The sequence below is a fragment of the Exiguobacterium artemiae 255-15 genome (genome assembly GCF_000019905.1).
GTDB classification, from domain to species: domain Bacteria; phylum Bacillota; class Bacilli; order Exiguobacteriales; family Exiguobacteriaceae; genus Exiguobacterium_A; species Exiguobacterium_A artemiae.
The window spans coordinates 726715-784385 of record NC_010556.1 but is presented as its reverse complement, the minus strand read 5'-3'; the positions used below and the strand labels follow the sequence as shown (position 1 = coordinate 784385).

Here is a 57671-nt window from a genome sequence, read left to right as displayed (position 1 = left end):
TACGTATTTTCATTTCGGTAACTTGACTTTGGAATCCAGGAAGATGTTGCTCAATTTTGTCTAAAATCTGATCAATAAATCCGTGCGCTTCATAGTTAGCCTGATCAAATCCACGTGGTGACGGAACCAACGCATAGACGACACTAGTACCGGATGCCGTCAATGCGTCATCAATCTTACTCGGATTAAATAAATAGACGGCAGGATTTTCCGGCAACTCATTTTTCTTGAAGATGGACGTCATCAACGGTTTTAAATCACTTGGCATTAAAAAACGATGGACAGGTAAATCAACTTTTCCGTCAATCTTAAAGTACAGCAGTAATGTTCCGCCGGACGGCACATACTTTTTCGGTTGCTTGCCTTCAACCAAATATTCCATCAATGGAAACTCTCCGTTCAGGACAACCGTATCATATACGTACTCCTGTCCTGCAGCGACAAGTCCCTTCGTCTGACCTTGCTGGATCAAGACGCGGTCGACCGGTTGATTGAACTTAAACGTAACGCCCCGCTCAACTAACGCTTCATACATCCGCTCGGCTAAAGAGAAGTATCCGCCTTTAACGTACCAGACACCCTCTTCCTGTTCCCGGTAAGGAATCAATCCATAGATGGAAGGCGTCGTGTAAGGGTTACCCCCGATGTAAAAGGTCGGAAAACTGTAAGCCATTCGCAGGTGTTTACTTTTAAAGAAACGTTTTAAGTGATCATGTGCCGTTTCCATCGCATGCATCTTCACTAAGGGCGCTAACATATCCGGGTGCAACAAATCCCGTTTACGTGAATATGTCCGCTCTAAAAATTTCGATACGCTGACGTCATAATCCTTTGCTTTTTGTTGCATAAATTCTTGGAACCCGCGACCTTCTCCGAATTGACGTTCAATCGCAATCGTTTGATCAACTACATCCGCCTGTTTTGTCACAATCGTTCCGTCGTCGAAATGAAGGTCGTATAAAGGATCAATCCGTTCCAACTCAACACCTTCAAGCCCCGCTTCTCTTAATTGTTCCTGCAGTTTTCCGGGCATCAAGACAATCGTCGGCCCCTGATCAATTCTTCCGCCTGTCTCGAAATCAACGGAGGCGAGTCGACCGCCTGCACGTGACTCTTTTTCAAAAATCGTGATTTCGACTTCCGGATATCGTTTCGTTAGTAATAAAGCGGCGTGGAGTGTTCCGACACCTGCTCCGACAAATCCAATTTTCATTTTCCGACACCCACTTCACTTGTCAATAAGTCCGCCGTGATCCGAGCTGATTCAAAGATGGTCGGAAGGCCGCTTCCAGGATGCGTTCCGCCTCCAACCAGATAGACATGCTCCAATTCTTCAAACCGGTTATGCGGTCTAAAATACATCATTTGTGTTAACTGATGTCCCAAATTAAAAGTTGCTCCCTGGTGTACTCCCATCGCTTCCCAATCATCCGGTGTGAACATCTCTTCCACTTCAATCGCTGCTTCGACACCTGTATAAGGCGAACGATGTTCCAAGGCATCGAGGACACGACGGCGTAATTTCGGTCCTTCAATCGCCCAGTCGAGTTCAGAGTAATTATTCGGAACCGGTACTAACACGTACAACGATGATTTCCCTTCAGGTGCCAATGTACTGTCGATGATTGATGGATTTTGGACATAAAATGAAAAATCATCGGATAATTCCAATGTCTGGGTCATCTCACGGACATTTTTTTCATAATCATCGGCAAAATAAATCGTATGGTGCGGAGCATCAAATGATTTATTGACACCTAAGTACAGCATAAAGGTCGAACAAGAAAACTTCTTCCGGTCAATTTTCGGACGCGACCATTTTTTCAGGACACCTTCGGGAACAAGATGATTCATCGCATGGGCAAAATCTGCTCCGACGACAACATCATCGTATAAAACATGTTCACCAGACTCGAGAATGACGCCGGTCGCAGTTGTTCCATCTAAAATCAATTGACTGATTCCTGTATTGAGATGGACCGTCCCCCCGAGCTCTTCCACTGCCCGTTTCATCGCTTCCGGAATTTGATTCATTCCGCCGATCGGATGATGGACACCATATGCATGTTCCATATAGGACAGGATAGAAAAACCGCCCGGACATTCCCATGCTGACATCCCTAAATACTTCGCTTGGAAAGTAAAAGCGTACTTTAATTCTTCACTCGTAAAATAATCGGACAGGACATCGTATAACGAACGCCCGAGAGATAGACGCGGGAGCGCCGTGATGACGCGTGGAGACAGATAGTCCGTTAATTTATCGTGTTTCGTCTGCAAAATCGGCATCAGTTTTGCCAGCTTCAAGGCTTGTTCTGCCATGAAACGATCATATCCTTCCCCGTTTCCTGGGAAATGTTGCTCAATCGTCTGTTTCATCCGATCACGATCCGTTGTCATCGTAAAATGATCTTTCCCGCCGTTGAAATACAGTGTGTACATGGGATCAAGTGCTTTTAAGTCCAAATAATCCTTCATATCCAAATCGATACTTGTAAATAAGTTTTCTAGGATATGCGGCATATTTAAAAAGGTAGGACCCCGGTCAAACTGGTAATCCCCGACCTGCACGCGAGAAGTTCGCCCCCCGACAATCGGTTGTTTTTCATATACGGTGACATCTATTCCTCTGCCTGCAAGCAACATCGCACAAGCGAGCCCTCCAGGTCCTGCTCCAATAACGGCTACACGCTGCTTCACACGAATCTCTCCCTTTTTCTCTACTCGTTTTAACTATTATACTAATCACATACTACTCCCCACAAATTTGAACTGCCCTAAAACTGTAAAAACGCCAAGCTTCCCTTAGGAAGTGGCGTTTGCAGTCACAATATACCAGGCTCCTTCTTTTAAAAATGGTGAAATCGACACATTTTTAAAACCTGCAGCATGAAGTTGTTCTGTTAGTTCTTCTTTACCCGGCAACGGATAAAGATTTTCATGTAACGTCATGAACGCATTGAATGCGGCAGAGAATGGCGCACCGTGTTCACTGCCACGTAATGGCGTGACTAAAATGACCGTCCCGTCATCCTTAACGAAACGCCGGACCCCCTCGAGAAGACGAAGACGTTCTTCCTTCGGGAAATAATACAAGATGTTATTCATCATGACGCCGTCATATGTTTCTTTGACATCAAAAGTTTTAATGTCACCGACAGTAAAGTCGATTTCACCGGTCGTATCCCGCCGTTTCGCTTCCGCGATGACCGATTCCTCAATATCAATTCCTGCCAGTCGCAGTTCAGGCAAAGCTTCGTGAATTTTACGTAAGTAACCGCCGTAAGCACAGCCGATGTCTAGCAATGATGTCACGTTTTGACTGCGGATGATATGACGGACGGCAGGAAACGCAACGGTCTCCACTAATGCGGATGTTTCTGCCACAATATCGCCGTGTTCTTCCCCATCGAACTTTTTCTGCTGGCCATGTTCCAAAAATTGTGGATAAGAGAACAACGCAGGCAGATGCAGTTCCATCAATTCGGATAACATAAAACCGATACTTCTTTCATCTGTTTTAGATAATTCCGGCAATACGTGACGGGTCGCTGTATATCGTAAGTCTTTCTTTTTCAGATGTCCTACCGCCAATCCGACTTCAAACCAACGGGATAAGGCTTCTGTCGTCAATGGTTGCTTGAGACGAACCTGAGCCTCAGCTTGCGTCGCCCCTGATCCTAATACATCAAAGAGACCGTATTTATACCCGATGTAACCATGCCATAAAGGTAAAACAGGTTCAGCTCGTTTCATCCACTTTCTTGCCCGGAAAACTTTCGTCCATTCTTTCAACTGTGCCACAAGCGTTCCCCTCTCGACTGCGTAATATATCCCTTTTCCCAAATAACAACAGTTTGTAAACACAAAAAAACACACGTTCCTCTTTATGACGAGTAACGTGTGTGTAATCCGACCAAACGGATTGTCTGATTGATGATTGACCTGGGTCGGATTAAAAAAATTGCATACCGTACGGTAACGAATATCCAAGGAAAATCGTTACGAGGACGAGTACCGCAAATCCAAGCAGGAAACCGGAATAGGATTTCCCTTTTTTAAGACGAACAAGTGTCAGTTCTCCAAAAATCAGGACAAGCAGACCGGCTGTGATTTTCGCATGGTACAAGCCATCCGGATTAGCAGACTGTCCCATGATCGTGATGTAGAGATAAAGACCCGTCCCAAACGTCAAGAGCAATAAGAGACGGAATGCCATGTGAACGCCTTTCGCAGCACTTTTTCCGTTCTTATACATCGAGAACGCAACAAAAAATGTAACAAGCAGTAAAATCCATAATAAAACGTGTGTGTGTACAAATGCAGTAATCGGCATTTGATTTCCCCCTTTGTTCATTCTTCATTCATCGTATCTGATTTTTCACTTCAGACATAGTATTATTTTTCCGACACATCAAGTCCGTCAGGAACCACCATGTATTCCTGGACACTCTGCGGCAGCTTGACAGTAAACGTGCTTCCCTGCTTTTCGACCGACTCGACTGTAATCTCTCCATCATGTCCTTCGACGATTTCTTTACAGATAGCAAGACCAAGACCGGTTCCGCCAATTTTCCGGCTGTCCGAATTATCGACCCGGTAAAATTTATCGAATAGCTTCGCCAAGGCAGACTTCGGAATCCCGATTCCTTCATCCCGTACTGCAAACTGGACATGATGATGGTCCGCTTCCAACACGACTTCGATGTTACCCCCGAACGGAGAGTACTTGACGGCATTGTTCAACAGATTATTCATCAGTTGCTTCATTTTTTCCTCATCCGCTTCAATCAGAGGACAAGCATCGGTCAGGGAACGGAACGTGATCGTATGATTCGTTGTCGATGCCGCGTAGAATTGCGTCGTTTCTTCTAAAAGCGGTTGTAGATTCAGTAGTCCTTTTTGATAGGATTGAATTCTCGCTTCCATCCGTTGGACATCCAAAAAATCATTGACCAGATTCGATAAACGTTCCGTTTCCGAGTGAATGGTTTTTAAATACTTATCTTGTTTCGAAAGATCCATCTTCCGATTCAACATCAGTTCCGTAAAACCGTAGATCGAGGATAACGGTGTCCGCAGTTCATGCGAAACGGTCGAAACCAATTCCGATTTCAGACGGTCCATCTCGGTTTCCTTCGTCACATCACGCAAGACAAGCATCGTCCCTTTCCGGATCCCTTCCACTTCAATCGTTTCCACATAAAATTGAATGAATACGACTTGCTGATGGATCGAAAATTGCAGACTGTCCTTCGGAACTTCCCCTCGTAAAATACCTTCCATGTACCGGGCAAAGATTTCAGGTTCATCGACAACCGCACGAATCGTATTAAGGCATCCTTGCAGCGTTTCGTTTTTGGCCGCGCCATATTGAAGCTCCGGAAATAGATCGTACAGCGGACGATTGACGAACACTTCGTCTTTTCCCGGTTCAATATAGATGACCGCTTCGCGGATTGAATCCAAAATGCGTTCGGTTTTTGTTTTTTCACGGTTCATCTCATCAAATAATCGCATTCGCAACAAGGAAAGAGACAACTGGCGTGAAAACGACATGATATCGCGCATCTGTTCATTCGTAAACTGATCCCGGTAACGGACAAGATAAATGAATGCAATGGCTTCTTCCGATGCCGGATCAAAAATCGGAACTGCCGTCTCATACATATAGTACGGATACGGCAACGGATGATCGCTCGCGACTTGCTTCGAGGAATGAACGGCTTTTTTTAATGACTCCGCACGTTTCAACAAAGACAGATCACTTCCGAGCAATCGTTCTGACAGTTCTTCCGTCATCCCGTGCGTTACGATCGAATACGCAGATCCTTCATCGACAAACACAAGGGCTCCGATTTCGGAATCCGTAATGGCAATCAGCTTTTCAATAATTTCCGGATATGCTGTCAAGGCTTCCCGAGCTGCCAACGTTTCCGTCAAATCATTGCGATATTGCAGATGTTGTTCATTCCGCATCGTTAACTCAAGCGCTTCCTCAAGTTCCTGTTGTTGCGCCTGCAGTTCTTCCTGCTGTGCCTGCAATTCTTCCTGTTGCGCCTGCAGTTCTTCATTTTTAGCCAAGAGATGCTGTTTATTATCTGAGATGGAACTTGCCATTTGATTAAATGACAAAGCTAGAATTCCGATTTCATCTTTCCGTCCGGATACTTTGACATGTTTGATATCTTCGCCGCCGGCTAGACGCTGGCTGTTTTTAACGAGTGACAACAGTTCTGCCGTAATTTTCCGGATGAACGGATAGACGAAGAAAATCAAGACCCCGACTAATACGATGATGTTCGACAGCCAAATTAGTTGGGTCGTCTGAATTTCCTGTTCCAACTGACGGCTCGTTTTTTCCGACCAGTCTTCGAGGAAGTCGCGATACCCGCCAAGCGCCAACTCGCTTTTGTTGATTTCCGATAACACATCAATGTTTCCGGAAGCGTCTAATTTGATTTGTCCATTTGCCAGCAATTCTTTACCGAGCGGCAACGATGTTAATGTCTTCCCTTCCAAAAAGGATTCCGTGACTGTTCCGGATGACTTCGCTTCCACATACGATTGAATCAACGGCAAAATCGCTTCGAAGTAATAAGCATAGAGTTCACGTGAAGAACGCGAATAATCTTTTCCTTGCTGATAAATCGCATTTTCTTCAAACCAACGTGTCTGCTCATCGATCGTTTTGCGTTGGTTGATCATCTTCTGGTAAATATCCTGATCACCAATCAGCGCATAACCCCGCATGTTGAACTGCAAATCCTGCCATTCTTCCCATAGTGCACCCGCACGGGCGCTGCGCTCTCTGATGTCTTCCAGTTTCAATCGGGTTTCCTGCAATTTTGTATCCGTATAAGTATAGACAACCAGCGAAGAAATCATAAGTGTCGTTAACACGATATAAAAGGAAGCCATTAACTGGCGTCCGATTTTTCGATTAATCCACTGGATGATCACTCAATATTCCTCCTACGACATCAATCAATTCGAGTGGACTGAATGGTTTCGAGAAGAAATAATTGGCTCCGATTTCTTCCGCCCGTTCCCGGTCAGATTGTTGACTTTTTGCTGTCAACATCATGATTTTTAAATTTTGTTTATCTGGATGACGTCGTACTTTTTCGATGACTTCGATTCCGGTCATTCCAGGCATCATATAATCCAGTAAGACAAGATCGTAATGCTGACTCATGATTTTCTGATACGCTTCATCACCATCTGTCGCTTCGTCAATCGTATACCCTTCGTCTTCTAACGTATCGAGCACCAGCATACGTAATACATCTTCATCTTCCGCTAATAAAATCCGTGCCATCTATAAAACCTCCTATGGTATCCGGTTATTCTTTTACATACCTTTTCATTTTACACAGTTCTTTCATATTTAGAAATGAAAATCGTCTGACGAATCGGTTCTGCTCACTGAATATGTGACAGAATCGATTCTTCAGACGTAAGATCATCAGTAAATTTCAATCACTTCATGAAGAGCAAACGCATAAATCAGTTTCCGGCTGATCCGGATGTGCAGGATGGCTTCCAGTGCCTCTTGATATAAATTTAACTGGGTCGCATAACGTGTCCGCAACACTTCAGCTTGATTTTGATTGTCGGTCGTTTCAAAGACCTGGTCCGATTTATAATCCAGCAGAATATATGTGTCTCCGTCTCGAATCAGGCAGTCGACAATCCCTTGCATGACGGCTTGGTCACTCGGACCGTGCCAATCGGACCGGAATCGGGCTGAATCGATCTTATAGGTAAAGGGGAGTTCCCGGTACACTTCCCCTGCCAGAAGACGTTGCTCAAATAACTGTCCGGTATCAGAGGCAAGGAACGTCGTTAGTTCAGGAATAGCTTCCCGCATTGTCTGTGCCTCGAGACTCGAAATACGTTCCGCCTGTTCCCAGTCGAGAATCTGTTCCTCAAACGAACGACCGGATTCGTAAAGCTGCATCGCTAAATGCAGAACCGTTCCACGTTCGGCACCGGTCAAGGTCGGACCTAAAAATTGCGGAGTCCGGTAATAGGTCGACTGACGATGTGTCGACTCAAAGGCAGCCCGTTCTAACTGTTCTGTCCGTTTCAACTCTGTCACGGTTTGTTTCGCTGCGGTATCTGTTGCGACTTGATACGGATATTGATATGCAAAAGCCGCTTCAATTTGAATATTCAGCGTCTCGTCACCGGCATGATCAATTTTTTCAAGAACACGGACATGTTCCAGTTGTTCGACCATCTTCGTCAGTTCTTGATACGGGGCAATCTCATCGAGCGCGATGATCCGAAATGACCAGCGCGGCCCATCTTCGCTCAATAAGAAATTGCGCAGGACGGCTGGTACTACCCAGTCCGCATATGTCTTGGCATTCCGCCGATCCATTTCCGGCAACAACAGTTCATCGAGCGGCTGATCCTGCCATTTGATCAACTGATCTTCCAGACCTTTAATCGCTCCGACAAGAATCAGCTTTTCCTTCGCCCGTGTCATTGCGACGTAGAGAACACGCATCTCTTCCGCCTTCATTTCCCGGTCCATTTCCCGGCGGATGACTTCTTTGAGAAGCGTACCGGAACGCAGGCGTTTAACAGGATCAATGGCATCGAGGGCGATACCATACGTCTTATGCAGCTGGATCGCCTGAATTTGATCCTGTTTATTAAACTGCTTGCCTAATTGGCTGACAATCGTTACCGGGAATTCCAGTCCTTTCGATTGGTGGATCGTCATGATCCGGACGACATCTTCGTCCTCGCCTAACGAACGGGCTTCCGAAAAATCTTCCCCGCGTTCGACTAAACGATGAATCAGACGCAAGAAACGGTATAATCCCCGATAACCGGACGCTTCGTACTGATGGGCGCGTTCATACAAAGCATTTAAATTCGCCTGTCGGCTCCGTCCGCCGTTCAGACAACCGACGTATTCGAAGTAGCCAGTCTGATCAAACAAGGAACGGATCAGACTTGCGAGCGACTTTCCGCGTGCTTCCGTCCGCCAGTGGTGCAGTTGATTAAGCGCTTCATCGACACGCAAACCGAGCGGTGTCTGTTCTTTCGCCACAAGTATAGCGGCTTCGTAAAACGACCCGTCTTTTGATTTAGCACGAATTCGACCTAGATCCCGATCCGTCAAACCGAAAATCGGTGACCGCAAGACACTCGCGAACGGGATGTCTTGCAACGGATTATCGATTGTCTTGAGCAGCGACATCATGATTTGAATCTCAGTTGCTTGGAAATAGCCGCCCGTTGTATCCGCATAAACCGGCAGTTCGTATTGTTCAAAAACGTCGACGAGTGCCTGAACCCGTTTTCCCCTCGATCGGACGAGGATGACGATATCACGGTATTCGCACTTCCGGAATCGTTTTTGTTTCGCATCAAAGACGAGATACGGATTCTCATCGTTTACCATCTCGATGATCCGTGTCGCTATGACTTGCGCTTCGAGTTCCTCTTTGTTTGTATCGGTCTGATCGACTAACAGTAGTTCGGGATCAACTTGAGTCGAATCAACATACCCAAGATTCCCTAACCGCAAGTAAGCCGCTTCATCATAATCAATTTCTCCGACGGCTTCGTCCATGACTTGACGGAAAATATGATTGGTTCCATCCAAGACTTCCAAACGGCTCCGGAAATTTTTCGTCAAATCAATGCGTGTCCCGACTTCGGTTTGTTGGAATCGTTTAAACTTATTCAAAAATAATCCTGGTTCGGCATGACGGAATTTATAAATCGATTGTTTGACGTCGCCAACCATAAACAGATTCCCGGTGGCTTCATCTGATTTGGAGACAAGTCGCAGGATTCGTTCCTGTACTTCGTTTGTATCCTGATACTCATCGACTAACACTTCGATGAAACGTTCTTGAAGAAGACGGGCGACATCCGTCGGCTCGCCGTTTTCTTCCAAGATGGCTAATGCAAAATGTTCAAGATCGGAAAAATCTACGATTCCCCGCTGTTGCTTCGCTTCGAGATAAGCTGCCGAGAAACTGCGGACAAGCGTAACAATCATCTCGACATGTCCCAATTGCGAACGTAAATCTTCCAGATAATCGACCCCGTCTTTCTCAACAAACAGATCCCGCATTTTTTTGAGGTCACTGACAAGACGCGTCCGCTCTGTCTGGAATTTTTTCATTTCCTCGTCTCCACGGATTCCTTTCCAACGGCCGAACTCGACAGCTTGAAAAGCCAGGGCAACGGTGGTCCAACGATCCTGTTCCGGATTAATCCGCCGGACCGGGGTGACATCCTGCACTAACAGATCTGCCATCTCGTCGTATCCGGACTGCCGCAGGCGATACGATAATTCCATATACCGATTAATGACCGGGCCGACCCGTTCCCATTCCAGTTCAAATAATCGTGTCAACAGACTGGATTCATCCGGGTCAATCGGTTGATCGTATTGAGCAATCAAATGGTCATAAAATGCTTCCGGATCCGGAAGTGATCGAGAAAAACGGTATAAATTCGAAATAAGTGTCAACATCGCCTGATCGTCCCGATCCGACGTATAGCTATCGATCAGTTCATAAAATGCCGGATCTGCCGAAGCATAGAAGCTCTCAAACACTTCCTCCAACACGTCATCCTGCAACAACAACAACTCTGCTTCCTCGGCAATCCGAAACGCCGGATCAAGACCAATCCTGTAATAGTTTTCACGTAAAATCGATAAACAAAAAGAATGAATGGTCGTAATTTGAGCACGATTCATCATTTGCCGTTGTTTCTTTAAATAAAGATCATCCGGGGCCACTTTGATTTTCGCTTCGATGGCTTCGATGACACGCGTCTTCATCTCTTTTGCTGCCGCGTTCGTAAACGTCGCGACCAGAATTCGGTCCGCTGTCAATGGATCCTCCTGATTGATGACACGTTGCGTCAACCGTTCTACTAATACTGCTGTTTTTCCGGAACCGGCGGCGGCGGATACTAAAATATGCCCGCCTCTCGCATCGATTGCCCGTTGCTGTTCATCCGTCCACTGCACACTCATTCCGTCTCCTCCTTCAACCGTTCCAAGACTTCTTTTTCCGACAACGGATTTAATTGCCGGTAGTCGTTTCCGAGAGATTGATCAAACTGGCAGACGGAACGATACTCGCAGAATGTACAAGGCGTCCGCTCCTGGTAATCAAACGGATCAATCGCAATGTCTCCTGCATACATTGATTGACTGCTCGTCTTCAACTCATCCCAGGCATGATCCATTAATGCCGTCAATTCTTCCTCTTTGACGACACCTTTCGTATGTGACTTATGAAGACCGGTTTTGGTGAATGTTACTTTGACGAGCGGCGATTTTTTACGTTCATCGTACGCAATCTGATCCATCGCCCGTAATACTTCATCATTTTCAACGATAACCCCTTGCATTTGGTACGACTCGAGCAATAATTGGTTCCGTTCGATTTCGTCCGCCGACAAATCTCCGCGCATCATCGGATTTTTGACGTGGAAGTACAAGGCCCCAGCCGGTTTAGCCTGCTGATTAAATAGCACTTCCGACTGTTCAACGACCGTTTTTAGATATAACAACATTTGAATTGCCAACCCATAATAGATTTCGGCAAAATCCAGCTCTTTGGCGCTCGATTTATAATCGACGATCCGGACGTATAATTGATCGCCGATCGTCGCCTGATCCACGCGGTCAATCCGGCCTGTAAATTCAATTTCGGTGCCGTCCGGTAAGGTAAATCGAAGCGGCGGGAACATGGCGTTCCCAAAACTGATTTCAAACAAATCAGGTTCGAACTCGGAACGTTCCGCCTGTTTAACAAGCATTTTGGCTGTCTGCTCGACGACATCCGTTAATTTTTTCTTGATGTAACCAAAACGGTTCGAACTCATCAAAATCGCATTTTGAATTTCCGGCGTCACTTTCTCGACAGCTTCTTTCGCGAGATTGCTGCACGATTGGTCATCCAGTTCACGCCAACGTTTCCCCGAGGCTTTGATGTTCATCGATAAATCATTGAGGGCTCCGTGGAACAGGTTGCCGATGTCCGGTGCTTCGAATTTATATAATTTCCGTTCTTTTAACCGTAGTCCATACCGGGCAAAATGTTTATAGGAACAGGCATTGTAGGTCTCAAAGCGGGAGACGCTGGCTTTGATCGTGTCACCGTACAGATTGCGTGCCAGATCCTCTGGCAACGGTTCTGCCTGGTTTTGATAAAACAAGGCATTGGAGAACAGGGCCATCCGTTCGCGGCCCCGTCCGTTCTCAAGCAACCGATTATACACATCAAACCAGGACGGTTGAATCGGATAACGACGTTGCAGCCGTCTCAACTCGATTGCCGCTGCCGCTGCCGCCCGTTCCGGACTCGTCACGAACTGAAGCTGATCATCCGGCGCATGATCCCCTGCTTCTGCAAAGTATGTTTTTACCGGACGATCCTGCAGCAGTTGATGTTTGATCTGCTTAACGATTGATGCCGGCTGAAGCGCCTTTCCGTCCTCATCCACAAGTGCATAACTGATATGCAAAGATTCACTTGGTGCCGTCACCCCTTGATAGAGGTAATACAATTCGTCGTCAAATACATCCAAGGATGCTTTGCCTACCGGAATGCCCTGATCATGCAGGAAGTCATGATCGCCTTCTGACAATAGTTTAGACTGGTCTTCCACAAGTGGAATCAATCCGTCATTGGCACCGAGTAAAAAGACCACTTTGACCTGTTGTAAACGTCCCCGGACGTAATCCGTTGCAATCACTTGATCGAGCGAAGGGGGAACTAGTGAGAAGCGGAGACTTTCAAGCCCGGTCTCGACCATTTGGACAAACAGTTCCGTTGTCAACGTAGCTTCAGGTGCCGCAGCTTCCAGCTGTTCAAAGAGAAGCAGTACCGCTTCATACACTTGATCATGTTCACGTGCCTGACTGAGTTCGTTGACTTCAAGCGCTTGTTGCTTCCACACCGTCAACCGGTCGGTCATATGATGTTCTTCCAGGAAACGGTACAAAGCGCGTGTATATTCACTCATGGTCTTAGAGGCCTTGAATCGCTTTTCAAGCGGTTCGATCGCCTCGACCAGAAATTGACGCCATTCGTTCAGCTCGAGTTCCTCTTGTAATTCAGCATCCGTCAAACTGATTTCATCGGCTAAACGGCGCTTCAGTTGCCATGGTTTTTTCCACATCGAACCCTTGATTCCGCGCTCCAGCACAAATGTTTCCAGGCGATCAAGTGCTAACCGCGGATCTTCTGCCGGAAGTGGAATCAGTTCTGTTTTCAGCAGACGAAAAACAGATTCTTCCCGGTAACCCGTCATCACGATTTCGAGGACGGCATGGACTAATTCGACGATCGGGTGATGCACCATCGATTCCCGTTGATCCAAAAAGTACGGAATATCATACAGTTGAAAAGCGCGTTCCAAGTGATCGGCGTATGGCTCCAGGTGACGGACAAGAAAAGCGATATCCTTGAAACGATATCCGTCATGACGCACGAGTTGAATGGCTTTTCTGACGGCGGCTTCCGTCTCGACTTGACGATTGACGGCAGCAGAAACCGTCACTCCCGTCACCTCTTCATCCGTTGGCGGGTAGCCGGGCGACAGAAGTGCTTGTTCGAGCATCCGCAAGCCTGTGCTCTGAAATTTAACGGTCTGTCCATAATAAATGTCTTCATGCGCAATCTGCCGCTCTTTCATCTGTTCAATCAACTGCATGTAACAGCGTTGTGAAACTCCAAACTCAGACTGTTTCGTATAAACGTCTTCGACATCGAGTGTAAAACTCAGGTGCATATCTTTCGTCAATTCCATCAATCGGAGCAAAACTTGCTGTTCCTGTAACGAAAATTCATAAAAACCGTCCACGAATACAGAAACGTCGCTTAAATCAGCTTTTGGTAACAGCTCGATCAAGGTCGTAAAATAATCGTCAGCATGAAGGGCCTTATCTGAGATTCGTTCAGTAAAACGTTCATAAATTAGGGCTAAATCATTTAATTTCGGTGAGCGTTCCGGTGACGCTCCACTGATTTGACGTAGCATATCCGGATTTACTAAAGAACGTTTAAACGAGGCAATCAATTCGTCTAATCCTTTGTAAAAGCCGGGCATATTTTTCGTCCGTTTAAAGATTTTCAACTCTTCTTCCGCCTCTTCAACAACTTGGCGTAATAGTAGTTGTGTCCCCGTTTCATCTAAAAACGGAATCACCTGGTTTCCGTAATCCCGGATCATGTGGAAGGCAAACCGGCGTAAACTCATGACTTCCATCCGGACAAGACCGGACAGCCGGGGATCCGTCGCAATACGCCGTTCCATCTCAAAGGACATCTGATCCGGTACGATGAAATAAATCGATGGACCAAGCGGTTGTTCGGTCAGTTGATCGATGACCCGTTCAATTAATTGTGTTGTCTTACCGGTACCGGCACGACCTAAATGCATGTAATTCATTCTGCCAAATCAGCCTACACCCATGGTTGTAAACTGATCTCCACCTCCTTTAATTAGTATTGAGGCGTTTTATTCTGTTTTTCTCTCCCCATGTCAAATGAGTGTTGAAAGTAGCAGAAAAGACCCCGCGTGCAAGACGTAGCATATGTATGATTATCTCACAAATACGAACAAACGTCCGTTTTAAATTGAGATTACATTTTTTCTTTCTGTGCTCGTTTTATTCAGTTTGAATCATTTGTCAATTGCTTTGTATGGAGTTGCAAAAATCGGGTAAAGATTGAGATAATGGTTGTCTTCATCAGACTGAACAGAAAGAGGGACAGACATGCTTTATGAAGACCTTGGTCAAAAACAAGCAATCGAACAGCTCGTCGCACGCTTTTACGAGCGTGTGTATGCAGATCATCTTCTCCGTCCTTTATTCCCATCCGACCGCCGGCAGGTTGAACAGGCGCAAACCCGGTTTTTAATTCAACTTACAGGTGGTCCGAAACAATATGAATCATATGATGAACGAATGAATCTTGCCATGATTCATCGTCTATTGCCTATCACGGAAGTACATGCCATCCGGTGGATTGAACTGATGACGATGACCATCGAAGAGACCATTTCTGATTCAGAGGCCGCGACGCGTTTAATCGAACGTTTACGAATCGGTGCACTCAATGTTCTCCGGATTTGTGATGCTCATCAGAATCGATAAGGGATTTTTCTTTCTCATCGGTACATTTCAAGGTAAAATAAAAATTGGAGGCGATAACCATGACTGAAGAACAAGATAAAAAGAGTGAATTAGTAAAAAGCGCACTCGAACAGGCTGAAGCAGCCAAAGCGACAGAAGAGCCTGTCGAAGAAGAAAAGTCAGACGAACAAAAACGATTAGAACACATCCGGGCACTCGTGACGCTCGAACGCGGCTCTGATTATTACCGGGTTGTCTTCTACGACGATCATAAACATTTGATTTTCAAAGAACTGGATTATGACCGGGTTGAATTTGTCGGCCGATTCTACAATGACAGTTTTGATCCGACAAACCAAACAGAACTGGAAGAAATCTCTGAGAAGGCGCTTGCGACATCGATTCGCAAACGTTTCTTGTAAGAGCTGTCGTCTTCCTCATATAAAAGCCGTGTCATCCTCATGTATTCATGGGGAGAGCACGGCTTTTGCTGTAGGCAGACAATACGTCGTTTGCTTCAGGTTATAGTTGTTCTTTTGTATTTCGTTTTTTACGGCGCATGACGTAAGCAAGCACTCCGCCGGCAACGGCCAGTCCTGTTGCTGCTAAGACAGGTAAAAGAACTTTTTTCGACGTTAATTTTTGTTTTACTTGTTCCAAGCGGGATTCCGTCACTTCTTTTTGGACAACCGATGCACGACGATTGATTGTCATGTGTTTTGCAGCATCTGTTACGACGATTCGTTTCGTCACCCAGCGTCGATTTCCTGACTCGTCGACGACAAGCTGACGGGCACGTTTAATGCCTTTGATCCGTTTCCCCGGTGTATTTTCCGGTCGGACGATACGTGAACTGATGAAACGACGTCCGCCGTTCACACCAAATCCGGGTTGTAATTTTCGTCGGTTTAACCATTCGTATGATTCATTCATTGTGCAGCGGTCTTTCGACCGCTTCACCTCCCTTTAATTCTCTCTCTCGCATCTTACTGTTTATTCGCTGTGTTACGTAGTGATTCCTGTTAGAATGTTCCACTTATCGCGCTTTATTAAACGTCATCGGCCGTTCTTCCTGAAATCTCCGTTGCATTTCATACGCCAGTTCCAACGTCTTGATCCGTTGTCGTTCGATACTATAGGCCGAGGCATCCGTATCAATCCGTTGTCCTGTTTGAAACTCCACTTGAACAGTATTCCCCTTTTTTTGAACAGTCTTCATCTGTTTAAAATTGATCCAAATACATTCCGCCTTCTCTTTTGCGGTCGTCGGGAAGAAAATCGTTTGCGCTTTCCAATCGATCAAAACCGGTGTCTTTCGATTCGGTCCCAGGATATGTCGAGCCGCTTCGATTCTTCCGCGCATAGATGAACCAAAATATAAACAGGATTCTTCAATCAGCTTAATTGGATGGCCTTCTAACACGACTTCCGACTGTTCTTGAATAAGTAAGGTTTGCGGTTCCCCGTACGGACCATATTTCGGTACGAGAGCCAATGTTTCTTCTGTAATTTTATGTCGCATCCTGATTTCTCCTTTCTTGTATTAGTATCGTTATATCAAATTCCAAATGACTTCGTATGAACGTTCTCATTATTTCCCAAAATAAAAAACGAGATATGACTATCTCGTTTTTTAAGATCTTATTTTTTTCCGGACGATTCTTCCTGAAAATGTCGTGGAAAATTAAATTTCACACAAACTTTATTTTGTTCATTTCCCGCAATGAGATTTTCAATCGTCACTTCTCCTTCATGCCGTTCGACAATCCGTTTGACGATATATAATCCAAGCCCAAACTTACCTTCTTTTCCGCGTGAAAATTGATGGAACAGCGGAGAAGACGCTTCTAACGGCGGACCGTCATTCAAAATTTCAACAGTAGCCGTCTGCCGGGTACCGGAAAGGCGAATTTCAATGGTCGACTCCGCATAACGAATCGCATTATCCAGCACATTTTCCAGAGCCACACGCAATTGTTCCCCTTCCCCTAACACGATGCCCGCTTCGCCAGTGATTTTCCACGTTAAGGCTTTTGTCCCGACAAACCGCTTTTGGAGCAGGTGAACCATCCGGTCCAGATCGACATGATCCCATGTTGAACGATCCAGTTCAAAATAATCCAGTTTCGTTACATACAACAAGGCCGCGACTTTTTTCTCTAAGCGTTCTGCTTCCTCTTCGATGACGGAAACAGAACCTGTCAAATCACCGTCCGGATAAATTCCGTCCGAAATCGACTGGGCGTAACTGCGAATGACCATGATCGGCGTTTTCAAATCATGTGAGATATTTTGAAGCAGGGATTTTTGCGCTTTATCCTGTTTTTCCAAATCCATTCGCATTGCGTCGACTGACCGGGCCAATCGTCCGATTTCATCACCGCGATCAAGAGGAAGAGGCGTATCCCACTTCTGTGCCGCTATCTTGCCGACCGCCCGCTCAATCTCGATTAAAGGATGGGTCAATCGTCTGGCAAGCCAAAAGGCGATGAACAAGGTCAGGATGCTGACGATTGCGACCACCCAACCGATTTTCGAAAATAACTGCGTGATCAGTTCCTGGCGATATGCATCCCAGACGTACGAAACACGGTAATAGGTCTCGCCTTTAATCTCCATCTTTAAGATGCTGTAGTAAACATCCTCTTTATCCAGACGGGTCGTATATTTTTGCATTTCTTTTTCCTGGTCAATCGCATCACGATACATTTGATTGACCAGCTGTTGCGGTGCCCCGCCATAATACAACTTTCCATTTTTCGATAACAATAAGACATTGACAGAGCGTGATTCCTGTTTCCGTCGATCGAATTCAATCGGATTGTCTTGTAACATCTCGATGACAGAGGCATCTTCCGAGAAAAAGACTTCACTGTTTTCTAACGTCGCATAAACTTGCTCATCAATGAAATTACCAATCGATGAGCGCATGACGATTAATATGACAATGGAGAGTGTTGCAATGACGAGCAGGAACATCGCCCAGATTTGAAAACCCAGACTCCGATTTTTCATGCAGCCACCAGACGGTATCCAATCCCGTAAATGGTTTCAAGTTCCAATTTGGAAAGTTTTTTTCGGACCCGTCGGACAAGGTCATCGACGACACGATCCGATCCAAAGTAATCGTCTCCCCAGACGCTCACTAAAATTTGTTCCCGCGACATCGGTGTTCCGATTTGCGTAGCAAACAGAATCAATAAATCATATTCTTTTGAGGTCAAATCAATTTCCTGACCATTTTCTTCGATGATTCGTTTTTCCGGATAAATCGTGTAGTCTCCATACCGGATGAGACCAGTTTTAGGAGTCGCATATGCCCGTGCTAAAATTTTCTTTACACGAATGACGAGTTCACGCGGCAAAAACGGTTTTGCGATGTAATCATCCGATCCCATCTCAAGGCCGATGATTTTATCGATGTCTTCATCCCGGGCTGAGATAAAGATGACCGGTGTGGTCTCGTCGTGGGCTTTAATCCGTTTGATCAATTGAAACCCGTCGAGGTCCGGTAACATGATATCAAGGATCCATAAATCAGGTTTTTCAATGATGGCGGATGCTGCCGCTTCCCCGGACGTAAACGATTTTACTTGCCAGCCTTCCTGTTCCAAATACTTGACCAAGACGCGGTTCAAGTTCACTTCATCGTCAACTAAATAAATCGTATGCATCATCATCACTCCTGCTTAAGTTCTTTTTTTCAGTGTAACAAAGGATTTCCGCAGAATTATGGGAGAATCTAAAATTATACAAAAAAACGCTCTTTTCTAAAGAAAAGAGCGGCGTACGTTAGACTTAATTATTTTACAAGGCGCAACGATGGATATGTCGCACGTTCTACCTGTGTTTTTGTATTTGCTGATACATGACGACGTTCCGTTTTCACGATGTGTGTCAGGAACGTGACACCGCCACCAAGCAAGACGGTCACACCAGTCATTAAAATAATCTCCATTGTTTTCGCCACCCTTTTCTATCGCAATTGATAATCAGTATCATCCTCAAGATGACTATATCATGCTTGATAGAAAATGAGAAGCATTCTCAGAGAATTAATCGGTTAAAAATTTCCGCTGTTCTTCTTCATGACGTTTCCGAATGATTTCCCGCCATTGAAACTCTCCCTGTTCCAATCCGTTTATCAAAATTTCGGCGGTTCCGACATTTGTCGCAAGCGGCAAATCGTAAACATCACACAAACGAATTAACGCCGATACGTCCGGTTCGTGGGGTTGGGCGGTCAGTGGGTCCCGCAAAAAAATGACGATATCAATTTCTCCACGGGCAACCATCGCCCCGATTTCCTGATCGCCGCCGAGCGGTCCCGACTTACAGCGGTGGACCGTCAATGCGGTCGCCTCCATGATCCGTTGCCCTGTCGTACCCGTGGCATATAAGGTATTTTTGGCAAAGTAGGCTTCATATGCCCGTGTAAACATCATCATCTCGTCTTTTTTCTCATCGTGTGCAATTAAGGCAATATTCATTTGCTCTCCCCCTCTTTACCTATATGCACACAAAAAGAACTTCAGAAACCTGAAGTTCTTTTTTCTACAGTAGATTTACGAATTGGTCGGTTGTTTTTTCAAAACTGTCCGTAAAATCTTACCGGTCGTATTTCGCGGCAGTTGATCAATGAATTCAATCCGCGTTGGACATTTATACTTGGCAAGTGAAATGGCACAGAAGTCCATGATTTCCGATTCGGTCAATGGTTCACGAACGACAACAAACGCTTTGACTGCTTCTCCCATTTCTTCGTCCGGTACACCGATGACGGCTGCTTCGACGACTTTCGGATGCTGGTACAATACTTCCTCGACTTCACGCGGATAGACGTTATAACCGCCGACGATGATCATATCTTTTTTCCGGTCGACGATATAGAAGTAACCATCCTCGTCCTGTCTCGCCAAGTCACCGGTATAGAGCCAGCCTTCTTTTAACGTCGCTTGTGTTTCTTCCGGCATTTTGTAATAACCCGTCATGATGTTTGGTCCACGGACAATCAGTTCACCGACTTGTCCGACCGGAACTTCCTGCCCGAGTTCGTCCACAACTTTATTTTCAACATTCACGATCGAAGGGCCGATCGAGCCCGGCTTTTGAACGCCGTCGAGCGGATTAAAACAGGTGACGGGAGAAGCTTCTGACAGACCATATCCTTCAAGGATATGACAGTTAAAGGTTTCGTCAAAGGCTTGCAATAACGGAACCGGCAGACTTGCTCCACCCGATACGAATAAGCGGATGGATTCAAATGCACTCGTATATTCCGGATGCGCCTTAACCGTCTGCAACAGGAAATTATACATGGTCGGTACACCGGCAAAAATCGTCACCTGTTCCTTTTTCGCCAGTTCAAATGTCTCCTGAGGTGAAAAACGTGAAGCGATGATAATGGCTGCGCCGTGTGCAAGCGATGCATTGACGACGACCGTCAGACAAAAAACATGGAACATCGGTAATACAGCGAGTGTCCGATCCTGTTCCGAAACATTTAAGTACTCGCCGATGGAACGGGCATTCGAAGTCAGGTTCCGATGTGATAACATCGCTCCTTTTGGTTTCCCTGTCGTCCCGCTCGTATAAAGAATGACGGCTGTCTCATCCATTTCATACGTTACTTCCTCGATCGGATGTTCAATCTCCAACCAACGTTCAAGCGTCGTGAATTGAACAGTTCCAAGCTGTTCTTCCGGACCGACTTGACCGTTAAACGGAACGGACACGACGACGGCAAGATGCGGTAAATGAATCAATCGCTCTTTTGCCGCTTCGACAAGCGGTGCAATTCCGAGAATCCCTTTGACATCCCCGTTCATCAGAATATAACCGAGCTCATCCGGTGTATACGTTGGATTGATCGGTATCGCAATTGCCCCTTGCTTCATCACGGCATAATATCCGATCAAAAAAGCCGGACTGTTTCCAAGGATTAGAGCAACGTGATCTCCTTTTCGAATTCCATGTGATTCGAGTGCTCCGGCTGCCCGGTGAAACTTCTCAACAAATTCACGATAACTGACTGCGACATCTTCAAATACGTAGGCGATGCTGTCCGGACGTTGCCGAGCCGTTTCTTCCACCGAATGAATCAATCCCATCATAACTAGCTTCCCCCTTCGAATGAATAACCGTTCATTTTTAGCGTAAAAAAAATCCATACATGACGTGTCCGCCTGTATGGATAGTGTAGCATTTTATGGGAACGTTTTCACGTTCTTTCTTTTTAACCGTTGACGATGACGCCGCCGTTTAGATGCAAGACTTGACCCGTCATATAACTCGAATCGTTACAAGCCAAGAAGACGTAAGCAGAAGCCATTTCTGCCGGTTGTCCGGGGCGATCCATCGGCGTGTTTTTACCAAACGTTTTGACCGATTCATCCGGGAACGTATCTGTGATCAATGGTGTCCAGATTGGACCTGGGGCCACTGCATTGACGCGGATCCCCTGTTTCGCCAGGTTCATCGACAGACTGCGTGTGAAGCTGACGATGGCTCCTTTCGTCGACGAATAATCAATTAAGAGGGAGTTTCCTTCATATGCTGTCGAAGACGTCGTATTGATGATAGCTGAGCCGAGCGTCAGGTGAGGCAAGGCTGCCCGTGCTAGACGCATCATTCCGAAAATATTTGTTTTGAATGTTTTTTCCATCGATTCATCTGTGATGTCGAGCAACGAATCTTCCGGTTTTTGCATACTCGCATTGTTGACGACAATATCAAGACGACCAAAACGGTCGATCGTTTTTTTGACGAGTTCTTCACAATAGGCACCGTCTCCGATGTCTCCTTGAGACAGCAACACTTCGCCGCCGAGCTCTTCAAGACGAGCTTTTGTTTCTTCCGCGCCCTCCTGATCGCCGTAAAACGCAATGACGATTTTGGCGCCTTCCAATGTATAGGCGATTGAGATCGCACGTCCGATTCCTGAATTACCACCCGTTACGATCGCGACTTTTCCTTTCAATTTCCCGGCAGCGCGGTAATCATCCCGTTCATAATACGGCAACGGCTGTTGATCTTCCGTTTTTGGCAGACCTTCCGAAACTTTTTCAAAGTTGATGAAGTCGTTTAATGTACCCTCTAAAAAGTTATCTTTGTTGTAGCCCATGAAAAAAGCTCCCCCTATGCAAGTTGATAGAGAGAGTTTTCCCAAAAAAGCTTATGCTAAAACGTCAAGCACTTCGTCCAGCTCAACAGCTCCGAAATATTTCTTCAATTCGTACTGACTCAGGACTTCACGTAATGAAGAGCGGTCATACCGTTTTCCTTCCAACGCCCGAGCAATTTCCGAAGCATCCTCGACTCCGAAGAAGTCGCCGTAAATTTTCGCTTCTTCGATGATTCCCTTTTTCACATTCAGGCGGAAATCAATCGTTCCGATCGGGAAACGTTTTTTATGAATCACATCAAACTTCGGTGATTTACCGAAATTCCAATCCCAGTTTCCGTACCGTTCAGCGGAAATCGCATGGACTTTTGCCCAGTCTTCATCGGTTAAGACGTACCGCTCCATCTCTTTTCCTTCATAAATCGATTCCAGGAGATGCTCGACGAATTGATCCATCGTCAACGGTTCCGTCAAAAATTCAGAGATATTCGCGACCCGGCTCCGGACCGATTTAATCCCTTTGGAACGCATTTTTTCTTCACTGACGACCAAGGCATTGACGACTTCCTCGATGTTGGAATCAAGCATCAGTGTTCCGTGGCTGAACATCCGGCCTTTAGTCGTAAATTGGGCGTTCCCGCTGATTTTCCGGGTTCCGACATGGATATCATTGCGACCTGACAACTCTGCTTCGACTCCGAGTTTGTGTAAGGCTTGCACAACCGGTTCCGTGAACTTTTTGTAGTTGTTAAATGAATCACCGTCATCTTTCGTCAGGAAGCTGAAGTTTAAGTTCCCGTGATCATGATAAACGGCACCGCCACCGGACAAACGACGAACGACATGAATTCCGTTTTCCTCAATGTATTTCAAGTTGACTTCTTCACTCGTGTTTTGATTTTTACCGACGATGATCGATGGACCGTTAATATAAAACAGGAAATAATCTTCTTCGTTGACGTTCAGATTATTTAGGATGAAGTCCTCGACAGCAAGATTGATCCGTGCATCGTGAATATCGGGATGGAAAATGAATTTCATAAGTTTCTTGTACTCCTTTAGCAATCAAATTTAGTTACAGCCGTCGACTCCACACGCGTCACCTTCAGCTACGATTTCCACTTTTTGTTCTTGCTGGATCCGTTCCAGCACTTGACTGAATGCTTCAACAGGTTGTGCGCCTGAAATGGCATACTTCCGGTCAAATACGAAAAATGGCACACCCGTCACACCAAGTTCACGGGCCATTTCTTCTTCTTGACGTACTTCATCGGAAGACTCCTCTGATGCGAGAAAAGCTTCCACAGTTGCAGGATCCAGTCCGACAGCAGTCGCGATTCTTGTCAAAATCGAGTCATCATTTAAGTTCTCACCGTTCATGAAATAGGCTTGGAATAATTCTTCTGATACCTCGTCCATTTTATCATGCTTTTTCGCAAGTTGGGTCAGGCGGTGAGCTTTAAATGTGTTGGCAGGAACAACACGGTCCATCTCATAAAACAGACCATCCGTTTTCGCGGCATCCACGACGCCTTGCGACATTGATCGGGCTTGATCGACGGATGTCCCGTACTTGGATGCCAGGATGTCGTACAATCCCATTGTCGGTGTTTCCGGTGATGACGGATCGAGTTCAAAACTTTTAAATTCCACCTCGACATTTGTCGCTCCATTCTCCTGAATGGCTTTTTCCAAACGTTTTTTACCGATATAACAAAACGGGCAGGCATAATCTGACCAGACTTCAACTTTCATTTCGTTCCATCTCCTTCATACTAGTTATCATGTACATTTAGCATAATCGTCCGGACAGTTGCTTGCAATGAATCTGATTCCAGACGCCAGCAAAAAGGGGCTGACTCAAAAAAGAAACACTCATTCTTTTGCGCCCTTTCCTCAGGCGAGACACAAGCCAGTATTTCTGCCTCGTTCAGGCAAAAACCCGGGTCTTGTTTGTCTCTGACAGCGCAAAATTGCGCTTTTCCCTGTAGGAGTGGCGTGAAAAGAGTGTTTCTTTTTTAACACAAAAAGGGTGGCAGATTCCAATTCTGCCACCCTTTTCTTTGTAGAATCTGACTTTTGAGTCAGCCCCTTTTGTCGAACTAAGATTTATTCTGTGACGAGTGCGTGCGCCGCATCTTCGATTTCAATCTCGAGTTCTTTTGTATACTCTGCTGTTTGTGCAGCTGTCCAGTTCAAGTGACGAGCCATCTCTTTGATGACGGCTTCTTTGTGCTGACGTGCCCATGCAATATCAAAGAAGACTGCGCCGGTCCGACGGATGAAGAAGTCGATTGGACGGGCTACCATCTCATGATTGATACCGTAATGGAGTTGTGCGTAAACATCACGCGGTAATTCTGTTTCCGCCGCATCATACTCTGCCGCATATTCCAAAACAACCGGTACGTTTGAACCATAGCGTTTCGCAAGGAACAAGACTTCTTCCGACGTTAATCCGTTTGCCGGTGCTTGTGATTTCAAGAACTTCGCGTATCCGGCTGCTCCTCCGACATGACCGCCTGAAATCGGCATGTTTTTTGTTGCACAACGGGCATACGCGACATTTTCTTCTTTTTTGAGAAGTTTTGCGACGAGATCGACGACATGCTCGCCCATTTTACGGTAGCCTGTCAGTTTTCCGCCGGCAATCGTAATCAAACCGGATTCAGACTGCCATACTTCGTCTTTCCGCGAAATTTCAGACGGGTCTTTTCCTTGTTCATAAATCAATGGACGAACACCAGCCCAGCTTGATTCCACATCTTCGGCTGTCACTTTCACTTCAGGGAACATGTAATGAATTGCATCGAGAACATATTCCTGGTCTTCGACTGTAAATTTCGGATGTGATGTGTCTTTGTCAAAGAACGTATCCGTTGTTCCGACATACGCTTTTCCGTCACGTGGAATGGCAAAAATCATCCGGCCATCCGGTGTATCGAAATAGACGGCTTGTTTCAGCGGGAATTTTGACTGGTCGATGACGACGTGAACCCCTTTTGTCAAACGGAGTTGTTTGCCGACTTTCGAACCGTCTTTTTCACGCAATTCATCGACCCAAGGGCCGGTTGCGTTGACGACTTTTTTCGCACGAATTTCATGAACGTCCCCTGTCGCGAGATCCGTCACGCGCATCCCGACGACTTTTCCGTTTTCATACAGAATTTCTTCCGCTTTCGTGTAGTTGACGACACGTGCTCCGTGAGCAACCGCTTCTTTCATGACTTCGATCGTTAAACGGGCGTCATCTGTCCGATACTCAACGTAGTAGCCGCCGCCTTTTAGACCGTCTTGTTTCACAAGCGGCTCTTTTGCCAATGTTTCTTTTGCCGACAACATTGAACGCCACTCTGAACGCTTAACGCCTGCCAAGAAATCATAAACACGTAACCCGATTGACGTACTGAACGGTCCGAACGTACCGCCCTTATGCATCGGTAACAACATCCATTCCGGTGTCGTAACGTGTGGTCCGTTTTCATAAACGATGGCCCGTTCTTTCCCGACTTCGGCAACCATTTGGATTTCGAATTGTTTCAAATAACGTAAACCACCATGAACCAATTTCGTTGAACGGCTTGACGTTCCCGCTGCAAAGTCTTGCATCTCAACGAGTCCAATCTTCATGCCACGTGACGCGGCATCAAGTGCGATCCCAGCTCCCGTGATTCCTCCACCTACGACAAGTAGATCAAGTTCTTCACGCGTTAATCGATTGTAGACCTCTGCACGGTTTTTGCTTGAAAATTGTTGGTTTGCCATGAATAGTTCCTCCTGTATGGGTTCGAAAAAAAAGAGACCACAACAAACAGACTGACGGTGTCAACTGTTGCTGTGGTCTCTCCATATTCTCCGACCGGTTTATTAACTTGTACCTAATATAACATATGTCACATCATTTAAACAACATCGCCGCTTGAACAGCTTTTTTCCATCCAGCGTAAAGATCTTCGCTCTCTGCTTCCGCCATATCCATCTCAAAGCGACGATCCATCTTCCAGTGGGCTGAAATCTGTTTTTGATTCTCAAAGAATCCAACAGCTAGTCCTGCAAGATATGCTGCCCCGAGGGCCGTCGTTTCATTAATTTCCGGACGCTCGACCGGTGCCTGGATGATATCACTCTGGAATTGCATGAGGAAATCATTTTTAACGGCACCACCATCGACACGTAAGGCAGACATTTCGATTCCGGAATCCTGTTCCATCGCTGTCAAGACGTCACGCGTCTGATATGCCAGCGATTCAAGTGTCGCCCGGATGAAGTGTTCTTTTTCCGTTCCCCGCGTCAGACCGAAGACTGCACCACGGACATCACTGTCCCAGTACGGTGTCCCGAGACCGACGAATGCAGGAACGACGTAGACCCCGTCTGAAGACGTCACACGCGTCGCGTAAGCTTCTGTTTCCTTCGCATCGTTAATCAGGCGAAGACCATCTCGTAACCATTGAATCGCTGAACCGGCGACAAAAATACTGCCTTCGAGCGCATACTGGACTTTTCCGTCGATTCCCCACGCAATCGTCGTCAAGAGACCGTGTTCCGATGTCACAGCTTTGTCGCCCGTATTCAGCAACATGAAACATCCTGTTCCGTATGTGTTTTTCGCCATTCCTTTTTCGAAACAAGCTTGACCGAATAAAGCGGCCTGTTGATCTCCGGCAGCTCCGGCAATCGGAACCGATTCACCGAAGAAGTGATAGCCAGCTGTATGCGCATAAACTTCAGAAGACGGACGGACTTCAGGAAGCATGGCTTTTGGAACATCGAGGAGCTGAAGTAATTCGTCATCCCATTTTAGCTCGTGGATGTTATACATCAACGTCCGGCTGGCATTGGAATAATCCGTGACATGGGCTTTACCGCCTGACAACTTCCAAATCAACCAGGTATCAATCGTTCCAAACAACAGTTCACCACGTTCTGCCCGTTCCCGGGAACCTTCAACGTGATCAAGAATCCACTTGACCTTCGTTCCGGAGAAATAGGCATCAATCAACAAACCTGTTTTTGCACGGAACAATTCGGCATGTCCTGCACTCCGTAACTCTTCACAAATTTCAGCTGTTTGTCTCGATTGCCAGACAACTGCATTATGAATCGGTTTTCCAGTCTCTTTCTCCCAGACGACCGCTGTTTCCCGTTGGTTCGTAATGCCGATTCCAGCGATTTGTGTCGCTTTGACGTTGGCTTCCGTTAAACAGGTTGCAACGACCGAAAGGACACTTCCCCAAATTTCATTGGCATTGTGTTCGACCCAACCTGGTTTTGGAAAGTACTGCGTAAACTCACGTTGTGCGGAATGAACGATTTCTCCGGAACGGTTGAATAAAATCGCCCGTGTACTCGTTGTTCCTTGATCTAATGACAAAATGTAGTTCTCCATCTCTTCCCCATCCTTTGTATCTAGTAAGTTAAGCTTAAGCTGACTTCGACTTCACTGACGTTGATTTATTCGGACGAACACCGAATTTATAGCATAAACCTAATATGACGATTGTCACAAGTCCGACAATCACAAATGCCGGTGTATCTTTCCCGGAGAAGACGGATCGGTAAAACAATCCACCAAGACTTCCGCCAAGAACCGGACCGAGCACCGGAATCCAGGCATAACCCCAGTTAGAAGAACCTTTTCCTGCAATCGGCAGGATAAAATGCGCAATCCGTGGACCTAAATCACGTGCCGGGTTCATCGCGTATCCCGTCGTCCCCCCAAACGACATCCCGAGACCGACAATCAAGACACCGACGACTAATGGATTCAGACCGTCTGAAAACGTATTGGCTCCAATTGATAAAATCCCAATGACGAGTAAAAACGTCGCAATCAATTCACTCATGACATTCGCAAATGTATGTGGAATCGCAGGCGATGTCGCGAAAACACCTAGTTTTGCCGCCGGGTCTTTCGTTTCTGCCCAGTGTGGCAAGTAGTGAACGAATACGATACTCGCTCCAGCAATCCCGCCTAATATTTGCGCCACGATGTATCCCGGAACATCCGCCCAAGCAAATGATCCGTCAAAAGCAAGACCAAGTGTTACGGCCGGATTCAAGTGTGCGCCACTGAATTGACCGACTGCATAGGCAGAGAGTGCCACCGCAAAACCCCAAGCTAACGTAATGACGATCCAGCCGGCATCTTTCGCGTAGGATTTCGATAATGTGACACCTGCTCCGACACCATTCCCGAACGCCACGAGAAGTGCTGTCCCTAAAAACTCTGCTAATACCGGTGACATATAATTTCCCCCTTTGTATGTGAAAAAAGCAACAAAAAAAGAGATTCGCGCCTCGGCTTTTTGAATGTTCTCAAAAAGCATGAAAGCGTGAATCTCCGATTTCTCCGTCACTTCGTATCAACTTGTTTTCACTATAGCAATCGATGAAAACGCTGTCAAATGATTTACGTGATATTTATCATAGCGTTTTCATTTGTTTGATTCAAAGTATTTCCACAACTCTTTATTGGATGTCGTAATACTCGATGCTCCAGCTGCGATTGCTTGCTCCACTTCCTCAACGGTATCAATCAGTCCACCGGCGAATACGAGTTTGCCGGTTTTCCGTTTCACCTCTTCAATATACTTCGGCATCAATCCCGGTAATACTTCGATATAATCAGGTTGCGTCCGCTCCATCAGATGATAACTTTTTTCAAGTGAACTCGAATCAAGTAAAAACATCCGTTGCATCGTCTTGACCTTTTTTTGGCGGGCTTTTACGATGACACTTGCCTTCGTCGAGATGACACCATAGGGCTTTAATTCCTGGCAGACATATTCGGTCGCAAATTCATCGTTTTTTAACCCTTGAACTAAATCCATATGCAAAAACATTTTTTTATCATACCGATGTGCCAATTCATAGACGGCCTTTAAGCGCGAGACGTGCATCTCGAGTAGTACTCCGTACTCATAAGGACTTTTCAACATTTTTTCAAAGTCTTCTAACTTTCTGACAGACGGCAGAATCTTTTGACCAAAGTACGTCATATAGCGTCCTCATTTCTTTGATTTGTTCTTAGTATGTCGCCTCCGCAATGTTTTTCGCAATCCTCTTTTTATGAAAACAAATGAAAAGAACGATTAAATTAGGGTATAGCTTAACGATACTGATTTGAAATGGAGGTGAGAAGCATAGGGAAAAGGTTCCCTGTGCCTCGCATGAGTCAACAAAAAAGAATCATCATTTATTTATTTTCCATCCTCATCAATGCCCTCGGCAACAGCTTCATGGTCACGGCCGCCATCGGGAGTGCCCCGTGGACATCTGCCAGTGAAGCGTTAGCTCGTATTTCGCCGTTGACCGTCGGACTCGCTATTGTCGTTCTGCATGTTTTTGCACTCATCAGTGCTTTGCTTCTTGGCAGCCGCTTCAGTTGGTGGACGATTTTACTTAGCTTTTCCCTTGTCGTCCTGTTCGGGACAGCGATTGATTTCTTCTTATCGATTCACCAGCTCCTCTATACACCGATCGCCCTGTGGGCACGTATTTTGTATATGGTCATCGGGATGCCGTTGATTTCGCTTGGACTGGCCCTGTATCTGCAGATCGGCTTTGTCCTGATGCCGCCCGATTACTTGATGAAATCATTGATCAGCCGATTCAAAAGTACTTCGATCGGTGCAACGGTCAGCCTGGCGATTCCATTCCTGATTGCGAGTATTTTGTCGCTCGTTGAACACGAACTGATCGGGATTGGTGTCGGAACGTTCGTCTTTCTGTTGTTAAACGGTCCACTGATTGAATTTTTCCAAAAAACATTCCCCATCACCCGTCGTGTTACCTGACAAAGAAAATCCTGTCTCCACTGTGAATGTCACATCACAGTGGAGACAGGATTTTTTTAAAATTTAAAGATATGATTTTTTTTGGAAAATCAAGATTGATCCACCGAATAAAACCAAGATGTGCGCCAAAACGAAGATGACAGAAAACGTCAACGTCGTTCCCATCGGTTCTGCCGTTCCGTATGTCAACGCACCTTTGAAGTACATCGACCAGTCCAAATGCATTAAAACAATCCACTTCGCGATTTCCGGTTTGAAGGCGAGTAACACATTCCCGGCAATCGACGTAAAGAACTGAGCGAGTACGGTAAACCCGATAATCATTCCGACAGATCGGAAGATAAGTGAGAAGAATAACGTCATGAAAATTGTGAAAACCGGACTAACGAGCGAAAACACTGTATCACGCCACTGGATGCTGTCACCGGCTTCAGAAAATGCAAACGAAGCAGCGTACGTAATGATCGCAATAAAGATGAATTGTCCAAGCATGACTAAAATCGAGAACAACAGTTTCGAGAAATAAATCATCATCCGCGAATACGGACTCATCAAGAGATGCTTCATCGTATCGTAGCGGACTTCGTTCCCAACGGTCTCCGCCGTGAAAACAATCGTAATGATGCCAAGCAAGCCGAATAAAATCGTCGAAACCAACGTATAATATTCACTGCGCGTCATGTCAAAATCATTCATTTTTGTGATAATAACAAGTCCGACGGCGATCAGAACGTATAGCGCCAGGACGATTTTTGATTTTTTCATCGTCCACCATTTCATCCATTCATTTTGTATGAGCGAAAGCATGTGAATCCCCCTCTTTTTTCGTCACTTGCAAGAATTGTTCTTCGAGTGTCATTCGTTTCACTGTCAGTTCATGTAAATCAGCAATCGGGACGATTAATCGGGCGATGGCCGGTGTCTCGGTTTCAGGTGCCGTGATAATGATGTGATCGTTTAAGCGTTCTGCCGGATAGTTCGCAATTCGTAATGCTTCAATCACATCACGTATATTAATTTCAGGAACACGAATCATGATTTTGGCTCCCGTCTCATTCCGGACAGATTCGACTGATTTGATGACACCTTGGTCGATGATGGCATAGCGGTCACTGATCTGTTCCATTTCCCCCAACATGTGACTGGAGATTAAAATCGCAATATCCTGCTCACGGGCCATTGCCCGGAGATATTCACGCAGTTCGGCAATCCCTGCCGGATCCAGGCCGTTCGTCGGCTCATCTAAAATCAGCACCCGTGGATTATGTAACAAGGCGCGGGCAATTCCGAGACGCTGTTTCATTCCTAGTGAATATTCTCCGACTTTTTTAGACAGTTTTCCTTCAAGTCCAACGAGTTTCGCCAGTGCCTCATAATCGACCTGAGTCAAACCCGGAATCAGATTCTTTGCATGAACCAGATTTTGTTTGCCTGTCATGTATGTGTAGAAAGCCGGATTCTCAACGATTGCTCCGATTTGTGTCAAAGCTTTTGAGCGTTCATGGACGACGTCGAAGCCATTGACGGTGACCGTTCCCTCATCTTGCTCAAGTAATCCCGTTATAATTCGGATGGTCGTTGTCTTCCCGGCCCCGTTTGGTCCAAGAAATCCAAACACTTCTCCCGGTGCCACTTCAAAGCTGACATCCTTTAAAATCTGCTCTTTGCCTAGACGTTTTGATACGTGTTCGATTTTCAGCATCTTTTTTCCTCCTCTTGCTGTTCTTCTTACTTCAGTGTACGCGATATCCATTAAAAAAGTTCCTATCCTTACAATTATGTAATCCGTTTCCAGTTTGAACTTGTATACTAAAAGAGGTGTAGGACTCTAACTGACAGGAGGAAACCCGATGCCATTGCAGTTTGTTCCGGTGACAAAAAAAGATTTTCCGATCATTCAATCGATTTTTGCTGAAAATCCGCATTATGTGCAACTCGAAGACCGAATCTATCTTTTATCGGATGACGAATTAGAAGAAGAATTTTTAAATGCTGATACGATTAGTCTGCTCTGTATTGACGGTGACGATGTGCTTGCCCTCATTGATTATTTACCGGAACATCCAACCGACCACTCCACCTGGATCGGTTTATTCATCATGTCCGAACGACTTCATCGACAGGGTATCGGTTCGATGATCTATCGTATGTTTCACGAACAGTATCTACAGGATTGTCCTGTAATCCGACTGGCTGTCCTGCCTGAAAATGTATCAGGACGTCGCTATTGGGAACATCTTGATTTCCGCTTCGAACGACAGGGTGTCTCCGACTGCCATCAACCCGTCGAAGTTTTTCTCAAAATAAATTCATCAGATGATCGTATGTTAAAATAATGAGAAGCATTCTACTTATTGTATTAATTGAATTGGAGTTTATTACATGAAGAAATTTTCTATCCGTTTTGATGCCTTACTTGCTTTATTGATTGCCGGTCTTTTTTTCGTCATGACACTTTCTCTGACGTTTTTAATCAGTAATCGTGCAACAGACCGCCTAAAGGATGAGGTGGGAACAACCTTGTCCGCCACAGCTTATCAATTATCCGATAAACTCGATCACTACATGTGGTCCCGTACTGCCGAAGTCAATGTCTTACGGACTTTGCCAACGATTCGGGACGGGAAAAATCCGGCTGAAACACGGAATACGCTGGAGCAGTTGCAACAACAAATCCCTGACTTTTCCTGGATTGGTGTAATGAATCCCGATGGCCAAGTCATTGCTTCAACAGGGAAAATATTAGAGGGCCAATCAATCAAAGCACGTCCCGTCTTTCAGGAAGCTCAAAAAAAGCCATTCATCGGTGATGTACATGACGCTGTTCTACTGGCCAAACTGCTTCCTAACCCGAGCGGCGAACCGCTGCAATTCGTCGACATCAGCACACCATTGTTCACGAACGGAAAAATGACTGGTGTTCTCGCCACTCACCTCAGCTTTGAGTGGGCCAAGGAAATCGAACAAAGTTTCCAAAGCTCTACGGCGCAGATTAAAGATGTCGAATTCCTCATCGTCAGCAAACAAAACCGGACCGTTCTCCTCGGTCCGAAGCAGTGGCGCGGAAAAAATTTGCCGTCTGATTGGCTAGCCGGAAATCAAAAAGGATACCGGATCTCCAACTGGGAAAATGATCAAGAATACTTAATCGGCGTCGCCGAAAGTAAGGGCTACAAAAATTACAACGGACTCGGCTGGACGGTTCTCGTCCGCCAACCGAGCCAAATCGCCTTTTCGGACGCAAGCACTTTGAGAAACTACATCCTGATTGCCGGATTAATTGCTTCTTTGTTGACGGCCATCATCGGTTGGTTCGTAGCCAGACTGTTGACCCGCCCCTTAAAGAAAATCACACTGGCAGCAGAAGCTATGCAACATGATCGGTCCAAGTCGATTCCGGCACATACCGGGATTCGGGAGATCGAAGTCCTGTCCGTCGCCTTGCGTGAACTGACGACAAAATTAACCCATACCGAGCAAGAACGGACAACGTACGAGTCACTCGCCCTTCACGATGCTTTGACCGGTCTGCCGAACCGGAATGGTCTATCGGAATATTTGGATGGGCTGTCGCGTAAAACGCACGACCAGATTTATCTGTATCTTGATTTAGACGGCTTCAAAGCTGTCAATGACCAGTATGGTCATGCCATGGGTGATTTATTGTTAATCGAAGTCGCCGATCGTCTTCAAAAATCCTTACGTTACGAAGGTCTTGTGGCACGGCTCGGTGGCGATGAGTTTTTAATTATCTTGAACGAGCCGATTACGACAGAAGAAATCGACCGATACGGAAGAGACATCATTCATACACTTTCTTATCCTTATCTTTTGAATCAACAAACTATATTGATTGGAGCCAGTATCGGCGTCGCCATCCGTTCGGCGGAAGAATCGATCGAACAGGTGATTCACCGGGCAGATATTGCTTTGTACGATTCAAAACACCAGGGCAAAGGATGCTTGACCTTCCATTACTAAGAGACGTTATTGACAAGATCACCGCTACTCCGTAATGTGAACGCATAGAAGAAGCAATCCCCAACTACTTACAACAAGGAGCTGACAACATGAATCAGTGGACACGCGAAGCACGTTATCGCCCGCTTTCCGATCTTGCACCGGAAGTGTATCAACTCATGAAAGAAGAAGTACGGAACTCACCTTGGCGGTTTTCTTTTCACATCCAACCTCCGACCGGTTTATTGAATGATCCGAACGGATTTGTCTATCACAACGGGACGTACCACCTTTTTTATCAATGGTTCCCGCTCGGCCCCGTCCACGGATTGAAGTATTGGTACCATATGACTTCAAAGGATTTAGTGCATTGGTTCGATGAGGGGGCAGCTCTTATTCCAAACGATGATCCTGATTCACATGGTGCTTACTCCGGAAGTGGTTTCGTCAAAAACGATCAGGTTCATGTTATGTATACAGGAAACAAGCGGGACGCCGAATGGAATCGCCATACGAGTCAAATCGTCGGTCACCTTCGTTCGGACGGTCGGATTGAAAAACATCTGCCTCCTGCCATTCCAGAGGTTCCGACCGGTTATACCGAGCATTTCCGAGATCCTAAAGTATTTCAGCATCACGATACATGGTATTGCATCATCGGAGCTCAACGCGATGATTTAAGCGGATGTACGGTCATGTACCAATCGCTGGATGCGGAAAACTGGACATTCATGGGTGAACTCAACACCGGATATGATCAATTCGGTTATATGTGGGAGTGCCCCGATTATTTTGAACTCGACGGAAAAGGATTCTTATTATTCAGTCCGCAAGGGATTTCTCCCGAGAACGACCGATATCAAAACATCTTCCAATCCGGATACTTGATGGGACAGCCGCTCGCCCTACCGGAACTCACTTTCCAACATGAAGATTTTGTTGAACTGGATTTCGGATTTGATTTTTATGCGCCGCAAACAACACTGGCAGCAGACGGACGCCGGATTCTTGTCGGCTGGATGGGATTACCGGACATCTCGTATCCAAGTGACCGGTTTAACTGGGCACACGGTTTGACATTGCCCCGAGAACTGACACTCGAAAATCAGCAATTGCGCCAAAAACCGGTCCGGGAACTGATATCACTCCGTAAAGAAACGTTGTACAAACAGGAACTGGAATTGGTCGATCAACTCCTGCCTGCACAAGCAGAAATTTTCGAGCTCGAGTTGTCCCAGTTGCAACTTTCTTCTGATCAATTGGAAGTGAAGCTCCGCGTCAGTGACCAGGAACAGACGGTTCTGCGGTACGATCAACAAACGAGACGGTTTACAATGGACCGCGCGTCATCAGGTGCAGAAGTACCGGCACTCGACTACGGAACTACTCGTTCGGTCACGTTGACTGAACCATTGCATACGTTACGTGTGTTCGTCGATCGTTCGTCCGTCGAAGTCTTTCTCAATGACGGAGAAGCCGTGGCTTCCGCCCGGATTTTCCCGAAGACGACGAGCCAAGGCATCGTTCTGACCGGTGACGCGACGGCGCATTTGGCGATTTACAGCCTCTAATTTAGCTCAAGACAGAAAAACACATTCCTCACAGACAATCAACTGAGGAATGTGTTTTTTATTGCGGTGCCGTCTCTTTTTGAAGATCAAAGGCTAATATGTGTTGTTCGCCGATCGACCCCATGACAGATTGTAAGGTATCCACGTAACCTGTTTTGAAGTACAAGGATTTTGCTGCGATATTCTTTTTATTGACCGCTAACGTAATCGCCGTCACTTCCGGAAAATATTCGTTTACGAAGGCAGGAAGTTGCATCATCGCTTCTTTGGCATATCCTTGCTGTTGGTGTCTGGCATCAATCGAAAAAGCCCGCAACAGGACACTGCGTTCATCCGTCCGGTGGGTTTTCGGAGGATTTAAATGCAGGATGAAAAATCCGACGACTTCCGTTTCTTTTTTAATGACGACCGGAAACTTGTCTGGATTACTTAATGCTTCCGACACGACCTCGGTCGGAAATGTCGTAAATTGGATTTGTTCCTCCGGAAGAATAAACGCATCACATTGTTCATAGTGTTCGTTGGTATACATAAACAGCTTTACTTGAGACATACTTTTTCCGCCTTCCATTAGTCAAGGAGACACAACACTCCCCTTACATCTATTTCCATTTTACATGTTCTAGATGTTTTAGCCAATGCTTCAGGAACGTTCGTGTAAAAGATTTTATCTTTACTTATATTCCACTTCTTGTGTAGACTTAATCAATTGTCCGACTGAAAATGCTAAACTAAGAAAAGAAAATTGAGTTTATAAAGGTAAGAGGTGAATAAACCGATGTCCCCAGACTTTTTCGAGCGGATGGAGATCGAAACCGGAACCAAATTAAATGCGGTCCAGCGCCAAGCGATTGAGCACGATCAAGGTCCGCTCTTATTACTCGCTTCCCCGGGTTCAGGAAAAACGACAACATTAAATTTTAAAATTGCCTATTTGATCCTTGAGAAAAAGGTGAATCCCCGGTCCATCTTGGGATTAACTTTCAGTAAAGCCGCTGCTCATGAGATGGCAGAACGTTTTTATGACTGGTTTCATCATTTAATCGGAACAACGGCTTCTTTCTCGACCATCCACAGTTTTGCTTTCCAAGTCGTCCGTGACTATGCGTCAACACACCGCCTTCAGTATACGATCATCGAAGGCGCCATTGAAAAAACGGCAACACACCGTCCGGAGCAGCCGTTGCATAAACGGATGATTCTTCGCCGGATTTTCCAGGAAATCAACCGGAGTGTCATTACGGAAGATCAGATGGATGAATTGCTACGTATGATTTCCTTCGTGAAAAACCGCTTACTGGTTACGAAGGACATTGAAACATTAAAGACGACCATTAAACATTTTCCGGAGATTTACTCCGCTTATGAGCAATTTAAGTTGCGGGATCCGCTCCATCCACTGATGGACTTCGATGATATGCTGACATATGCCAATACGATTCTTTCGCAGGATGCGGCACTACTTGCCTCGTATCAACGCCGCTTTGAATATATTTTAACGGACGAAAGTCAGGATACTTCTTTGGTGCAGCATCAACTTGTCGAAAAACTGGCATTGCCTCACAATAACCTTTGCGTCGTCGCCGACGATGATCAAACGCTGTACAGCTGGCGCGGTGCAGATGTATCAAAAATCATCCACTTTAAGGATACGTATCCCGATGCGACTGTATTGTACATGGAACAAAACTATCGTTCCTCTAAAGAGATCGTCGAAACCGCCAATCGGTTCATTCAGCGGAATAAGGTCCGTTACCCGAAGAAGATGTATACGGAAAATCCGTCTTCCCGTGCCATCACCGTTGAAACGTTACCGGCGTACGAAGACCAAACGCGGTATGTCATTCGTCAATTACGCGAGGAAACGAATTTTAAAGAAGTAGCGATTTTATACCGCAACAACTCGTCCTCGATTAATATCATGAATGCCCTTGATCTAGCCGGTATCCCTTTTTATATCAAGGACGTCGACCATAAATTCTTTAGCCATTGGGTTTTAAAGGATGTCTTACATTTTATCGAACTGGCAAACGATCCTTCTGATGTTGAGATTTTAGCGCAAATTCATACGAAATTTGCAGGGTATATCTCAAAAGTTCAATTACAGCGTCTTTATGAACTGCAGAACGGTGAAAACGTCTTTGATCTGTTGCTTCAACATGTCGAGATGAAGTTTTATCAAAAAAAACAGTTGAAAACCATTAAATCCGTCTTCGCTGCCATACAAACCGCCCGTCCGGCTGCCGCTTTGGCAATGATTCGCAATGAACTCGGTTATGAAAAAAATCTTAAAAAAATGAGTGACAGTCTTGGATTCAGCATTGATTTTTTACTCGAGATGCTCAATACGATTGAAAATGTCGCAAGTGATCTTCCGACTTCCCTTGCCTTTAAAGAGCGGATTTTGCACCTCGAACAACTCATGCGTCAAGCGAAGTCGAACAAACATCAAAATGCTGTCACCTTATCGACTTTTCACAGTGCTAAGGGACTCGAGTTCGATCGTGTCTTTATGATCGATTTAATCAACGGTGTGCTTCCATCGTCGGATAATATTAAATCTTACAAAGACGGACAACTCGAAGAAATGGAAGAAGCCGTCCGTCTATTTTATGTCGGAATGACACGGGCACGTCATGATCTTCACCTGTTGTCTTACCGGTATAAGTCAAAACCGGTCGAGGAATCCTTATTCATCGCAAATATCCGCCAGATTCTTAATCCGGATCAAAAGGCACAAAAAGAAGCCCGTTATGCTTCACGTTTGAATGAAAAACCTGCCGGGCCACTTCTTCAAGTCGAGAAAAATATGCGGATCCGGCATACATCCTTCGGTGAGGGAACGATTGTTCATGTAATGGACGACGTTCTTGAGATTCAATTCGATAAAGGCATCGATAAGCAATTGTCCCTTCAAGTCTGTTCTGAAAATCATCTGTTAACGATTTTATAAAAAAAGGCGCACTTACCATCCGGATCATGTTCCGGAGTAAGTGCGTCTTTTGATTACTCATTTCATTCGTTCATTCTGTTGACGGACCAATGCATCACGGATTTCCGTGAGCAGTTTTTCTTCCGTCGTCGGAGCTGCGACTTCTTCTGTCGTCTCCTCTTTCCGGCGAAAAGCATTGATGCCTTTGACGAATAAAAATAACGCAAACGCAATCAAGATAAACTCGATGCTTGCTTGCAGGAATTGACCGTATAACAAATTAGCATTTCCGACCTCGACCGACAATCCTTTGACATCAATTCCACCAATGATGATACCGATCAATGGCATGAAGATGCTGTCGACCAGCGACTTGATGATACCGCTGAAAGCCGCCCCCAAGATGACCCCTACTGCCAGGTCGATGACATTTCCGCGAAATGCAAACTCTTTAAACGCTTTGAACACTGCCGGTTGCCCCTCTCATTTTACGTCCATGCCCGATCAGCCAACTGACGAATCGCATAGCCAACCCCATTTTCATTATTTGTTTTCGTCACTTGATGGGCAATCGCTTTTGCATCGTCATGACCATTCCCCATCGCAATCGCCATACCGGCCACTTTGAACATCGGAACATCATTCAAGTTGTCCCCGATGACGGCGACTTCTTCGATCGACACTCCAAGGTGCTTTGCCAGTGTTTTGACCGCTGTTCCTTTATCGGCACCAAGTGCCATGACTTCGATATTGTCATGCCCGGATGATGTCACGTATACACCCTCCACTTTTTGTTCGATTTCTTCCCAAATTTTCTTCATCAACTCTTGATCAAATGAGAAAGAAATGAATTTAAAGACTTGTTTGGTCTGGTTGCGGATGAACGAACGGAAACCGTCAATCATTTTGACATCTTCGTTGACATAATACCGGTCATGGAAAAATTCCAGGACATTTTTGGCCCGGTCGCTTTCCTGACTCATTTCTTTCAGCGAATCATAAGCGGCGTCAATCGTCGCTCCTTGCGCTGTGACCAGTCCTTTATCACAAAACATCTCGAAGAAAACTTCATACTGACTGATGATACCGTAAATTTGTTGCGCCTGTTCCGTCGTCAGTGTCGTTGCACTCAGCTCTTCGCCGTCAGCAGTCAACACACGTGCTCCGTTAGAAGCGATGATCGGACACGTAATGCCCGCCTCGTCCGTCAGTTCTTTTGCATTTAAGTAATTTCGTCCTGTCGCAATCGCAAAATCAATGCCTTGTTCTTTTGCAGCTTCAATTGCCGCAATCGTTTCCGGTTCTATTTTCTGTTTGCTGGATAACACCGTACCATCCATGTCTGAGATCAATAATTTGATTGCTTTTGCCAAAACGTTCACTCTCCTTTATCTTTTTCCATTTTACTATACCATTTTCAAGACGATATTCCTGTTCCGACCCTTTTGATGCCGCTCAAAGGATCGGAGACAACAAGCGGGAAATACTTTCTTTAAACTTAACGAACCGGGATCGTTCCGCATATTTTTCAGCGGTCAGTTGCTCACAGACAAGACAATCCGCTTCGAACAAACGGGCTAATTCTTCAGCAACATGCCGGTCGTAGACGATCGAGTTCATCTCAAAATTCAATCGGAAGCTCCGGGCATCGATATTCGTCGTTCCGACGGAGGCGATTTCCCGATCGACGACAATCGTTTTGGCATGAAGAAATCCGGGTTCATACGTATAGATTTTCGCTCCATAATCAATCAGTTCTCCGGCTGCCGCTGTCGTCGCCCAGTAAACAAACGGATGATCCGGTTTGTTCGGAATCATGATCCGGATTTCCACACCCGACAGCAATGCCATCTTACAAGCGTCCATATAACTCGTATCCGGGATGAAATAAGGTGACTGGATATAAATCGAGTATTTCGCGGATGAAATCATTTTAATCAGCAGATTTTTGAGATGTTCCGTTTTCGAATCCGGACCCGACGTCACAATCTGCATCGGCAATTCCTGTTCAATCGAGTGGGCGCCATAATAAAAAGTATTTTTAGGCGTATAGCTGTCGCTGGCCTGGTTCCAATCCAAGATGAATCGGTCCAGTTGATCGTGAACAACCTCTCCTTCCAACCGGAAATGCGTGTCGCGCCAGTAGCCGAATTTTTCATCAATTCCCAAATACTCTGTGCCGACGTTAAAGCCGCCGATATAACCAATCTTCCCATCGACGATACAGGACTTCCGGTGATTCCGGTTGTTGAGACGGAAATTGATCAAACCGATTGTCGGCGGGAAAAAGGCGTACACTTCTCCGTCATGTTTCATTAATTCCTTAAAGTCGGACCGTTTTAAATCGCGGGATCCGACCGCATCATACAGCAACCGGACTTTGATTCCCTGTTTCGCTTTGTTCGTCAAAGCGGCAATCAAGGCCTGTCCCAGTGAATCCTTTTGAATGATGTAATACTGGATGTTGATTTCGTGTTCCGCATTTACGATGTCGGTCATCATCCGATTAAATTTTTGCTCGCCGTCCGATAAAATGACGACCTCATTTTTAAAACTAAGCAACGCATCGTTCGAGACTAAATTCATCCGGATCAGTTGGTCATACCGGACGATAGCAGGATGACGCTGTTGTGTCTCATGCTTGTCGAGCTCGGTCAGTTGCAAAGCAACACGGCGTGACTGCTCTTGTTGTTCCGTTTGTTCGACGTGATAAAAATTTGTTTTTTTCAAGAGACGTCCAAAAAATAAATAAATCAGAAACCCGATCAACGGAACAAAATATAAAATCAAGACCCACGCCCACGTTGCGCCGACATCCCGCCGCTCTAAAAAAATGACGGTGATGACCGCCAATACATTAACGATAATCAAGCCGTAAGCCAATATGACGAGCATCGTACTCAACACGTCAAGCACTGGATCTCCTCCTTTGTTCTACCTGTCACCTTTTCCCACTGCAATGTATAAGGTATTCCTTATTTTCAAAGTAAATAAAACAAAAAAGTGCAGGAAACTCCTAAAAAAGATGGAGTTTCCTGCACTGGATAAGATTTTATGTTTCATTGACGGATTCATCTGTATGGGATTGTTCGAGTTCAATCGATTCAATCATTGTTTTCGCACTGGCTACACAATCCGGCAATCCGACCCCGTCATAGGCAAGACCGGCGAGATAAATGCCCGGATATTGTGCCAATACTTCTTCCCGGACACGCTGAATCCGGTCGGCATGACCGACGGTGTAAGCAGGAAGACCATCCATCAAACGGCTGATGATGACCTGCTTCGGCTCTAACGTCCGACCACAGATCTTTTCCAAGTCCTGCAGCACGGCCTGTTGCAATACCTCATCTGATTCATGAACCAGATGGTCATTACCCGGTCGTCCGACAAATGCCCGAAGGACCGTGTGATCGGGAGCCGAATGATTCCATTTTTGATCAATCGCCGTACAGGCCGTAATCGAGTACGGTGCCCGTCGATTGACGACAAAACCTGTTCCTTCAATTGGCAGCGACTGCTGTTGATCAAAAATCATTGTCACCGTTGCCGTCGAGTGGGTCGTTAACTGCTCAAGTTCCGGTAAATGAGCATCCGGTAACAGTTGAACGACTTGCGGATGCGGAATCGTCAAGAGGACATAATCGGCGTACTCTGGACCGTGGTCCGTTTTCAGCCGGTATCGTCCATCTTCACGTGAGATCGCCAGTAATGGGGTTTCGAGACGAATTTCCGAGCGTTCGAGCACCTCTTCCAACCGTTCAATCAACGATTCGAGTCCTGTTTCAAGCGATAAGAACTGTCCCGTTGCCTTAATTGTTGTCTGGGGAGTTTGTGGCAATTGATCGAGCGGACGCATCAGACGCATTCCTTCAAACAATGAGCCGGCTTTTTGTTCGTTGGCGACGAACTGCGGATAGGTCGCAAACGTACTCATCTGATCGATATTGCCGGCATAAATTCCGGACAGCAACGGTTCAATCAGTTTTTCAACTAATGCATCACCGAGCCGCGGACGCAAATATTCCCCGAGCGGAATGTCCTGTTCCGGAATCCTCAGACTGTCAGACGGATGCAACAGCAAGTCTGCGACTTCCTGTTTCTCCTCTTCTGTCAGTAACGTCGTTTGCCGAAACAAGTCAAGATCCGTCGGAATTCCCATGACCGCACCCTTAGGAATCGGATGAAGGCCACCCGTATCCAAAATGAACGCTTGGGATGTATTGTTTCGGACCAGTTTTTCACCAAGTCCGATTGCTTCAATCAAATCCGTCAAAATGTGTTTGCGGGCGACGTAAGAATCCGGTCCACGCTCAATCGTAAAACCGTCTTCCCGGTACGTCGCGACCTTCCCGCCAAGACGTTCTCCGGCTTCAAGCAATGTAATGTTCAAATCGGGAAAGGCACGTTCTGCGTAATAGGCAGCGGCAAGACCAGTAATACCACCGCCGACGATGACGAGACGTTTACTTGACATAACTGCCAACCTGTTTTGAAACAGCCTCAGTGACCGCTTTCATGAAGGCAGGATCTGCGTTCGGCATGATCGGACGTGCGTAATGAATGCCCAGTTCGTCACAGACGACTTTACACTCATAATCATTGTCGAACAGGACTTCCAAGTGATCGGCGACGAATCCGACTGGAACATAGACGAATGCTTCGTATCCTTCTGCTTCATAGACGTCACGCGTCAAGTCTTGTACATCTGGTCCGAGCCAAGGTTCTGGCGTTTGTCCGGCTGACTGCCAGCCTGTGATCATATGCTTGACACCGGCGCGGGCCGCAATCAAATCTGCTGTCTCTTTTAATTGTTCCGGGTATGGATCACCGTTCGCAATGATTTTTTCCGGTAAACTGTGGGCTGAGACGACAAGGACTGCTCTATCTTCCGGTACCGGTAACGCATCAAATGTTTTCCGGATTTCCGTGCCCCACCAGTCGATGAAAGCTTCTTCTTTGTACCATGACTCAACAGAAGCTAAATGGATACCGTGTTTGTCTGCTACTTCTTTTGCACGACCGTTGTATGAACGGATGCTGAACGTCGAGTAGTGTGGTGCCAGTACAACTGTGACCGCTTCCGTGATACCGTCTTTCGCCATTTGTTCCACGGCGTCTTCGACGAATGGTTCGATATGCTTCAGACCGAGATACAGTTTGAATTCGATTTCGCCTGCATATTTTTCAGTCAGTTGGCGGTGCAGTTCTTCCGCTTGATCAATCGTGACTTGTGCCAGTGGTGAAACACCACCGATTGCTTCATACCGCTCTGTCAGTTCAGCCAATGCTTCTGGAGACGGTTTCCGCCCACGGCGAATGTGTGTGTAATACCGTTCAATGTCTTCCGGTTTGTACGGCGTACCGTACGCCATGACGAGTAATCCTAGTGTTTTCATTTCGCTACCTCCATTTTTTCTTTCGAGTAATCATGGATATATGCAGTGAGACGTTTTAAGACTTCCGGATCCACTTCCGGGAAGATACCGTGCCCTAAGTTAAAGATAAAACCAGGGCGTTTCATGCCCATATCAAGGATTTCTTTTGTTTTGGCTTCAAGAATCTCCCATGGAGCGAGCAGATAAGATGGATCAAGATTTCCCTGCAAGGTTTTTGTCAGTCCGCGTTCACGTGCCGCGTCTACCGACAAACGCCAGTCGAGTCCGACGACATCAAGCGGAAGATCATGCCATTCTTCTGCCAAGTGACTTGCTCCGACACCAAACATAATCATCGGAACGCCTGTTTCTTTTAATTCCGTGAAAATACGTTCCATCGTCGGTTTGATGTAAAGGACATAATCGTTGCGACTCGTCGTACCGACCCACGAATCGAAGATTTGAAACGCTTGGATACCGGCATCAACTTGTGCTTTGATATAATCGATGACCATATCTCCGAGTTTCTCCATTAAAGCATGCCAGACATCAGGGTGACCATACATCAATGCTTTCGTCTTATGATAACCTTTTGACGGTCCGCCTTCGATCATATAACTTGCTAATGTAAACGGTGCTCCCGAAAAACCGATCAACGGTACTTCAAGACGTTCGCGCAATAATTTAATCGTCTCGAAAATGTAGGGAATATCTTCTTTTTTAAAGGTTTGGAGCGCTTGAACATCATCCATTGTCCGGATTGGATTAGCAATGACAGGACCGATGCCGCTTTTGATCTCGACGTCGACACCCATTGAAGGCAACGGCGTCATAATATCTTTATAAAGGATTGCTGCGTCGACTCCCAACTGTTTGACCGGCAGTTCTGTCACATAGGCGCACAACTCAGGATCATGTGTAATCTCAAAAAGTGTCCGTGTCTTCTTGATTTCACGATACTCGGCTTGATACCGACCTGCTTGCCGCATATACCAGACCGGTACATGGCTTACTTCTTCGCCACGAATGGCCCGCAAAAATGTATCATTAAAGTTTTTCATCATAACTACCCCTTTTACTCGTTCTAACGCCCCAAAATAACGCACGATAAGTTTGTGAACACAGAAACATTATATCTGAAATTCAGAACGGTGTGCCAATAAATCGTTTACAAAATTACAGTTCTGTTACCCGTTCATCAAATGTTCACCGTTTCTTGTAGAGTCCGAAGGCCGCATTCAACTGTCCACGAATTAAATCCGAACGTTGTTGTTCTGTTACTTTTCGTTCCTTTTCACGGATTTCGTGTGTCCGCCACCCGTCTTCAATCTTTTCTGCGACTTCTACTAGTCGCTCGATATCTGTAAAGGAATACTTTCGGGTTTTTCCGTTCGTCCGCTCCGGAAAAATCAATTTCCGTTCTTCGTAGTAACGAATTTGCCGTTCCGATAAACCGGTCAATTCGCAGACAATCCCAATCGTCATCACCTTCTTCTCCCGGTAGTTCATCTTCGTCACTCCTTTCCTTCAAAATACCATGTCAGATTTTCTGACACAAGACGTTTCTTGGAAAGGATTTCCGTCTAAAGTAAACACATACTTTAAATTGATAAAGGAGGAACGACGATGAAATTAGAAGAAATGTTAGTTTCGGTCGATACGTTTTATGTCTTATTCGCTACTTTATTAGTCTTTACGATGCAGATTGGATTTTTATTACTCGAAACAGGCATGTTACGGGCGAAGAATGCCGGACACGTTGCGGTTAAACAATTAATCAGTTTTTCCGTTGCAGCTCTTGCCTTTTGGGCAATCGGCTTCGGACTGACGTTCGGAGACGGACCCGGTTTGATTGGGACCGAAGGATTTTTCCTTCATGGCGGATTTTCAAGCCTTGACTGGTCAAATGTAACCATCGATGTCAAATTCCTCTTCCAGTTATCCTTTGTCGCAGTATCCCTTGCGATCGCTTGGGGCGGTTTTGCGGAACGGGCAAAATTGTCCGTTTACCTATTATTCGGAACATTCTTCGTCGCTGTCATCTATCCGATTATCGCCCGTTCCGTTTGGGCAGGCGGTTTCCTCGGTTCCCTCGGGATGCAGGATTTTGCCGGATCGACGGTCGTCCACTTACAAGGTGGAATCGCTGCTCTCGTCGCTGCTTTAATCTTGAAAAAACGGATTGGAGCAGAAAAAACACCGTTACTTGGTCATAACGTCATCTATTCCGTCGTCGGTGCGTTTATCCTTTGGTTATGTTGGTTTGGATTCAATGCCGGCTCGACGTTAACGATTGCTGACGGATTCTTCAGTTATGTCGCCTTGACGACTTTACTTGCGACCGCTGCCGGTGCGCTTGGTGCACTCGCCATTTCCTTCTGGCACCGTCGGGTCGCAGATATCCCGTCAATCATCAACGGCGTCCTGGCTGCTCTCGTCGCCATCACAGCCGCTTGTGCTTTCGTCGAACCGTGGGGAGCCGTCGTAATCGGTTTCCTGGCCGGAGTCATCACGTACGCAACAAGTATCCTGCTCGCTCGTCGCGTTGATGATCCGTTGTGTGCGTTCTCGGTTCATGGTGTTGCCGGGATTTGGGGCACACTCGCTACCGGATTCTTCGCTTCACCGAGACTCGTTGAAATTACAGGCATCGGACAAGCCGGATTATTTTACGGCGGCGGTTTTACACAACTTGGGGTGCAAGCACTCGGCGTCGTCTTTGCCGTCGTCGTCGTCAGCGTCCTAAGTTATGTCTTCCTCAAGTTACTCGATGTAACAATCGGTCTCCGGATTACACGTGAAGATGAACTCCGTGGACTGGACGTTGCCGAGCATGGACAAGCTTCTTACGACCTCCCTGCACCGGTCAGCAAAGAGTCGCATCCTACGTATGAAGAAGAATCGACTGAAAAGGTCAACTGAATTTCACCGTCAAACACCCCTTCGCCGTGACGGCGAAGGGGTGTTTTGTCTTTGATTCTACGGTTACTTTTTCCTCGCGTAATATTCCGCGATGACGAGTGCTAAAACAGCGCCTGCGATAACAGTCGGAAAACCGCTGATCCCATACCCGATTCCCGTTAAAACCATCACTTGTAAAAATGAAGTGGTTCGAAGGACTTTCCGTTTTGATGCCGTTGCGTCTCCAAACGGCAATAGGCGGGTCAACAGATGGGAATCGATGGCCCGGGTGAATGGCGCCAATTGAAAGCTGGTCAATCCACTGAAGGCGGGTAAGGCAAGCACCACTAACCATTCATTGTCTTTACCAAGCCACATAAAGACGGCGCCGATCAGTGTCAAACGAACGATTAAACCGATTCCATCCGTACTTCGAATGAATTGTTTCATGTACAGGTAATCAAACGTCCGGTTCCGGTCAAATCCGATTTTTTCGACGAGATGACTCAACAGTCGTCGCCGTTTGTATGTCGTCGACAGGCGTGGTACATCAACAAACCAGTTTGCAATCCGGTAAAAGCGATCCCGCGATTCCTGTTCCAGCGCAATCCACTCCATCAACGGTAGCTGATCCTGTTTCTTCAAATGAAGCGTCAACAACAGAAGACCCGTAACCACGATGCTGAATGAACCCATTCCGAGCATAACAAGAATTCCGGCACCGGTTGCGTATAAGAGGACCAGTCGATGACCGACTCCTTCAAGTTTTGATAAATTGGCAGCCGCACCGATCATGCTTAAGGCGACAAACAGAATGAATAATCCGATGGGTGAAGTCTCTTCTGTCCGCACATATAATACAGAAACCGCGAGAAACGGGATCACTGCCCGGATCATACCAAACAGAGCGTTATATACCCGGATTCGCTTCATATACCCTGCAAGGTGCGGCAGACTCGGAAGCAGGAAGACTTGGTCCGCCTCGGTCAAAAACGTCCGTGTCGAGCGGTAAAACGCCAACAAGATGAACAGGCTGCCCATGACCAGATTTCCCGGAAACGATGGATCGAGCTGATCCAAAAATCGACCGTACACGACAAGACCGTATAAGACGACGAAATAGACCGTAAACAGCAATCCGCCGTTCGCCATATACCGGGTATACTTCGTCATCTCCGCCATGGCAGCCTGGTATCGTGTACGCCATAAAACAGAACTTGTCATCGTTCTGCCTCCTCGATGGCAGCGACGTAAATGTCATCAAGGGAACCGTCCATCAAATCGTAGCGATTTCGAAGATCTTCCGTCGTTCCCTCCGCTGCAATCCGTCCTTCATGCAACAAGATGAACCGATTGCAATGACGTTCTGCCGTCTCTAAAATATGTGTCGACATCAAGATTCCTTTTCCGTCCGCTTTCAATTCACTGAAAATCGTCAACAGTTCCCGAATTGCAAGTGGATCGAGTCCAACAAACGGTTCATCGACGATCAGTAGCTCACTGCCTGTCACCAGGGCGCAGAGGATCATCGCCTTTTGTTTCATCCCTTTGGAAAAAACACTCGGAAACCATTCCAGCTGTTTGGTCATCCGAAGCCGTTCTGCGTAATGATTCATTTGTTCTTGCGCCTGCTTCTCCTCGACGGCATATCCTTGCGCCATCAAACGCAAATGTTCGCGTAAAGTCAATTGTTCATATAACATCGGCTGTTCCGGAATATAAGCGACTTGTTTCCGGTATGTTTGTTCATCCTGTTCTAAACTGACTCCGTTGATCAGAACTTCTCCTGACTTGACCGGTAACAAACCGAGGATATGTTTAATCGTCGTCGATTTACCGGCACCGTTTAAACCGATTAATCCAACAAGTTCTCCTCGATTTACCGATATATTAATGTCATGGAGAACTTTCTTTGCTCCATATCCTCCAGATAAATCATTTATTTTTAACAACACACTCATCGACTCCCTTCATTAACCATCCTAGACAATTCATTCTCACTTTTCTAGTTTGAGTCATTTTTTTATGAAGAAAAGGTTTGAATACATCTTTTTACGGTAATTACTCTAAGTGTAATCGTTACATCAATATATGAAAACGACTTACAAAAATTGAAAGTAGCATTTTAAATACGAGTTTCGTTAAGAGGTAACTGGTATAATCGTCTAGCCATTTTAATTTTAATGTTTTTACCTCACTGGTTGAAATGATTATTTAAAGGCTTTCATCTTTCAATGTGTTTACAACTGCCTGAAAACAGGTAAATCTAAAGTAAGAAAAGGAGGGTTCCAAATGGGATTCTTATGGGCTTTAATCGTCGGTGGATTAATCGGTTGGGTAGCTAGTCTCATCATCGGGAAAGACGTACCAGGCGGCATCATCGGTAACATCGTTGCCGGGTTTGTCGGAGCAATGATCGGTCAAGCAATCTTCGGTTCAATGGGACCGGATATCGCTGGTTTCGCAATCATTCCAGCTATCTTAGGTGCTATCATCTTAATCTTCATCGTGTCATTGATTCTTCGTTCAGTACGTCGTAAATGATTTATTGAGATAATGATCAGTACGTAAATTTTATTAAAGGAGTGTTTTTAAATGGGATTCTTATGGGCTTTAATCGTCGGTGGATTAATCGGTTGGATCGCTAGTCTAATTATTGGTAAAGATGTACCAGGAGGTATCATCGGTAACATTATCGCAGGTTTTGTTGGTTCAATGATCGGACAAGCTATTTTCGGTTCAATGGGACCTACTATCGGCGGATTTGCAATCATTCCAGCTATCTTAGGTGCAATCATCTTAATCTTCATCGTATCGTTGATTCTTCGTTCAGTACGTCGCAAATAATCTAAACTACTAAAACTAAAAGGAGTGTTTTAAATGGGATTCTTATGGGCTTTAATCGTTGGTGGTATTATTGGTTGGTTAGCAAGTCTTATTCTCGGTAAAGATGTACCAGGTGGAGTTATCGGTAATATCATCGCAGGTTTTGTCGGTTCAATGATCGGACAAGCTCTTTTCGGAAGTTGGGGACCGTCAGTTGCCGGTTTCGCAATCGTACCAGCTATCCTTGGTGCCATCATCTTAATCTTAATCGTATCGTTCATCCTTCGTGCGGTGAACAAACGATAATCTAATGTACAGCAAAAACCACGGGAGATATAAAATCCCCGTGGTTTTTTATATGGGTTGCACTTTTTTAATCACGCAACTCGAGCCACATTTTACCGGATCGTTCAATCACCCGTTTTTCCGACTTGATATTCAGCCATCCGAGCAAGTCGTCAAAAAAGCTTGATGGATATTTCCAGACCGTCCCGATGGTTTCAGTGGATTTAGACTCCGGCTTGCCGGCGACGGCTTCCAGTTCAGATGTTGTTTTATTCAAATCAATTAAGATACTGCTCACTTCCTGATTCTCGTACGCTACTTCAAACCCGTCATAGATCGCCTTATTGGCAATCCGGTTCGTCGGAGGGCCAAATGATTTTTCCACTTCCGATTGACTTTTACCGAGATAAGCCGTCATCTGTTCCACGGTTTTACCGGTTCTTGCCTTCACTTCTGCTTCGAGTAACTTTTCGATATCGACACCGTATTGTTCCTTTTGATCCGGCGCAACTTGTTGCGCCAGTTGAAATACTACCGTCGTTTTTCTCTGATCCCCCAACTGAACCGTTTCGCTTGCTTGTCCCGTCTTTCCGTTCGCTTCCACGCGCGCCGACACATCATACTCGCCCGGAAAACGTTCGATGATTAACGGAGTTTGTTGATTCGCCTTCCCCGCCGGTGCATCATCAACTGAGATGGATGCCGTTTCCGTATCCACTTTCACTTCCAATGTCTGTTTGTTTAAATGAAGCGTATACGTATCAAACCAAAATCGTCCGGGCTGTTTTTTGAGCAGGAACAGATCCTGTTTTGCTATTTTCCCGATTTTTTCCGGATAATTTTTTTGATCCGACTTAATTTCAGCCAACGTTCGTTCCAGGCGCTCCGGATCCGCCTTAAACCATGTCATGAGCTGATTCGTTTCTGCCAGCTTTAACGGTTTACTGTTAAGGTACACGAGCTGCTGAAACGTTTCCTTGTCTTGTTCCTGCAAGGCCTTTTGAAATACTTTGTCGGTCTGTTGCCGTTCGGCGGCCGGTTTGATTTGACTCCAGCCAATCCAAGCAATCAGACAAACGAGTACGATGATCCCTATGATGAGTCCGATCCGCTGATTTCGTTTTTTCTTTTTTTCATATACAGTGATGCGAGACGGCATCTTTGTTTCCCCTACTTTCATGTTTTAGGATTTCCTTTAGTTTAGAAACCCTTCATATCCTTGTCAATCGCCCGCAAGACTGAGTTGGTCGAGTATACTGAAGCTATATCTATCTAAAGGAGTGAGTCTATTGCAAAAAGAAAACTGTATTTTCTGTAAGATTGCCAATCATGAAATCCCGAGTCATAAGGTTTTTGAAAACGAAGAAGTGTTGGCTTTTCTTGATCTCTCACAAGTAACGAAAGGTCATACGCTTGTCATTCCAAAACAACATGCCGATAACATTTACGATTTATCATCAGAAAGTGCACAGGCTGTTTTTGCGACCGTTCCGGAAATCAGTCGGGCTATCCAACAGGAGACCGGTGCTGCCGGAATGAACCTTTTATCAAATACCGGAAAGGTTGCCGGGCAGTCCGTTTCCCATTTCCACCTCCATCTCATCCCGCGCCACGATAAACATGACGGATTTGGTGCCAAATGGGAAGTACACAATGAAGAATATACGGCGGATGAGTTAGCAACGATTGCCGAATCCATCAAAAATCGTCTTTGATACCTCAAAAACAGTCCGATTACTGACTCATTTTAAAAATATTGCCGAAATAGGTTTCTAATATCGAATTTTCGGTAAAATAATATGAAACAAATATTTTAGTATCGAAAGGAGGTAAACTATGTCGAAGCGTCCCCATCGTAACTGGGTCGCTTTTGGTGCTACGCTGTCGCTTGTGACTTTTTACGGTTTGAAGGCGCTTCGCCAAGGTACTAAAAGTGACTCTTCGAATGGTAAACAACGTCGAAATTCTTATTCTACAATCGTAACGAGTATGCAGGATTTAACGCAGGAGGGAAAGAATCTAATAGAGACAGCCAAACTTTCTGGTACGGCTTTTAAAGAGGAAGTTATAAAAGACGTCTCTCAGTACCAATCAGAGGTTCAAGAATCACTCGCTCGTCTTCAAAAGTTTGCTGATGAGGCAAAACAAGACGTCGATCATCTCACTCCCCAACAATAACGGTCCGCTGCTTCGATTTGTTTTTGTATAGTTTGCATTTTGCGCGTTTGAGCCATTGTCACCTTTCGAAAGGATGAGTCAGATATGGAACACGAAAAATTATATCCTGGACAAGAAGCACTGTTATACAGTCATAAAATTGTCCAATTAAGCAAAGCACTATGGAAAACGGTAGAAAAAGATTGGCAAAATTGGATTAAACCATTTGATTTAAATATTAATGAACATCATATTTTGTGGATTTCTCATGCACTGGGTGGTGCTTCGATTTCTGAAATCGCAAAATACGGTGTCATGCACGTCTCGACTGCATTCAACTTCTCTAAAAAATTAGAAGACCGTGGACTTTTGACGTTTTCAAAAAAAGAGACGGATAAACGAAATACCTATGTTCAACTGACACCGGAAGGCGAAAGTCTCCTACTTGAGACGATTCAAGCATTCCGTCCGGAAGAAAACGGAGTTTTCCGTGCTTCCCTACCTCTGCAGGAGCTGTACGGGAAATTCCCAGAGCTGACGGACATCTCAGCCATCGTTCGTCGCCTTTACGGTGACAGCTTCATGGACATCTTTGCCGAGACATCGAAAATGATTACGGAAGAAGCGGACCGCCGTCCGCAAGACCCTGTCATCGATTCCATCAAAAAAGCATGACCTTTGAATGAATTCAGGAAGTTAACGTTCTAAGCCTTGAGGCCTAGGACGTTTTTTCTGTCTTTATGCACATGACGTTCCCTTTACCATTCTGTCTCAAAACGTTGCGGCACCTCACAATTTCCCACAAAAATAGTCCTCTCCTCCTGTACTTGATGTGATAGCATAGTGTAAGAGCAGATCACTTTCGATTTTGCGGAAAGCTGTCAAGATAACGAAGATATGATATGATAGAACGGTTGAAATAAATGGTAAATTAGGGGTGTATGTATGAAAAAGAAACTTTTAAGTGTAGCAGCAGTGGCAAGCGTATTCACATTAGCAGCATGTGGTTCAAATGACGAAGCTGTCATCAACTACAAAGGCGGAGAAGTCAATAAAGCGGACGTCCAAGATGAGGCGTACCAAAAAGCAGGCGCACAAATTGCTTTCCAACAAACGATGAACAAATTGCTTGAAAAAGAATACGGTAAAAAAGTAACGGATAAAGAAGTAGAAGCTGAAGTCAAGAAAACAAAAGATCAGTTCCCGGATAAAGAACAGTTCAATACGACTCTTCAAACAGCCGGTATCAAGAACGAAAAAGAATTTGAAAAAGTTCTTCGGACACAAATGCTCCTAAAAGAAGCGAAATCAGCAAAATCAAAAGTAACGGATAAAGAAATCGAAGACCGCTTCAACCAGGAAAAAGTGGAAGTAAAAGCGAGCCACATTCTTGTTGAAAAAGAATCCGAAGCAAAAGCAATCAAGAAACAACTTGATGAAGGCGGCGATTTTGCTAAAATCGCTAAAGCGAAATCAACAGATACGGGTAGCGCAACAAAAGGTGGAGATCTCGGATACTTCACAAAAGGTAAAATGGTCGAGGAATTCGAAAATTATGCGTTCAAGGATGGCGTTGAAGGTAAAATTTCTGACCCGATCAAAACACAGTTCGGATACCACATCATTAAAGTGACAGACCGTAAAGAGAAAAAAGACTTTACGCTCGAAAAAGAATCCGATCGAATCAAAAAAGCCTTAGCTGAAGAAAAATCAGCTCAAGTCAATCCAAACGATATCTACCGTTCATTGATGAAAAAGTATGATGTTAAAGTCGAAAACAAAGACTTCAAAGATGCTTTTGACCTTGATAAACAAGAGCAGCAACAAATGCAACAACAGATGCAACAGCAACAACAATAAGCGTAAAAATCCCTGCTTCCATCATGGAAGGCAGGGATTTTTTTTAGCTCTGATTCCTATTCTTTTTACCGAATCGGAGCCCGTTCATATTGCTTTGGTAAACTGACCTCATCCTTAAGTTCCGCTGCCGCATGATAAACCCAATACGGTTGACGCAGAAGTTCACGTGCAAGCAGGATGACGTCCGCCCGTTCGCTGCGGATGATTTCTTCCGCGAGCGTTGCCGTCGTAATCAATCCTACCGCCCCTGTCTTGATGCCGGTTGCCTGTTTGATTTCCGCTGCATACGGTACTTGGTAGCCGGGATAAACTTCCGGAACGGCATTGGCAACAACGGCTCCTGAACTGCAGTCCAGCAAGTCGATGTTCCGCTTTAACAATTCCTCGGCCAGCGGGATATAATCCGCCGCCGTCATTCCACCCGGTGCATGGTCTGCTGCCGAAATCCGGACCCATAATGACAGATCTGACTTCTCTTGAATGGCGTCAATGATTTCAAGCAAGAAGCGCATCCGGTTTTCCATCGATCCACCGTACTGATCCTGACGTTTGTTGGATAACGGGGACAAAAAGGTATTGATCAGATAGCCGTGTGCTCCGTGCAATTCGATGAAATCATAGCCCGCCTGTTCAACGCGAAGTGCCGCCTCGACGAATTGTTGTTTGATGACATCAATTTCTTCCACTGTCAATTCATGCGGATGATCATATGAATCATCGAATCCGATTGCTGATGGTGCGACAGGCGGTTTAGCCGTTGTGCTTTTCCGTCCGGCATGCGCCAGTTGGATTCCCGCTTTTGCACCGGCCGCTTTTACTTGATCGGCAATGCGGCGAAGTCCGTCAATATGATCATCCGACCAGACGCCTAAATCACCGGCTGAGATTCGACCGTCCGGTGTGACAGCTGTTGCCTCTAAGATGACACCACCGACGCCACCGACTGCACGTGAGGCGTAATGCGTGACGTGCCAATTGGTTACGAGTCCATCTTCTTTTGCACTATACATACACATCGGTGCCATGATGACACGATTCCGGAACTGAAGTCCCCCGATTTGGATTGCTTCGAATAGTTTGGTTTTCATGAATTCCACTCCTCTGATCAATTTCAAATCCTGTTGAATCTTTTTACGTCATCTTTTTACAGCTTGGGACGATAAAATGAACGATTATCCAATGCGAACGATCGTTCAGAAAATTGGCCGGGTTCCACGTACTCGAGCAAACGATCCATCATCGTCATCCGCGCATCTAGATTATCGATCAGGAATAATACCTCGGCTTCACGCATCTGTGGTGCCACTGCCGATCCCCACTCCGGACGCCCATGGTGGCTTAAGACGAGATGCTGTAAGACCGTCAAAACTTCTGCGTCGATTTGTAACTCTGCCCCGACCTTTTCTAATTCTGCGACCATCAATGAAATATGCCCGACAAGCTTTCCGGGAAGCGTATATTCCGGTGTAACAGGATCGGATAATTCCTTGATTTTGGCGTAATCATGCAATACGACACCTGCAATCAACAAATCACGATTTAATGTAGGATACAGACGGGCAATTTGATCCGCCAGTTTTAACATCGACAGGACATGATAGGATAAACCAGAATAAAACGCATGATGGTTTTTGACCGCTGCCGGATGTGTGAAATACGCGTCGAAATCTTTGATGACAAGATGTTTGACCAGCTTCTTCATCTCGGCATGTTGAATCGATTCGATGAAACCGAGTACTTCCGTTTCAATCTGTTCCCGCGGAAGTGGTGCCGATTGAATGTAATCTTCTACATTCGTTTCGTCCAACACGGTGATTTGCTTCAATTTTAATTGTGTCCGTCCCCGGTAATCCATCACTTCACCAGCTGCATGGACGATGAATTTAGGAGCATATTTTTCAAGATCACTCGTGTCCCACATCTTTGTTTCAATTTCTCCCGTCTTATCTGCTAAAATCAATGTCAGATAAGGTTTTCCGTTTGCGGCGATTCCTTTTAACGCCTGCTTGATCATGACTCGTTGATCGAGCATTTCACCAATTGCCAACTGACCGATACCTTTCATTTCACAACACATCCTTTTTATTTATCTGGACTCATTTTGATTAGAACTGTTTACATATTTCTCTGACTGTCAGACGTCACTCTACCATTCTACTATATAGGAGCTCAAAACATGGAATCCGACTCACTCTTTAGCTGGCATCGTTTTTTAACGCTTGCCGAATTTGAAGAATATTTTCATTCTCAAACACCGACCGACGCTTTTAAACTGGATTGGCTGAATCAACTGTCTACTAAAGATATGAACTTCACACGGGTCGAACTTGATTTACTGTACGGCTCCATCGTGACTTGGCAAAATCCGGCTGATAAAAGTGACCGCCGTTCCATCTGCTATTATCTTTCACCGACGGAACTGATTACAATCGGCTTATCGGAACATGTCGTTTCCTTAATCGAACCTTTTGAAACGACGACCCCTTTCGAAGCTTTTTATGCGCTGTTATCTCTGCAAATGAATACTTACTTCTCGGGAATCGATGCTTTTGAAACCGAACTGTTTTTAAGACAGGATGAGCTTCGGGGAAGTATCGATGAGAATTCTCTCGACAGCATTTTCGGCCTGCGGGATACGATCGAAAATTGGTCGGATCTGATTGTCCCGTTCCGTGAACTTGTACTAGCGGGACCTGAAGCTTTTGTTCGCCAAAGTACCTATACGGATGCCTTACCTTACCGGTTGGCCGAAAAGCGGGTCGAACGTCTGCTGATGCTGATTGAACACTATCAAAAAGATATTGAAGTATTGCTTGATCTATCGACAACCGTCTCGAACTTCCGGGGAAATGAAATCATGAAAGCCTTGACGATTTTTACAGCTGTCGCTACACCGATGATGGCACTTGGTGCAATTTGGGGAATGAACTTTAAAAACATGCCTGAGCTCGACTGGAAATACGGATATGCCAGTTCCCTGTTTTTGATTTTCCTTACGACCGGTGGAATCTTTTATTGGATGAAACGCCGTGGCTGGTTAGGAGCACTTGTGCGCATGCCAAATAAAAAGTCGCAAGTAAAAAAATAGATGTAAGAACATAAGTTCGTTATACTTAGTGTAACGAATTCACGGATTGAAAGAAAGGAGGAGACGATGGTGGGAAGAAAAATCATTCATGTCGACATGGACGCTTTTTATGCTTCCGTCGAACAACGTGACCGCCCGCATCTAAAAGGTGTCCCCGTCATCGTCGGAGGCCCTCCTCATGCCCGGGGTGTCGTCGCCACCTGTTCGTATGAAGCACGCAAATACGGCATTCACAGTGCCATGCCATCACGACGGGCATTCCAACTGTGTCCGCGGGCCGTTTTCGTACGTCCGCGTTTTGAAGTGTACCGGGCTGTCAGCGCCCAAATCATGGAGTTGTTTCTTGAGGTCACGCCTCTTGTCGAACCGTTATCTCTTGATGAAGCATATCTCGACGTCACGGAAAATAACCTGCAAATGACGAGCGCGACGCATATCGCCCAATACATCCTGGCTGAAATTAAACGGCGGACAGGTTTGACTGCTTCCGCCGGCGTATCGAACTCAAAACTGGTCGCTAAAATCGCTTCCGGTCATCAAAAGCCGAACGGGTTAACCGTTTTGCCTCCGGATGCCGTGTTACCGTTCTTATCCGGATTAAAAATCGGAGATTTGCACGGAGTCGGAAAAGTCACGGAGCAGACGTTGCAGAAAC

At 45.7% G+C, this 57671-nt stretch carries 54 protein-coding genes (2 of these 54 only partly in view); 17 read left to right on the top strand and 37 right to left on the bottom strand.

Going from position 1 to position 57671, the window contains the following annotated elements; all coding sequences use genetic code 11:
• From EXIG_RS04005 to addB, 8 genes are all read right to left on the bottom strand, one after another.
• Window positions 1-1213, bottom strand: partial view of a phytoene desaturase family protein gene (locus tag EXIG_RS04005; protein WP_012369641.1) — the 5' portion only. Its footprint begins 260 nt before the window's first position; 1213 of the gene's 1473 nt are visible here — the first part of the coding sequence; its start codon is at window positions 1211-1213; its stop codon lies off the left edge, out of view.
• Window positions 1210-2700 carry a phytoene desaturase family protein gene (locus EXIG_RS04000; RefSeq protein ID WP_012369640.1) on the bottom strand — a complete coding sequence of 497 codons (1491 nt, stop codon included), beginning with the start codon at window positions 2698-2700 and terminating at the stop codon, window positions 1210-1212. The genes EXIG_RS04005 and EXIG_RS04000 overlap by 4 nt, the downstream gene beginning before the upstream one ends.
• A gap of 105 nt (window positions 2701-2805) precedes the next feature.
• Window positions 2806-3804 carry a class I SAM-dependent methyltransferase gene (locus EXIG_RS03995; RefSeq protein ID WP_012369639.1) on the bottom strand — a complete coding sequence of 333 codons (999 nt, stop codon included), beginning with the start codon at window positions 3802-3804 and terminating at the stop codon, window positions 2806-2808.
• 151 nt (window positions 3805-3955) lie between these two features.
• Window positions 3956-4336 (bottom strand): DUF1516 family protein, encoded by a 381-nt coding sequence (locus EXIG_RS03990; protein WP_012369638.1) that lies wholly within the window; start codon window positions 4334-4336, stop codon window positions 3956-3958.
• Window positions 4337-4398: 62 nt separating this feature from the next.
• Window positions 4399-6963: an ATP-binding protein gene (locus tag EXIG_RS03985; protein ID WP_012369637.1), complete on the bottom strand. Its 2565-nt coding sequence runs from the start codon at window positions 6961-6963 to the stop codon at window positions 4399-4401.
• Entirely contained in the window at window positions 6944-7321 is a 378-nt protein-coding gene (locus EXIG_RS03980; protein ID WP_012369636.1) for a response regulator, read from the bottom strand. The genes EXIG_RS03985 and EXIG_RS03980 overlap by 20 nt, the downstream gene beginning before the upstream one ends.
• Window positions 7322-7468: 147 nt before the next feature.
• Complete coding sequence (gene addA, locus EXIG_RS03975; RefSeq protein WP_012369635.1) at window positions 7469-11020, bottom strand: helicase-exonuclease AddAB subunit AddA; 3552 nt, start codon at window positions 11018-11020, stop codon at window positions 7469-7471.
• Window positions 11017-14439: a helicase-exonuclease AddAB subunit AddB gene (addB, locus tag EXIG_RS03970; RefSeq protein WP_234944571.1), complete on the bottom strand. Its 3423-nt coding sequence runs from the start codon at window positions 14437-14439 to the stop codon at window positions 11017-11019. Before addB ends, addA begins: the two co-directional genes overlap by 4 nt.
• Before the next feature lie 337 nt (window positions 14440-14776).
• Here addB and EXIG_RS03965 point away from each other — a divergent pair, with 337 nt between their 5' ends.
• Window positions 14777-15157, top strand: a complete 381-nt coding sequence (locus EXIG_RS03965) for a truncated hemoglobin (protein ID WP_012369633.1) — start codon at window positions 14777-14779, stop codon at window positions 15155-15157.
• A 59-nt stretch (window positions 15158-15216) separates the two neighbouring features.
• Window positions 15217-15558, top strand: coding sequence for a hypothetical protein (locus EXIG_RS03960; protein WP_012369632.1), 342 nt, complete (start codon window positions 15217-15219; stop codon window positions 15556-15558).
• Window positions 15559-15658: 100 nt separating this feature from the next.
• Here the strand turns inward: EXIG_RS03960 and EXIG_RS03955 are convergent, their stop codons facing one another.
• From EXIG_RS03955 to EXIG_RS03895, 14 genes are all read right to left on the bottom strand, one after another.
• A complete protein-coding gene (locus EXIG_RS03955; protein ID WP_012369631.1) occupies window positions 15659-16069 on the bottom strand; it encodes a CBS domain-containing protein in 411 nt (136 codons plus the stop codon).
• A gap of 103 nt (window positions 16070-16172) precedes the next feature.
• Window positions 16173-16658, bottom strand: coding sequence for a competence protein ComK (locus EXIG_RS03950; RefSeq protein ID WP_012369630.1), 486 nt, complete (start codon window positions 16656-16658; stop codon window positions 16173-16175).
• Window positions 16659-16777: 119 nt separating this feature from the next.
• Entirely contained in the window at window positions 16778-18151 is a 1374-nt protein-coding gene (locus EXIG_RS03945; protein WP_012369629.1) for a sensor histidine kinase, read from the bottom strand.
• Window positions 18148-18813, bottom strand: a complete 666-nt coding sequence (locus tag EXIG_RS03940) for a response regulator transcription factor (protein ID WP_012369628.1) — start codon at window positions 18811-18813, stop codon at window positions 18148-18150. Before EXIG_RS03940 ends, EXIG_RS03945 begins: the two co-directional genes overlap by 4 nt.
• 125 nt (window positions 18814-18938) lie before the next feature.
• Window positions 18939-19094: a hypothetical protein gene (locus EXIG_RS15875; protein ID WP_167315838.1), complete on the bottom strand. Its 156-nt coding sequence runs from the start codon at window positions 19092-19094 to the stop codon at window positions 18939-18941.
• Window positions 19095-19191: 97 nt separating this feature from the next.
• On the bottom strand, window positions 19192-19626 hold the full coding sequence (locus EXIG_RS03935) for a methylglyoxal synthase (protein WP_012369626.1): 435 nt from the start codon (window positions 19624-19626) through the stop codon (window positions 19192-19194).
• 75 nt (window positions 19627-19701) lie between these two features.
• Window positions 19702-21246 carry a fatty acid--CoA ligase family protein gene (locus tag EXIG_RS03930; RefSeq protein ID WP_041261833.1) on the bottom strand — a complete coding sequence of 515 codons (1545 nt, stop codon included), beginning with the start codon at window positions 21244-21246 and terminating at the stop codon, window positions 19702-19704.
• Window positions 21247-21371: 125 nt separating this feature from the next.
• A complete protein-coding gene (locus tag EXIG_RS03925) occupies window positions 21372-22259 on the bottom strand; it encodes an SDR family oxidoreductase (RefSeq protein ID WP_012369624.1) in 888 nt (295 codons plus the stop codon).
• A 51-nt stretch (window positions 22260-22310) separates the two neighbouring features.
• Complete coding sequence (gene lplA / locus EXIG_RS03920; protein WP_012369623.1) at window positions 22311-23300, bottom strand: lipoate--protein ligase; 990 nt, start codon at window positions 23298-23300, stop codon at window positions 22311-22313.
• Window positions 23301-23330: 30 nt separating this feature from the next.
• A complete protein-coding gene (locus tag EXIG_RS03915) occupies window positions 23331-24014 on the bottom strand; it encodes a DsbA family oxidoreductase (protein ID WP_012369622.1) in 684 nt (227 codons plus the stop codon).
• 354 nt (window positions 24015-24368) lie between these two features.
• Window positions 24369-26024 (bottom strand): glycerol-3-phosphate dehydrogenase/oxidase, encoded by a 1656-nt coding sequence (locus EXIG_RS03910; RefSeq protein WP_012369621.1) that lies wholly within the window; start codon window positions 26022-26024, stop codon window positions 24369-24371.
• A 133-nt stretch (window positions 26025-26157) separates the two neighbouring features.
• Window positions 26158-27648, bottom strand: a complete 1491-nt coding sequence (gene glpK, locus EXIG_RS03905) for a glycerol kinase GlpK (protein WP_012369620.1) — start codon at window positions 27646-27648, stop codon at window positions 26158-26160.
• Window positions 27649-27682: 34 nt separating this feature from the next.
• Entirely contained in the window at window positions 27683-28507 is an 825-nt protein-coding gene (locus tag EXIG_RS03900) for an MIP/aquaporin family protein (RefSeq protein WP_012369619.1), read from the bottom strand.
• Window positions 28508-28696: 189 nt separating this feature from the next.
• Window positions 28697-29260 carry a glycerol-3-phosphate responsive antiterminator gene (locus EXIG_RS03895; protein ID WP_012369618.1) on the bottom strand — a complete coding sequence of 188 codons (564 nt, stop codon included), beginning with the start codon at window positions 29258-29260 and terminating at the stop codon, window positions 28697-28699.
• Between the two features lie 171 nt (window positions 29261-29431).
• Between EXIG_RS03895 and EXIG_RS03890 the strand changes: the two genes are divergently transcribed.
• The gene (locus EXIG_RS03890; protein ID WP_012369617.1) at window positions 29432-30058 is read left to right on the top strand and encodes a YczE/YyaS/YitT family protein; all 627 of its coding nucleotides are present in this window, start codon (window positions 29432-29434) and stop codon (window positions 30056-30058) included.
• Window positions 30059-30121: 63 nt separating this feature from the next.
• Here EXIG_RS03890 and EXIG_RS03885 read toward each other — a convergent pair whose 3' ends face one another.
• Together EXIG_RS03885 and EXIG_RS03880 are read right to left on the bottom strand one after the other, a co-directional pair.
• Window positions 30122-30865, bottom strand: a complete 744-nt coding sequence (locus EXIG_RS03885; protein ID WP_012369616.1) for a DUF2705 family protein — start codon at window positions 30863-30865, stop codon at window positions 30122-30124.
• The gene (locus tag EXIG_RS03880) at window positions 30843-31760 is read right to left on the bottom strand and encodes an ABC transporter ATP-binding protein (RefSeq protein ID WP_012369615.1); all 918 of its coding nucleotides are present in this window, start codon (window positions 31758-31760) and stop codon (window positions 30843-30845) included. The genes EXIG_RS03885 and EXIG_RS03880 overlap by 23 nt, the downstream gene beginning before the upstream one ends.
• Window positions 31761-31908: 148 nt before the next feature.
• On the opposite strand from EXIG_RS03880, the gene EXIG_RS03875 reads away from it, so the two are divergent.
• The 3 genes from EXIG_RS03875 to EXIG_RS03865 all read left to right on the top strand — a co-directional run bounded on the left by EXIG_RS03875 (window position 31909) and on the right by EXIG_RS03865 (window position 35589).
• The gene (locus tag EXIG_RS03875) at window positions 31909-32394 is read left to right on the top strand and encodes a GNAT family N-acetyltransferase (protein ID WP_012369614.1); all 486 of its coding nucleotides are present in this window, start codon (window positions 31909-31911) and stop codon (window positions 32392-32394) included.
• 46 nt (window positions 32395-32440) lie between these two features.
• Window positions 32441-34039, top strand: a complete 1599-nt coding sequence (locus EXIG_RS03870; protein WP_012369613.1) for a sensor domain-containing diguanylate cyclase — start codon at window positions 32441-32443, stop codon at window positions 34037-34039.
• A gap of 89 nt (window positions 34040-34128) precedes the next feature.
• Window positions 34129-35589, top strand: coding sequence for a sucrose-6-phosphate hydrolase (locus EXIG_RS03865; protein WP_012369612.1), 1461 nt, complete (start codon window positions 34129-34131; stop codon window positions 35587-35589).
• 58 nt (window positions 35590-35647) lie between these two features.
• On the opposite strand, the gene EXIG_RS03860 is transcribed toward EXIG_RS03865, so the two are convergent.
• Complete coding sequence (locus tag EXIG_RS03860) at window positions 35648-36121, bottom strand: GNAT family N-acetyltransferase (protein WP_234944570.1); 474 nt, start codon at window positions 36119-36121, stop codon at window positions 35648-35650.
• A 246-nt stretch (window positions 36122-36367) separates the two neighbouring features.
• On the opposite strand from EXIG_RS03860, the gene EXIG_RS03855 reads away from it, so the two are divergent.
• Window positions 36368-38542 carry an ATP-dependent helicase gene (locus tag EXIG_RS03855; RefSeq protein WP_012369610.1) on the top strand — a complete coding sequence of 725 codons (2175 nt, stop codon included), beginning with the start codon at window positions 36368-36370 and terminating at the stop codon, window positions 38540-38542.
• A 57-nt stretch (window positions 38543-38599) separates the two neighbouring features.
• Here EXIG_RS03855 and mscL read toward each other — a convergent pair whose 3' ends face one another.
• The 7 genes from mscL to EXIG_RS03820 all read right to left on the bottom strand — a co-directional run bounded on the left by mscL (window position 38600) and on the right by EXIG_RS03820 (window position 45408).
• Entirely contained in the window at window positions 38600-38989 is a 390-nt protein-coding gene (gene mscL / locus EXIG_RS03850) for a large-conductance mechanosensitive channel protein MscL (protein ID WP_012369609.1), read from the bottom strand.
• A 20-nt stretch (window positions 38990-39009) separates the two neighbouring features.
• Complete coding sequence (locus EXIG_RS03845) at window positions 39010-39903, bottom strand: Cof-type HAD-IIB family hydrolase (protein WP_234944569.1); 894 nt, start codon at window positions 39901-39903, stop codon at window positions 39010-39012.
• A 73-nt stretch (window positions 39904-39976) separates the two neighbouring features.
• Window positions 39977-41437 (bottom strand): cardiolipin synthase, encoded by a 1461-nt coding sequence (gene cls, locus EXIG_RS03840; RefSeq protein ID WP_012369607.1) that lies wholly within the window; start codon window positions 41435-41437, stop codon window positions 39977-39979.
• Between the two features lie 136 nt (window positions 41438-41573).
• The gene (hemG, locus tag EXIG_RS03835; protein WP_012369606.1) at window positions 41574-42998 is read right to left on the bottom strand and encodes a protoporphyrinogen oxidase; all 1425 of its coding nucleotides are present in this window, start codon (window positions 42996-42998) and stop codon (window positions 41574-41576) included.
• Window positions 42988-43920, bottom strand: a complete 933-nt coding sequence (gene hemH / locus EXIG_RS03830; RefSeq protein ID WP_012369605.1) for a ferrochelatase — start codon at window positions 43918-43920, stop codon at window positions 42988-42990. Before hemH ends, hemG begins: the two co-directional genes overlap by 11 nt.
• Window positions 43917-44963, bottom strand: a complete 1047-nt coding sequence (gene hemE / locus EXIG_RS03825; protein ID WP_012369604.1) for a uroporphyrinogen decarboxylase — start codon at window positions 44961-44963, stop codon at window positions 43917-43919. The genes hemH and hemE overlap by 4 nt, the downstream gene beginning before the upstream one ends.
• Window positions 44964-45105: 142 nt before the next feature.
• Window positions 45106-45408 (bottom strand): MerR family transcriptional regulator, encoded by a 303-nt coding sequence (locus EXIG_RS03820; protein WP_012369603.1) that lies wholly within the window; start codon window positions 45406-45408, stop codon window positions 45106-45108.
• Window positions 45409-45525: 117 nt separating this feature from the next.
• Between EXIG_RS03820 and EXIG_RS03815 the strand changes: the two genes are divergently transcribed.
• Window positions 45526-46821, top strand: coding sequence for an ammonium transporter (locus EXIG_RS03815; RefSeq protein WP_012369602.1), 1296 nt, complete (start codon window positions 45526-45528; stop codon window positions 46819-46821).
• A 63-nt stretch (window positions 46822-46884) separates the two neighbouring features.
• Here the strand turns inward: EXIG_RS03815 and EXIG_RS03810 are convergent, their stop codons facing one another.
• Together EXIG_RS03810 and EXIG_RS03805 are read right to left on the bottom strand one after the other, a co-directional pair.
• Window positions 46885-48024 (bottom strand): ABC transporter permease, encoded by a 1140-nt coding sequence (locus tag EXIG_RS03810; protein ID WP_012369601.1) that lies wholly within the window; start codon window positions 48022-48024, stop codon window positions 46885-46887.
• Complete coding sequence (locus EXIG_RS03805) at window positions 48021-48761, bottom strand: ABC transporter ATP-binding protein (protein ID WP_041261493.1); 741 nt, start codon at window positions 48759-48761, stop codon at window positions 48021-48023. Before EXIG_RS03805 ends, EXIG_RS03810 begins: the two co-directional genes overlap by 4 nt.
• Before the next feature lie 331 nt (window positions 48762-49092).
• On the opposite strand from EXIG_RS03805, the gene EXIG_RS03800 reads away from it, so the two are divergent.
• The 3 genes from EXIG_RS03800 to EXIG_RS03790 are packed head-to-tail and all read left to right on the top strand — an operon-like array spanning window position 49093 to window position 49932.
• On the top strand, window positions 49093-49344 hold the full coding sequence (locus EXIG_RS03800) for a GlsB/YeaQ/YmgE family stress response membrane protein (protein ID WP_012369599.1): 252 nt from the start codon (window positions 49093-49095) through the stop codon (window positions 49342-49344).
• Window positions 49345-49395: 51 nt separating this feature from the next.
• A complete protein-coding gene (locus tag EXIG_RS03795) occupies window positions 49396-49647 on the top strand; it encodes a GlsB/YeaQ/YmgE family stress response membrane protein (protein WP_012369598.1) in 252 nt (83 codons plus the stop codon).
• A 33-nt stretch (window positions 49648-49680) separates the two neighbouring features.
• Complete coding sequence (locus tag EXIG_RS03790; RefSeq protein ID WP_012369597.1) at window positions 49681-49932, top strand: GlsB/YeaQ/YmgE family stress response membrane protein; 252 nt, start codon at window positions 49681-49683, stop codon at window positions 49930-49932.
• A 67-nt stretch (window positions 49933-49999) separates the two neighbouring features.
• On the opposite strand, the gene EXIG_RS03785 is transcribed toward EXIG_RS03790, so the two are convergent.
• Entirely contained in the window at window positions 50000-51070 is a 1071-nt protein-coding gene (locus EXIG_RS03785) for a TcaA second domain-containing protein (RefSeq protein WP_012369596.1), read from the bottom strand.
• Between the two features lie 130 nt (window positions 51071-51200).
• Between EXIG_RS03785 and EXIG_RS03780 the strand changes: the two genes are divergently transcribed.
• The 4 genes from EXIG_RS03780 (at window position 51201) to EXIG_RS03765 (ending at window position 53928) form a co-directional block, all read left to right on the top strand.
• Complete coding sequence (locus EXIG_RS03780; RefSeq protein ID WP_012369595.1) at window positions 51201-51626, top strand: HIT family protein; 426 nt, start codon at window positions 51201-51203, stop codon at window positions 51624-51626.
• Window positions 51627-51747: 121 nt separating this feature from the next.
• Entirely contained in the window at window positions 51748-52089 is a 342-nt protein-coding gene (locus EXIG_RS03775; protein WP_012369594.1) for a hypothetical protein, read from the top strand.
• A gap of 84 nt (window positions 52090-52173) precedes the next feature.
• Window positions 52174-52743, top strand: coding sequence for an HTH-type transcriptional regulator Hpr (locus EXIG_RS03770; RefSeq protein WP_012369593.1), 570 nt, complete (start codon window positions 52174-52176; stop codon window positions 52741-52743).
• Window positions 52744-53013: 270 nt separating this feature from the next.
• Window positions 53014-53928, top strand: coding sequence for a peptidylprolyl isomerase (locus tag EXIG_RS03765; RefSeq protein WP_012369592.1), 915 nt, complete (start codon window positions 53014-53016; stop codon window positions 53926-53928).
• 65 nt (window positions 53929-53993) lie between these two features.
• Here EXIG_RS03765 and namA read toward each other — a convergent pair whose 3' ends face one another.
• Both namA and EXIG_RS03755 read right to left on the bottom strand, forming a co-directional pair.
• Window positions 53994-55016: an NADPH dehydrogenase NamA gene (gene namA / locus EXIG_RS03760; protein WP_012369591.1), complete on the bottom strand. Its 1023-nt coding sequence runs from the start codon at window positions 55014-55016 to the stop codon at window positions 53994-53996.
• Window positions 55017-55072: 56 nt separating this feature from the next.
• Window positions 55073-55993, bottom strand: a complete 921-nt coding sequence (locus EXIG_RS03755) for an HD domain-containing protein (RefSeq protein ID WP_012369590.1) — start codon at window positions 55991-55993, stop codon at window positions 55073-55075.
• A gap of 111 nt (window positions 55994-56104) precedes the next feature.
• Between EXIG_RS03755 and EXIG_RS03750 the strand changes: the two genes are divergently transcribed.
• Window positions 56105-57016, top strand: a complete 912-nt coding sequence (locus EXIG_RS03750; RefSeq protein WP_012369589.1) for a magnesium transporter CorA family protein — start codon at window positions 56105-56107, stop codon at window positions 57014-57016.
• Window positions 57017-57082: 66 nt separating this feature from the next.
• On the top strand, window positions 57083-57671 hold the 5' portion of the coding sequence (gene dinB, locus EXIG_RS03745; RefSeq protein ID WP_012369588.1) for a DNA polymerase IV. 494 nt of this gene lie beyond the right edge of the window; the window shows 589 of its 1083 coding nt (coding positions 1-589); the start codon lies at window positions 57083-57085; its stop codon lies beyond the right edge, outside the window.

What these genes read in the sequence shown, in the direction of transcription:
- EXIG_RS03875 (WP_012369614.1), top strand. Translation starts at nt 31,909, where the DNA reads ATGCCATTGCAGTTTGTTCCGGTGACAAAAAAAGATTTTCCGATCATT.
- EXIG_RS03930 (WP_041261833.1), bottom strand. Translation starts at nt 21,246, where the DNA reads ATGGGATTGATTCATTCGGTGGAAGAAACGGCTCGGCAACGTCCGGAC.
- EXIG_RS03865 (WP_012369612.1), top strand. Translation starts at nt 34,129, where the DNA reads ATGAATCAGTGGACACGCGAAGCACGTTATCGCCCGCTTTCCGATCTT.
- EXIG_RS03805 (WP_041261493.1), bottom strand. Translation starts at nt 48,761, where the DNA reads ATGAGTGTGTTGTTAAAAATAAATGATTTATCTGGAGGATATGGAGCA.
- hemH (WP_012369605.1), bottom strand. Translation starts at nt 43,920, where the DNA reads ATGAAAACACTAGGATTACTCGTCATGGCGTACGGTACGCCGTACAAA.
- EXIG_RS03895 (WP_012369618.1), bottom strand. Translation starts at nt 29,260, where the DNA reads ATGACGTACTTTGGTCAAAAGATTCTGCCGTCTGTCAGAAAGTTAGAA.
- hemE (WP_012369604.1), bottom strand. Translation starts at nt 44,963, where the DNA reads ATGATGAAAAACTTTAATGATACATTTTTGCGGGCCATTCGTGGCGAA.
- EXIG_RS03925 (WP_012369624.1), bottom strand. Translation starts at nt 22,259, where the DNA reads ATGGGCTACAACAAAGATAACTTTTTAGAGGGTACATTAAACGACTTC.
- EXIG_RS03990 (WP_012369638.1), bottom strand. Translation starts at nt 4,336, where the DNA reads ATGCCGATTACTGCATTTGTACACACACACGTTTTATTATGGATTTTA.
- EXIG_RS03770 (WP_012369593.1), top strand. Translation starts at nt 52,174, where the DNA reads ATGGAACACGAAAAATTATATCCTGGACAAGAAGCACTGTTATACAGT.
- EXIG_RS03960 (WP_012369632.1), top strand. Translation starts at nt 15,217, where the DNA reads ATGACTGAAGAACAAGATAAAAAGAGTGAATTAGTAAAAAGCGCACTC.
- glpK (WP_012369620.1), bottom strand. Translation starts at nt 27,648, where the DNA reads ATGGAGAACTACATTTTGTCATTAGATCAAGGAACAACGAGTACACGG.
- EXIG_RS03900 (WP_012369619.1), bottom strand. Translation starts at nt 28,507, where the DNA reads ATGTCACCGGTATTAGCAGAGTTTTTAGGGACAGCACTTCTCGTGGCG.
- EXIG_RS03810 (WP_012369601.1), bottom strand. Translation starts at nt 48,024, where the DNA reads ATGACAAGTTCTGTTTTATGGCGTACACGATACCAGGCTGCCATGGCG.
- EXIG_RS03785 (WP_012369596.1), bottom strand. Translation starts at nt 51,070, where the DNA reads ATGCCGTCTCGCATCACTGTATATGAAAAAAAGAAAAAACGAAATCAG.
- EXIG_RS03950 (WP_012369630.1), bottom strand. Translation starts at nt 16,658, where the DNA reads ATGCGACATAAAATTACAGAAGAAACATTGGCTCTCGTACCGAAATAT.
- namA (WP_012369591.1), bottom strand. Translation starts at nt 55,016, where the DNA reads ATGAAAACCAAACTATTCGAAGCAATCCAAATCGGGGGACTTCAGTTC.
- EXIG_RS03800 (WP_012369599.1), top strand. Translation starts at nt 49,093, where the DNA reads ATGGGATTCTTATGGGCTTTAATCGTCGGTGGATTAATCGGTTGGGTA.
- EXIG_RS03815 (WP_012369602.1), top strand. Translation starts at nt 45,526, where the DNA reads ATGAAATTAGAAGAAATGTTAGTTTCGGTCGATACGTTTTATGTCTTA.
- EXIG_RS03910 (WP_012369621.1), bottom strand. Translation starts at nt 26,024, where the DNA reads ATGGCAAACCAACAATTTTCAAGCAAAAACCGTGCAGAGGTCTACAAT.
- hemG (WP_012369606.1), bottom strand. Translation starts at nt 42,998, where the DNA reads ATGTCAAGTAAACGTCTCGTCATCGTCGGCGGTGGTATTACTGGTCTT.
- EXIG_RS03855 (WP_012369610.1), top strand. Translation starts at nt 36,368, where the DNA reads ATGTCCCCAGACTTTTTCGAGCGGATGGAGATCGAAACCGGAACCAAA.
- EXIG_RS03795 (WP_012369598.1), top strand. Translation starts at nt 49,396, where the DNA reads ATGGGATTCTTATGGGCTTTAATCGTCGGTGGATTAATCGGTTGGATC.
- EXIG_RS03790 (WP_012369597.1), top strand. Translation starts at nt 49,681, where the DNA reads ATGGGATTCTTATGGGCTTTAATCGTTGGTGGTATTATTGGTTGGTTA.
- EXIG_RS03870 (WP_012369613.1), top strand. Translation starts at nt 32,441, where the DNA reads ATGAAGAAATTTTCTATCCGTTTTGATGCCTTACTTGCTTTATTGATT.
- EXIG_RS03755 (WP_012369590.1), bottom strand. Translation starts at nt 55,993, where the DNA reads ATGAAAGGTATCGGTCAGTTGGCAATTGGTGAAATGCTCGATCAACGA.
- addB (WP_234944571.1), bottom strand. Translation starts at nt 14,439, where the DNA reads ATGCATTTAGGTCGTGCCGGTACCGGTAAGACAACACAATTAATTGAA.
- EXIG_RS03880 (WP_012369615.1), bottom strand. Translation starts at nt 31,760, where the DNA reads ATGCTGAAAATCGAACACGTATCAAAACGTCTAGGCAAAGAGCAGATT.
- EXIG_RS03940 (WP_012369628.1), bottom strand. Translation starts at nt 18,813, where the DNA reads ATGATGCATACGATTTATTTAGTTGACGATGAAGTGAACTTGAACCGC.
- EXIG_RS03775 (WP_012369594.1), top strand. Translation starts at nt 51,748, where the DNA reads ATGTCGAAGCGTCCCCATCGTAACTGGGTCGCTTTTGGTGCTACGCTG.
- EXIG_RS03955 (WP_012369631.1), bottom strand. Translation starts at nt 16,069, where the DNA reads ATGAATGAATCATACGAATGGTTAAACCGACGAAAATTACAACCCGGA.
- EXIG_RS03750 (WP_012369589.1), top strand. Translation starts at nt 56,105, where the DNA reads ATGGAATCCGACTCACTCTTTAGCTGGCATCGTTTTTTAACGCTTGCC.
- EXIG_RS03885 (WP_012369616.1), bottom strand. Translation starts at nt 30,865, where the DNA reads ATGCTTTCGCTCATACAAAATGAATGGATGAAATGGTGGACGATGAAA.
- EXIG_RS03945 (WP_012369629.1), bottom strand. Translation starts at nt 18,151, where the DNA reads ATGAAAAATCGGAGTCTGGGTTTTCAAATCTGGGCGATGTTCCTGCTC.
- EXIG_RS03765 (WP_012369592.1), top strand. Translation starts at nt 53,014, where the DNA reads ATGAAAAAGAAACTTTTAAGTGTAGCAGCAGTGGCAAGCGTATTCACA.
- EXIG_RS03820 (WP_012369603.1), bottom strand. Translation starts at nt 45,408, where the DNA reads ATGAACTACCGGGAGAAGAAGGTGATGACGATTGGGATTGTCTGCGAA.
- EXIG_RS03980 (WP_012369636.1), bottom strand. Translation starts at nt 7,321, where the DNA reads ATGGCACGGATTTTATTAGCGGAAGATGAAGATGTATTACGTATGCTG.
- EXIG_RS03860 (WP_234944570.1), bottom strand. Translation starts at nt 36,121, where the DNA reads ATGTATACCAACGAACACTATGAACAATGTGATGCGTTTATTCTTCCG.
- EXIG_RS03890 (WP_012369617.1), top strand. Translation starts at nt 29,432, where the DNA reads ATGAGTCAACAAAAAAGAATCATCATTTATTTATTTTCCATCCTCATC.
- EXIG_RS03965 (WP_012369633.1), top strand. Translation starts at nt 14,777, where the DNA reads ATGCTTTATGAAGACCTTGGTCAAAAACAAGCAATCGAACAGCTCGTC.
- lplA (WP_012369623.1), bottom strand. Translation starts at nt 23,300, where the DNA reads ATGAAATTCATTTTCCATCCCGATATTCACGATGCACGGATCAATCTT.
- EXIG_RS15875 (WP_167315838.1), bottom strand. Translation starts at nt 19,094, where the DNA reads ATGGAGATTATTTTAATGACTGGTGTGACCGTCTTGCTTGGTGGCGGT.
- addA (WP_012369635.1), bottom strand. Translation starts at nt 11,020, where the DNA reads ATGAGTGTGCAGTGGACGGATGAACAGCAACGGGCAATCGATGCGAGA.
- EXIG_RS03935 (WP_012369626.1), bottom strand. Translation starts at nt 19,626, where the DNA reads ATGAATATTGCCTTAATTGCACACGATGAGAAAAAAGACGAGATGATG.
- EXIG_RS03915 (WP_012369622.1), bottom strand. Translation starts at nt 24,014, where the DNA reads ATGAAAGTTGAAGTCTGGTCAGATTATGCCTGCCCGTTTTGTTATATC.